Here is a 56,961-nt window from a genome sequence, read left to right as displayed (position 1 = left end):
CCCGCCCAGGCGTCCGGGTCGGCCGTGCCCGCGTCCGGGCCCTCCCCGGCTCCGCCTTCCGTAGCTTTCGCTCCATCGTCCGCCCTTCAGTGCTCCTCGCGTGTGACGCACGCCCACACGAGGAGCTGTGAGAGCGGGTCAGACCGTGGAGGTCGCTCGGCAGCTCCCCTCAGCGCGGCGGCGGACCGGGCGAGCCCGCCGGGTAGGCTTCCAGCGGCACCCGGTTCTCCGCCCACGCCCGCAAGACGGGCGTCAACACCCGCCAGGACTCCTCGGCCTCGTCGCCCCGGATGGAGAGGGTGCCGTCGCCGGTCAGCACGTCCAGCAGCACCCGGCTGTAGGCGGGCAGCTCGGGCGCGGGGAGTTGGGCGTCCAGGGTCAGCGGCGCGAGGTGGGAGGGCGGCCCGGCGGCGCGTCCGGTCAGCCGCAGGGCGAGGTCATAGGGGCCGTCCAGGCCGATCCGCAGCTCGTTGCCGGGGGGCATGGCCTCGTCGAAGGGCAGGTGGGGGACGGGCCGGAAGCGCACCACCGCCTCCTTGCGGCGCCCAGCCAGGGCCTTGCCCGCGCACAACACGAAGCGGGTCCCGGCCCAGCGCCAGTTGTCGATCTCCAGCACGATCTGCGCGTAGGTCTCCGTCCCGCGCGCGGGGTCCACCCCCGCCTCGTCGGCGTAGGCGGGGACCTCGCTCCCGTCCGCCCCACCCGTGTCGGCGAGCCGTCCGGCGGTGTAGCGGGCGCGGCGGGTGCGCGTCAGCACGTCTTCCCCGGTCAGCGGGCGCACCGAGCGCAGCACGTCCATCTTGCGGTCGCGCAGGTCGCGTTCCCCCAGGCTGATGGGGGGCTCCATCGCCAGCAGGCACAGGACCTGAAAGAGGTGGTTCTGAATCACGTCCTTGAGGGCCCCCGCCCGGTCGTAGTAGGACGCGCGGCCTTCCAGGGCCAGGGTTTCTTCCCAGAGGAGGTCCACCTGCTCGATATGCGCAGCGTTCCACAGGGGCTCCAGCACCCGGTTGGCGAGCCGCACCGCCAGGAGGTTCTGCACCGTCGCCATCCCCAGCGCGTGATCGACCCGGAAGATCGCCTCCTCCCCCGCGACGCCGGTGACCCGCCGCAGCAGGTCATTGAGGGCCTGCGCGCTCTCCAGGTCCTCCCCGAACGGCTTTTCCAGCACGATCCGGCTGCCCTCGGGAAGACCGACCCGGCCCAGGGCGCGCACCGCCGGGGCGAACACGGCGGCGGGCAGCGCCAGGTAGGCCGCGACGGGCTGGGGCTCGGCGCCGTCCGCCCCGCCGCTGGCCTCCTCAACGATTCCGGCGACCTGTTCCGTATTGTTGAATTCCACCCGCCGGTAGCGCAGCGAGCGTACCACCGCCTCCCGCGAGGCCGCCGACACGTCCCGGGCCGCGTGCTCCTCAAGCTGCTCGGCGGCGCGTTGCCGGAACGTCTCGTCGTTCCAGTCGTTCGTTGCGGAGCCGAACACCTGAATGTTGGCCGGGAGCTTGCCCGCGCCGTGCAGCTCGGCCAGGGCGGGCAGCAGGAAGCGGCCCGCGAGGTCGCCGGTCGCGCCGAACAGCAGCAGTCTCCCGATCATGCAATGGTCCCTTCCGCTATCCGGGCACTTATCCGTCGAACTCACGCGCGGGCTGGCCCTTCACGCCGACCTCGGCCCGGAAGAGGGACCCGGCCAGCGGGTCTTCCCCCGGCTCCAGGTTCTCGCGCGACGTGGTGATGAACAGCGTCTCCAGCTCCGGGCCGCCGAAGGTGCAGGCCGTGACCTTCCTGGCGGGCAGCTCGATCACGCCCGCCAACGCGCCGTCCGGCGTGTAGTGCCGCACCGCGCCGCCGCCTGCGAGGGCCACCCACACGCCCCCCCGCGAGTCTACCGTCAGGCCGTCGGGCCGCAGCTCCTCACCCGTGAGGTCCACGAAGGTCCGCCGACCGGTCAGGCCCTTTTCCCGGTCGTAGTCGAAGACGCTGACCCGGAAGGTCGCCGTGTCGTTGTAGTAGGCCAGCGTGCCGTCCGGGCTCCACTCCAGGCCGTTGGAGACGGTGACGCCCTCCAGCACCACCTCGACCGTGCCGTCCGGGTTCAGGCGGTAGAGCCTCGCCGCCCCGGGCGTCTGGTCGTAGGCCATCGAGCCGCAGTAGAACCGCCCGTCAGGGTCGCAGCCGCCCTCGTTCATGCGGAGGCCGGGGTCGGTCCAGACCTCCGGGAGCGGGGTGACCGTGCCGCCCTCGTCCTCCAGCGCGAAGCCCCGCTCCACGCCGATCACGGCCCCACCCCCACGGCGGGGGCGCAGGGCGGCCGCCACCTTGCCGACGTGCTTGCGGCCCACCGTCCCGTCCGCCCCCAGCGACAGCACGTCCCCGGCGAGCATGTCCACCCAGCGCAGGCCCCCCCAGCGGTCCGACCAGACCGGACCCTCCGCGTGGTAGGCCACCGGGTCCGTCACCTGTTCTGCTCGCATCCCACACCTCCAGAAGTTCAGGTGCCGCCCAGCGTAAGCCCTGGGTCACGGCGGGGGGGGAGGGCGTTCCCTTCATGAAGGGGCGCGGGGCCGGGGGCGAAACGTTCGCGCCCTCCCCCCGACTCCGCTGGCTCGCTTCCCTTCTGCCCACGGCGGGCAACTGGGTGGCGAACTGGGAGGTCGTCCGCACCTTCCCCCCGCCCGCCGACCTCGGGCCGGGTCTCGCCTGCGGGGTCTCCACGGTCCTCGCCGTGCTGGTCCCGCTGTTTGTGGGGTGGGTGTGGCCGGAGAGCGGGAACCGCGAGCTGTCGTGAGGATCGGAGGAGAGACCCGCAAGAGGTCAGATGCCGACTGGCAGGGCTGTCACGCAGAGCGCCGGCGAAGCGTCCCCAGGTTGCGGGACCTTTGGCTGGGGCTCAGGGTGACGGCCTCGTGTACCCCGCTCTACAGCACCCCACCGCCCAGGAACAGCCGCAGCGCCGCGAGGGCGATCAGCACGAGGTTGAGAATCTGGCCCTGCCGACTCCGGCCCACCGCGCCGAAGATCAGGCCCAGGATCGCGAGCGGCAGGGTCAGAAACCAGTTCGTCCAGCCCAGCAGGGGGATGAACCCCAGCAGCAGCGCGAGGGCGGCGAGGACACCGGCGACGATAGACAGCGTGTTCCACATAGCGATTCCTCCGGGCGACGCCCCCGCGTCTCTGGACTCGGCCCGCCCTGCCCCGTCGGATATACCACAGCCCGGCCCACGCCTCCGCCCGAATCCGTGTCTGTCCGACCTGACTGGACCATAAGCTACAGATTTGCATGTCCTCTCTCGGTTCTCACTTTTCAGACAGCTTCGTCCCCCACCCTGAACGGACCCCGCGCCCCTCTGCCCGCCTGCCCGCCTCCTCTCCGCCTGCTCAGGAAGGGGCAAGAACGATGGCCGACGCCCGTCCGTTTCGTTATCTGGCGACTTTTCAAGACCCCAGGCGGGCGAAGGAGGATTTCGCCGCCGTCTCGGCGCTGCACCGGGCCGGGCTGCTCGGCCCGTCTGGCGCCGCCCTGATCACCCGGGAGCTGCCCGCCGAACGTGCCGCGCCGCCGGAGGAGATGAGCGGCATGGTGCTCTTCCTCTGCTCGCCGCCGGCCTCCTTCGCCACCGAGCAGGGCTTCGTCGTGGACGGTGGGCAGACCGCGCACGGAATCCCCTTCGGGAGGCAACGGACATGACCCAGAACAGCGACCTCGGCCCCGTCCCCCGCTCCTCCTCGCTGCGTGCCGCCGCCCGGTCCTCGTGGGGCTGGACGGTGGCACGCGGCGTGCTGACCCTGATCTTCGGCATCCTCGCGCTGATCTGGCCGGGGGCGGCCTTCCTGTCGCTCGCCATCGTGTTCGGCGCCTACGCCTTCGTGGACGGCATCGCCACCCTGATCGGCGGCTTTTCCTCGCGCTCGGGCGGGGTGCGCTGGCCCCTGATCCTCAGCGGCGTGCTGGGGATCGTCGCGGGGGTCATCACCTTCGTCAACCCCGGCGCGACCGTGCTGGCGCTGCTGTGGCTGGTCGCCGGGTGGGCGCTGGTGCGCGGGGTGCTGGAGATCGTCGCGGCGATCCGCTGGCGGGCTGACCTGCCGGGCGCGGGCGAGTGGCTCGTCGGGCTCAGCGGCCTGCTGCTGGTGATCCTGGGCCTGCTGCTGCTGCGCAATCCGCTCGCCGGGATCGTCACGACCGCGTACCTCGTCGGCTTCTACGCCATGCTCGCGGGGACCGTGCTGATCGTGCTGGGCCTGCGGCTGCGCAACCTGTAGCGCCGTCCCTGCCGCAAAGGAACACCGATGACCTTCCCGAGTGACCATCCCCAAGCTCCGCCTCCCTCCCCCCACATGGTCTGGATTCCCGGCGGCACCTTCCGGATGGGCTCGGACCGCCATTACCCCGAGGAGCGCCCCGCCCACCGCGTCCACGTGGACGGCTTCTGGATGGACGAGCACCCGGTCACGAACGCCGAGTTCGCCCGTTTCGTCCGGGCCACCGGGTACGTCACCGTGGCCGAGCGCGTGCCCGACCCCGAGGACTATCCCGGCATCGACCCGGCCCTGCTGGTCCCCGGGTCGCTGGTGTTCCGCCGCCCGGCGGGGCCCGTCAACCGGCGCGACCCCGGGAGCTGGTGGGCCTACGTGCCCGGCGCGAGCTGGAAGCAGCCGGAGGGCCCCGGCAGCGGCCTCAACGGCCGCTACCGCCACCCCGCCGTCCACCTCGCCCACGAGGACGCGCAGGCGTATGCGGCCTGGATGGGAAAGACGCTCCCCACCGAGGCCGAGTGGGAGTTCGCCGCGCGGGGCGGGCTGGACGGCGCCACCTACGTCTGGGGCGAAGAATTCGCGCCGGGCGGGCAACCGATGGCGAACACCTGGCAGGGCGAGTTTCCGTGGCTGAACCTCGGCACGGATGGATTTGAAGGGACTTCCCCCGTGTGCAGCTTCCCGCCCAACGGTTACGGCCTCTCCGACATGGCGGGCAACGTCTGGGAATGGACCTGCGACTTCTGGACGCCCCGGCACCCGGACGAGGCGGGGGGGGCGTGCTGCATTCCGCGCAATCCCCGGGTGGACTCGGCGGGGGGAAGCCACGCCGTCGGAGAACCGGGCGCGCACATCCCGCGCCGGGTCCTCAAGGGCGGCTCGCACCTGTGCGCCCCGAGCTACTGCCTGCGCTACCGCCCGGCGGCCCGGCAGGGCGAGGCGGTGGACACGTCCACGGGTCATATCGGTTTCCGCTGCGTCGTGCGGGCGACGTGAGGCCCGGCAGGGGAGGAACGGATGGGTTGTCTGTTCGGCATCTTTGGAGGTCTATTCCCCCGTCTGGCCGTGCTGCTGATCTGGCTGGCCCGGCCCGTCCTGTTCACCGCCGCGTTCGGCGGGGCGTGGTTGCTCCCCATCCTCGGCATCATCTTCCTGCCCTTCACCACCTTGATCTATGTCTTGCTGTGGACGCCGCTGGGGTTGCCGCCGCTCGGCTGGCTGTGGCTGATCCTGGCGGTGCTGCTGGATCTCGGCGGCTGGGGCAGCACGGGCTACGCCAACCGCGACCGTTACGTCAGGCGGCGGGCGTGAGACCCCGGCCAGCCGCCGAGGGAGTGTGCTGAATGTTCGAGTTTCTGCAAGGTCTCGCCGGGTTCGCCGTGCCAATCTTCGTGATCTCCACCATGCTCAACGTCGGCCTGACCCAGAAGCCGTCCGACATCGTGCGGTACTGGAAGGAGTGGCCCTTCGTCCTCAAGATGCTGCTGGCGAACTTCGTCCTGGCCCCGCTGGTGATGGTCCTGGCGGTGAACTTCTTCGCCTTCCCCCCGGCGCTCGAAGCGGGCCTGCTGATCTTCGCCCTGTGCGCCGGGGCGCCCTTCCTGATCAAGCTCACCCAGGCGTCCGAGCACGACATCGCCCTGGGCGCGGCGACCATGCTGCTCCTGATGGTGGGCACGGTGATCTACGCGCCGCTGGTGCTCCCCCTCGTGCTGGAGGGCGTGTCCGTGGACGCCTGGGCGGTCGCCCGTGCGCTTTTCCTCCAACTGCTGCTGCCCATCGCCGTCGGGATGCTGCTGGTGCAGTTTCTGGAGGGGTTCGCCAAGGTGATTCAGCCGTGGGCCGCCAAGATCGGGAACTACGCCCTGTACGTGGTGCTCGGCGCGACCCTGATCGGCTACCTGCCCAACATGCTGAACATCGTGGGCACGGGGGCCATTCTGCTCGGCATCGTCTTCGTGCTGGTCGCGTTCGCCATCGGCTACCTGCTGGGCAAGGGCAAGGACCACACCGAGGACGTGGGCGGCCTGGGCACCGCGCAGCGCAACACCGCCGCCGGGCTGATCATCGCCACCCAGAACTTCAGCGATCCCAACGTGCTGGTCATCCTGACCCTCGCCAACGCGTTGGGCATCGTCATGCTGCTCTTTCTCGCCCGCAGGCTCAGCCGCGACAACGAGGCCCAGACCGAGCAAGCCTGAGCAACAGGTCGGTTTAACCATCACCCATCTCGTGAGGCGGCTCACGGCGAGAAATCAGGGGAGGGAACGGATGACGAACGATAACGGCGGGAACGGACAGAAGGCACAACCCCAGAACGGACAGGGCGGCGGGCAGCAGCGGCCCAACATCCTCGTCCTGTGCATCGACCAGTGGGACGTGCATATGAAGTTGCCCGAAGGCGTGGAACTGCCCGCGCTTGAACGGCTCCAGAATCAGGGCGTCACCTTCGACCGCCATTACTGCACCGTGCCCATCTGCACGCCGTCCCGCGCGACGATGTGGACCGGGCAGCACGCCAAGAAGGTCGGGCTGTGGGACAACACCAACTTCGCCTGGATTCCGACGGGCCTCTCGCCGGAGGTGCCGACCCTGGGTTCCATGCTGCGCGAGCAGGGGTACTACACGGCCTTCAAGGGCAAGTGGCACCTCAGCGAGTCCAAGCCGGGGCCGGGGATGCTGGAGCCCTACGGCTTTGCCGACTATCAGGAGTGGGGCGACATGTTCGGCTCGCCGCTGCAAGGCGAGATGCTGGACGGCACGGTCGCCTTCGAGACGGTGGACTGGCTGGAGAACATCTCGCCGGGGATAGACCGGCCGTGGCTGCTGGTCGTCAGCATGGTCAACCCGCACGACATCATGTTCTACTCCTCGGACGCGGAGGCCGAGTTCTCGGAGGACGGGCCGAGCATGCGTCAGTTGCTGCACCCGGCGCAGAAACTCGGTTTCTTCAAGGACTGGGACCCCGAGTTGCCCGCCAACCTGCACGACGACCTGGCGCAGCAGCCGATGGGCGTGCGTTCGTACCGGGAGAACATCCGCGTGACCTACGGGATGCCGCCCGAAGGCCGCGACGACCTCTGGAAGGCCCGGCGCAACTACCTCATCAACTGTATGCGGCGGGTGGACCTCGAATTCCAGAAGATTCTCGACGTGCTCGACCGCCGGAACCTCTGGGAGAACACCATCGTCATCTACACCAGCGACCACGGCGAGATGAACGGCGCCCACGGGATGCACCAGAAGGGCTCCATTCACTACGATGAGGCCGCCATCGTCAACATGACGGCGGTGGTGCCGGGCGGGCCGCAGGGCCAGCGCACGGGCTCGGTCGGCTCGCATGTGGACCTCGTGCCCACGCTGCTCGACTTCGCCGGGCTGGGCGAGGATGAGCGGCACTCGCGGTATCCGCAGCTCCGGGGCCGCTCGCTGCGCGGGGCGATTCTGCACCCCGATCAGCCGGGGCCGCGCGGCAGCACCGAGCAGCCCGGCGACGGGGCGCTGCTGACCTGGGACGGCCTGAACATGCTCGACCCCGAGTGGAATAGCAGCGGGGCGACGGGCCTGGTGACGGACCTAGGGGGCGCGGGCTTCGAGGGGGGACCGGACGCGGCCCTCAAACGGGCGGGTGAGGAGTACGGTGCCCCCGACTTCGGCCGCCGGACCTTTTACCGCGCGGTCGTGGACGGGCGCTACAAGCTGGTGCGCTGGTTCAGCCCGCAGGAGTACGCCCAACCGGGCAACCTCAACGAGCTGTACGGTCGCAGCGACGTGACCCTGCACGACCTGCGCGACGACCCCGGCGAGATGGAAAACCTCGGCAGCCTGGACCACCCGAAGTACGACCCGGCGCTTCTCAAGGAGATGCTCGGCAAGCTGCGTGCCCTGATCGACCACGAGCTTGAGGAGGACAACTGCCCCTTCGACCTGAATATGTTCGGCACGCGGGAAATCAAGTACAAGCAGGCGGCGAGCGGGGATGACTGAGCCGGGCACACCCACAAGAGGAGCCGTCCCGCCCCCATGAGCATCAATTTCCGCACCCTCCCCAACGATCTCGTCGCCGGGCTGGTCAACGGCGTGGCGAGCGTTCCGTCCAGCATGGCGACGGCGGCGCTCGCGGGCGTCAACCCGGTCTTCGGCCTGTACGCCATCACCGTCGCCCCGGCCGTCGGGAGCCTCCTCGCCAGCTCGCAGATGATGCAGGTGGCGACGACGGGCGCGTCCGCCCTGACCGCGAGCCAGGCGGTCGCGGGCTACTCGGGGGGCCAGCGGGCGGGGGCGCTCTTCCTCGTCGTCGCGCTCGCGGGCGCTTTCCTGGCCCTCTTCGGGCTCCTCAAGGCCGGACGCCTGGTGCGCTACGTCTCCTACCCGGTGATGACCGCGTTCCTCTCGGGCGTGGCGCTCGTCCTCGTCTTCGACCAGTCTGCCCAACTCGTCGGCTACAGCCCGGAAGGCCAGACCAGCATCGGGGAATTCTTCGATCTGCTGCGGAATCTCGGCCAGATCAGCCTCCAGTCCACCCTCGTCGGGCTCCTCGCGCTCGCCATCATCGTGGTGCTGTCCCGGACGCGGCTGAGCAACGTCTCCTCGCTCATCGGACTGGCGATTCCGACCGTGGTCGTCGCGTTGTGGCGGCCTTCCGATGTTCAGATCGTGTCCGACGTGAGCACGATTCCGAGGGGCCTGCCGCCATTCGGGCTGCCGGACCTCGGCCTGCTCTCGGCGAACCTGATCTTCTCGGCGTTCGCCCTCGCGGTCGTCGTCGCCATTCAGGGCGCAGGGATCAGCCAGAGCTACCGGAACCCGGACGGCAGCCGGGTCGACGCCTCCCGCGACATGTTCGCGCAGGGGGCGGCCAACATCGCCGGGAGCCTGGTCTCCGGGATGCCCACCGGCGGCTCGGTCGGTCAGACCGCACTCAACGTCAGCGCCGGGGCGAAAAGCCGACTGGCGGGCGTCTTCCACAGCCTGTCCATGCTGGCGATCATCCTGCTGGTGCCCGGCCTCGTGAGCCTCGTCCCCATGCCCGTGCTCGCCGCCGTGATGATCGTGGCCGGGGTCGGCGCGATCCGCTTCGCGGACATCGGCTTCATCTGGCGCACCGCCGGTTCCGGCCGCTGGGTGCTGGTCGTGACCTTCCTAGCGACGCTGGTCGTCTCGGTGGCGGCGGCGGTCGCGGTCGGGGTGGTGGCGGCGATCGTGTTCAATTTCTATTCCGCGACCCGGACGGTGAGGGTGCGGGCGCTCGTGCAGCAGGAGGACGGCGAGATTCACATCGTGGACCCGCCGAAGGGACTGCCGGGCCGCAGCATCACCGTGCTCGAGGTCTACGGCAGCCTCTTTTTCGCGGCGGCCCGCACCCTCGGCGACCTGTTGCCGGACCCCGCCGGGGCCGAGCGCCCGGTGGTGGTGGTGCGCTTGCGCGGGAATTACCAGATCGGGTCCACGCTGATCGAGGTCCTGAACGACTACGCGCACAACCTGGCCCAGGCGGGCGGTCGCCTCTACCTGGTCGGCATGGACGAGCCCATGAGTGCCCGCCTCCAACGTGCCCGCCGGTTCGATCTCGACGAGGAGGTCGTCATCATCCCGGCGAGCAACATTCTGGGGCGTGCGACGCGGGAGGCGGTGTCGGCGGCGGCCGAGTGGCTTCGCCAGTCCGGAGAAGACGTGGAGACGCGTGACGAAGTGGCGACATGGAAGGACTAAGGCGTCCGGAGGAGCCGGGTGGGCGGCTGGACCTCAGCGGTCCGGTGCGCCGGGAAGGTCGGCTGGTGGAGGGTTACAGCGGTTTGTCGGTCTATTTCCCGAGGATGCCCGGCCCGTTCACCCCCTCTCCCGCGGAGCTGTACGAGTCCCGGCCTCCCCCTGGGGACGCCTGATGTGCAGCAGGAAGTACGGAGTTCCAGACCTGATCTTTTCGCTCCTCCCCCCTTGCGGCGGAGGCTGGGAGGGGGGTGGCGGGCGAAGCTCGCCCCCGTGTCAGACGAGGAGAACGGCTGTACGCACCTCGACCGCCCAACCTGCAATGCGCGTCAGGCGTTCAAGAGGGAGCAAAAGAAATAGACCCTCGTGTTCCTGTCGTCGTTCACTAAGGGCGATCCGTGAGGGAGACCCGTGAGTGACCAGATGCCCGCCACCGCCAGGGCCGCCCCCGGCGAGTCGCGCTGGAGCAAACTGCGGCAGGACACCATCGCCGGATTGATCAACGCTGTCGTGAGCGTCCCCGACGGGCTGGCCTCGGCGGCGCTGGCGGGGGTGAATCCGGTCTATGGCCTGTACACCAGCATCGCCGCGCCGGTGGCCGGGAGTGCCCTGGTCAGCGCCCAACTGATGCAGATTTCCACCACCACCGCCTCGGCCCTGGCGGCGGGGCAGGCCATCGCGGGCTATCCGGCGGCGCAGCGGGACGGCGCCCTGTTCCTGCTCGTCCTGCTCGTCGGCATCTTCCTGGCGATCTTCGGCATTCTGCGGCTGGGGCGGCTGGTGCGTTTCGTCTCGCACGCGGTGATGACGGGTTTCCTGACTGGGGTGGCGGCGGTGCTCGTCCTCGATCAGCTCGCACCGCTGGTGGGGTACAGCCCCCGGGGCGCGAACGAGATCGTGCAGTTCGTGGACCTGCTGCGGAATCCCTCGCAGTTCAACGTGCCTACCATCGTGACCGGCGTGGTGGCCCTCGCCCTCGTCTTCGGGCTGGCGCGGACCCGGCTCGCCACGCTGGCCTCCCTGGTCGCGCTGGTGGTGCCGACGCTGCTGGTCGCCTTGCTGGGCTGGGGGGCGGTGGAGCAGGTGGCGGACGTGAGCCCCATCCCGCGCGGCCTGCCCACGCTGACGCTGCCCGACCTCAGCCTGCTCTCGCCCGCGCTGCTGCTCGCGGCCTTCTCGCTCGCGGTGGTGATCGCCGTGCAGGGCGCGGGAGTCAGTCAGAGCGTGGAGAACCCCGACGGGCGCCCGGTCAACCCCTCGCGGGACATGATCGCGCAGGGCGTGGCGAACGCGGCGAGCGGGCTCCTGTCGGGCATCCCGGCGGGCGGCTCGGTCGGCCAGACGGCGCTGAACGTGAGCGTGGGGGCACGCACCCGCTGGGCGGGCATCTTCGGCGGCGTCTGGATGCTCGCCATCGTGCTGCTTTTCCCGAGTCTCGTCGGCCGGGTGCCGATGGCGGTCCTCGCGGCGCTGATGATCCAGGCAGGAGCCAGCGCGATCAACACGCGCGAGGTGCGCTCCATCTGGAAGACGGGCGGCGCGGCCCGCTGGTCGATCCTGGCAACCTTCGCGGCGACGCTGGTGCTGTCGGTGCCCGTCGCGGTCGCGGTGGGCGTGGGGCTGACGGTGATCCTGTTCCTGTCCTCCTCGGCGAGCGACGTGATCGTGCGCGAGCGTGTCACCCTTCCCGACGGGCGCGTGGCCGAGGTTGTCCCGCCGAAGACCTTGCCCAGCGAACAGGTGACGGTGCTCGACGTGTACGGCAGCCTCTTCTTCGCGGGGGCGCGGACGCTGCGGGAAGCCCTGCCCAGCCCCCAGGGGTCCACCCGCCCGGCCGTGGTGCTGCGGCTGCGGGGACGGACCCGGGTCGGCGCAACGCTGATCGAGGTGCTGGACGACTACGCCGACGACCTCGCGGAGGTGGGCGGGCGGCTGTACCTCAGCGGCGTGGACGGGGACGTGGGCGAGCAACTGCGGGAGGCGGGCAAGCTCGACCTCGACCGTTCCGTTCACGTGGTGCCCGCCGGGGACGTGATCGGCGCCTCGACGGACCAGGCCGTGACCTCCGCGAGGGGCTGGCTGGGCAGCACGCGGGCCGACACGCCGCGCATGAAACGGGCCTAGGGGACGAGGAGACCGCATGTTTCAAGAGCTTCAGCAATGGGCCGTGCAGATCGAGAGGTTTCTCGAATACAACCGCGACGTGGGAGACGTGGGGGGCTTCGCGATGGCCCTGCGGACGCTCCTGATCTACGCCTTCTCGCTGTTTCTGGTGCGCATCGGCAACAAACGCTTTCTGGCCCAGGCGTCGGCCTTCGACGTGATCATCGGCATCATGCTCGGCTCGGTGATGAGCCGCGCGATCAATTCCTCGGCGCCGCTCTTTCCCACCCTGGGGGCCGGGCTGGTGTTGGTCGGGCTCCACTGGTCGCTGAACAGGCTGTCCTACCACCTTGACTGGCTGGGTCCCCTTCTGAAGGGCAACCCGGTGTTGCTGATCCGGAACGGGGAACTTCATCAGGATGGGTTGCGGAAAAGCGGCATCTCCGAAGGTGACCTCGAACAGGCGCTGCGGCTGCAAGCCCAGGAGACGGACCCTTCCGGGATCAAGCTCGCCTACCTGGAGCGCAATGGGAGCGTCAGCGCGATTCCCAAAGAGAGTGAGCCGCGCGTGCTGGAGGTCAAGGTGGAGGACGGGGTGCAGACGGTGCGGATCAGGCTGGAGTAGGGGAGAGAAGTTCTCCCTGCCTCTCCCCGTCCTCCCCATCCCACCCTTGCCCCGAAAGGCCCTGACCCATGCAAAGACCGCCTCCCGTCCGAATCGTCAACCTGCTGCCCACCGCCCTGGTCATCATCGGCGTGCTGCTGCTGCTGAACTTCTCCTCGCGGGTCAGTTCGTCGCTGCTGGCGGTGACGCTGGCCGTGCTGCTGGCTACGGCCCTGAACCCGTTGGTGGTCTTTTTCGAGCGGTGGGTGCCGCGCGGGGTGGCCGCCGTGCTCACCGTGCTGCTGGTGCTGGGGGCGGTGGTGGGGCTGGTGTGGCTGGCGGTGCCGCCCATCGTCGCGCAGTTCGCCAACCTGCTCCAGGGCCTGCCCAGCGACGCCGCACAACTGGAGGCTTACCTGCAAGAGTGGCTGGACCGCACGCCCCAGCTTGCCGCCCTGGTGCAGCAGATCGACCTGGCCTCTCTGGCCCGGCGGGCGGCGGGGTGGCTGTCCAACCTGTTTCCCCTGCTGCTCTCGGTCACGGGATCCCTGGCGTCGTTCCTGTTCCTGGCGGTGGTCACCTTTATCACGCTGCTGTTCGCGCTGAGCAGCCCGGTGCCGCTGATCAACGGCGTGCTGGGCGCCCTCCCGCAGCGGTACCGCCCCCAGGCCCGGGAGGCGCTGGCGACCGTGCTGAGTCAGATGGGAGCCTGGGGCCGGGCCCAGGTGCTCGTCATGCTGATCATCGGCGTGGGCATGGCCGCCGGCCTGTATCTGCTGGGCGTCGAGAACTGGCTGGTCTTCGGGGTCATCAGCGCGCTCGGGGAACTCATTCCCAATATCGGCCCGGTCCTCGCCGCCATTCCGCCCATCCTCTTTACCCTGCTGGGCGATCCGCAACTGGCCTTCTACGTGGCGATCTACGCCGTCGTGCTGCAACAGGTCGAGGGGAACCTGATCGTGCCCTTCCTGATGGGCAGCGCCGCCAACATGCATCCCTTCTCCATCACCGTGGGGGTGCTGCTCTTCGGCAGCGTCTTCGGGCTGGTGGGCGCCTTTCTGACCGTGCCCTTCCTGATCATCATCAAGGCGGTCTACGAGACCTTCTACCTCGACCGCCAACCCGACGTGTCGGAACAGAAGACCGAGGACCTGATCCACGGCGAGCTGGCGGACCCGACCCCCGGGGGACAGGGGGAGAGAAGAGGGCCGGAGGGAAGAGAGAAACAGGAGAAATGAGGTCGGCGCGGCGGGGGGCACGCGCGCACCCACGGCGCCGAAAGTCCCCCACCCACAGCGGGGAAGTGGGGACAGCCCGACGGGCCGCGCCCCCCAGGTCGGCCACCCTGACCCGGCCGGAGTCGTCCGGGTCCTGCCGGGGTTGCGTCTTCGGTTCCTCCTCCCCCGGGCGTCTGGGTGAGAGGCCGACCGGCCCCCGGGCCCACCGCCGGGAGGCTCCGGCAGGAGAAGGCTGTGGCATGATCGGCCCCATATGGGACGCCCCCACCGGCGGCTGTGGCTGGCGACGCTCGCGGCGCTGGGGGGAACGGCCTTTACGGCGCTGCTCGTGTGGCTGGCGGCCAGGGACCGGGCGAGGCTCCCGCGCCGGACGCTGCTGCTCGCCTCGCTCGCGGCGCTGGCCGGGGTGGTGCTGACCGTCCGGCTGGTGTGGCGGGCCGCCGGGCCGGGGGGGCGGGTCCGTCACCCCCGCCGGGTGCTGCTCTTCGCCGCGCTCGTCGGGGTGACGTTCACGGCCCTGGTCGCCCGGCTCCTGATCGGGCCGGTGATGGAGGCGTTGCCGCAGGCCCAGGTCTTCTTGCGCGCCTACGTGGGGACATTGGCGGCGAGCGTGAGCGTCACGGCGGGCTTCGCGCTGATCGGGGCGCTGAGTGCCCCCGCGCTGCCGCTCGCGGCCGTCGGCGTGCCGCCCCGCGCCGGGCCGTACCGGGTGGGCGTCACGCTGGGGGTCTCGGGCGGCCTGCTCCTGATCCCGGCGCTGCTGCTCCTGGTGGGGACGGCGGTGTACCGCGAGGGGGCGTTCGGCCCGGAGCTCCACCTCGGCGTGCTGCTCGCGGCGGTCTCGGGGCTGTACGGGCTGCTCTCGGGCGGCCTGCTGGGCCTGCTCACCGTGCGCGCCGGGCAGGTCTGGCGGCCCGCCGTGGCGGGGCTGCTCGGCGCGGGGCTGGGCGGGGCGATCTGCGGGCTGGTCTTCTCCCGCCTGGGCCTGAGCGACGTGAGCCGGGGTGGCTGGGGCTTTCTGCTGACGGTGGCGCTCCTCGTGGCGACCGTGCACCTGAGCTGGGGGATGGGCGTGCGCGCGGCGCTGGGCGGGCTGGTGGCCCGGAATCGGCGTCCCGGGGGGCGGGCGGTGCCCGTGCAGGCCGCCAGCCGGGTGCAGGTGAACGTGGTGGCGACCCTGGCCCTGCTCCTCCTCGGCGCGGGGGCGGGATTGACCCGAACCCTGGGCGACTTCGTGACGACCCGCCCGGTGGACCCCGGCCCGCCGCGCGCCGCCCGCCCTCTGGACCCGCCCGCCTGCCCCGAGCCCCGCGACCCGCTGGAACGGGCCGTCTGGCGCGTCACGACGCGGGAGGGGGAACCGGACCTCTCGTGCCGCCACACGGTCTTCCCCCTGCTGCGGATGCCCGGTCCCGGCCTGCCCGGGGAAGTCGGGGAGACGTCCCCCCGCGCCAGCGGCTTCGACGACGTGGCCTCGCTGGTCCTGACCGCCCGCCGCGAGGTCCTCTTCACCACGATGGAGTGGGACGAGGGCCCGCAGGACCCGGGCGAGACCCTGGCCCACGCGCTGGCCCGCCTGTACGCGCGGGTGAAGGCCGAGCCCGGGCGCTACCCGGACGGCCTGAGCGTGAGGTTGAGCCTCGGGAACTACCCGGTCGTCTCCACCTTCGAGTGGGGAGCGGAGGTCTGGGGCGCCCTGCGTGACCTGCTCGCGGCGGGCGTGCCGCTCTCGGACCCCCGCTCGGGTTGGCGGGTGCAGCTCGGCAACTACGCCGGGACCTTTCCCCACAGCCACGTCAAGCTGCTCGTGATCGACGGCGAGACGCTCATGGCGGCGGGCTTCAACTACGGCTACGGGCACTATCCCGTGGATCACCCGTCGGGGAAGGGGGTGGGTCTCTTCGACCTCGCGCTCGTGGTGCGCGGCCCGGTGGCGCAATCGGGCGTGAACGTCTTCGAAGACCTCTGGACGCGCAGCAAGCGGGTGGAGTGTCCCGGGGCGCCGGACCCCGACTCGCCGCGCGCCGGGTGCCGGTTGGGTGCTCCCGGCCAGCGCGAGGGGCGCCCCGCCGTGCGCCGGGCCGTGCCGGACGGGGGGGCGCGGGTCTTCAGCCTCTACCGCCGCGAGGGCTTCCCGGAGGCCGATGAGGCGGTCGCCGCCCTGCTGGACGCCGCGCGGGAACACGTGGACCTGCTGCATGTCAACTTCAGCATGAACGTGGGGTGCATCGTCGCCCTGCTCAACCCCACCCTCTGCACCGAGCGCGACCGCCTGCCCTGGATGACGGCCCTGCTGGAAGCGCTGGAGCGCGGCGTGACCGTCCGCCTGATGACCTCGCCCGAGGAGCTGAGCGGCATCGAGAACCGCATCGCGCTGGCCTACCTGCGGCGTGAGATGGGGCGGCGCGGCATCCCCGCCTCCCGCTTCCAGGCCCGCTGGTTCCCCACCCGGCTGCACGCCAAGGCCACGCTGATCGACGGCCGGATGCTCGTCGTCGGCTCCATGAACCTGCACTACTCCTCGTGGACCCAGGGCCCGCTGGGGCTCGCCGAGTACAGCCTCGCCACGGGTGACCCCGCCGTGACCCGCGAGTTCCGCCGGATGTACGGCGGCTTCTGGGCGCGGGCGGAAGGCGTGACCCTGCCGCCCTTCCTGGTGGAGGCGAGCGCGGGAAAGAGGTGAGGGGGCCGCAGCCTACGCGGGCCGCAGGTCGAAGACGACCACCTCCGCCGGGCAGTTCAGCCGCAGCGGCACGGCGGTCATGCCCAGCCCGCGCGACACGAAGCCGCGCGCCGGTCCCTCCACCCACCCCTGCGCGAACCGCTGGCCGTAGCGCGAGGCGGTCGTGACGGCACCGATCAGCGGCAAGCGCACCTGCCCGCCGTGGGTGTGGCCGCACAGGGTCAGGCCCACCGACCGGGGCACCTCGGGCAGCAGGTCGGGGTTGTGGCTCAGCAGCAGCGTGGCGCCCGTCCCGGCCCCGGCGAGCGCCGCGCCCAGGTCCGGCTCGCCCTGCATGAGGTCGTCCACGCCCGCCAGGTAGAGGTCGCCCCGCACCTGCACGCCCTCGTTGTTCAGCACCCGCAGGCCGCCGTCGGCCAGGGCGCCCGCGAAGCCCTCGCGGCGCTCGCGCCAGTTCTCGCGCCGCGGGCTGTGGCCCAGCCGGGCGTACCGGCCGAAAGAGCCGTAGTCGTGGTTGCCCCACACGCCCCAGACGCCCAGCGGCGCGCGCAGTCGGCTCAACTCCGCGAGGAGCGGCCCGGCGTCTTTCGCCACGTCCGCGTCGAGGAGGTCGCCCGTCACCACGATCAGGTCCGGGCGGGCCTGCAAGGTCAGGTCCACCCACGCCCGCACCGAGGCCGCCGTGATGTAGAGGCCGTAGTGCAAGTCGGTGAGCTGGGCCACCCGCAGCGGGCGGGTGAGGCCGGGCAGCGCCGCCGACTGGTGCCGGAGCCGCGCCCGGTCGGCGCCCTGGGCCCCCGCCGTCCCCACCGCCGCGAGACCGAGCGTCCCGGTCAGAAAGGCCCTGCGGGTCAGCTTCATCCCCCCAGGCTAGCGTTCCCGCCGGGGGGAATTGTTCGGCGCTCCCGAAGATCGGCCCCGGCATGGGTGTGAACTTCTCCCCAAGCCGCTTTCGCGCCCCACATGTCCTTCCGGCAACTTCCTCGCTTAGGCTGGGCCATGACCTCACACCAGACGGAGCGCGGACGCGCCGCGGCCCTGGGCCGGACCCTCGGGCTGGCCGCCCTGCCCCTGGTCGCGTGGCTGGGCTGGACCCTCTACAGCCGCCTGCGCATTCCCCACGACCTGACGCCGCCGCCCGCCCTGGACGCCGAGCGGCGCACCCTCGACGGCCGCGCGGGACCCGTCAACGTGTACGTGGCCGGGTCCGGTGCCCCCCTACTGCTCGTCCACAGCGTGAACGCCGCCGCGAGCGCCTACGAGGTCCGGCCCCTGTTCGAGCACTACCGCGCCTCCCGCCGGGTGTACGCCCTCGACCTCCCCGGCTTCGGCTTCTCCCGGCGCAGCGACCGCGACTATACCCCCCGTTTGATGACCGACGCCCTCCACGACGTGCTCGACGAGATCGCCCTGGAGAGCGGGGAGGAGCGTGTGGACGCCCTGGCCCTCTCGCTGGGCGGCGAGTTCCTGGCCCGCGCCGCGACCGAGCGCCGGGAGCGCTTCCGCTCGGTCACGCTGGTGACGCCCACCGGCTTCGGCAAGAACGAGCAGTTCTACGGCGGGTTCGGCAGCACCCGGGGGCGCCCCGGCGTCAAGCGCGCCTTCGAGAATCCCCTCTGGGCGCAGCCCTTCTACGACGCCCTGGCGAGCGCGCCCAGCCTGCGCTACTTCCTGCGGTTGACCTTCGGCTCGTCCGCGGCGGTCGACGAGGGGCTGCTGCGCTACGACTACCCCACCTCCCACGTGCCCGGCGCCCGCCACGCGCCCTTCTCCTTTATCGGCGGCCTTCTCTTCAGCGCGGACATCGACCGGGTGTACGAGGCGCTCACGGTGCCGGTGTGGCTGGCCTACGGGACGCGCGACCGCTTCACCGACTTCGGCGACCTGAGCAACGTGGAGAGGCGGCCCAACTGGACGTTCGACCGCTTCGAGACGGGCGCCCTCGCGTACTTCGAGCAGCCCGGCCCCTTCATCTCCGCCTACGACGCTTTCCTCAGGCGGGCCGGAGCGAACTGACCCCCGGGAGCCTTGCCCCATGACCGCGCCCCCTCCACCCTTCAGCGGCCTTCACCACGTCAGCGCTCTCACGGCGCGGGCCGAGCGGGGCCACGCCTTCTACACCCGCGTGCTGGGCCTGCGCCTGGTCAAGAGGACCGTCAACCAGGACGACCCGCGCATGTACCACCTCTTCTACGCGGACGGGGCGGGCAGCCCGGGTACGGAGGTGACCTTCTTCGACTTCCCCCGCGCGGCGCGTGAACACCGCGGCGTGAACAGCGTCACCCGCACCACCCTGCGCGTGACGGGCCCGGAGGCCCTGACCTTCTGGGCGGATCGCCTGACCCGCGGGGGCGTCCCGCACGGCGGCCCCGTACCCCGCGACGGGCGCCTGCACCTCGACTTCGAGGACCCCGACGGCACCCTGCTCTCCCTGATCGACGACGGGGGCGAGGGCCCGCGCGGCGTGGTCAACCCGCTCACGGACGTGCCCGCCGCCTTCCAGCCCCAGGGCCTGGGCTACAGCGGCTTCACGGTGGCGGACCTCGCGCCCACCCGCGCCTTGTTCGAGCGCGGCCTGAATCTGCGGGAGGTGCGGACGTACCCCACGGGAGAGTTCACCACCCACGTCTTCCGGATGGGGGAGGGCGGGCCGCACGCCGACTTGCACGTCACCGGGCGGGACGACCTGCCCCGGCACCGCCCCGGCGCGGGGGGCGTCCACCACGTCGCCCTGCGGGTGCGGGACGAGGCGGAGTTGCGCGGCTGGCTCGCCCACCTGGAGGAGGCGGGGTATCCGAACAGCGGGCCGGTGGACCGCCACTACTTCCAGTCGGTCTACGTCCGCGATCCGAATGGTCTGGTGATTGAACTCGCCACCGACGGCCCCGGCTTCACCACCGACGAACATCTGGAAACGCTGGGGGAGCGCCTCGCCCTGCCGCCCCTCCTCGAACCGCGCCGCGCGGAGATCGAGGCCCGGCTCCGCCCCCTCGTCCTGGAAAGGGCCTGACCCTGGCGGGGGAAGGTCCTGCCCCCGTCAGGCGGCCCGTCCCCAGTGGCCGGACGCGCCCCGGGGCTCAGTCCACCCGGCAGCGGTACTCGGCGCCGCCCAGGCGAAAGCGCATCCCCAGCGTCCGCCACAGGCCCAGCAGGGCGTTCTGCCCCACTCGTTGAAGGCCTCCCCGCCCAGCACGTACCGCTCGTAGGCGCGGCGGGTGACGGGGAAGGCCTGGCCGTGGTCGAGGACCGCCCTGGCGCCGTCGTTGTATGCCACGCGCCCGATCCGGTAGAGCCCCCCCTGCCGCACCCGCGAGACGTCCGCCCACGTCTGCGGCTGGCCGTCCGCCTGACACCGCACCTGCTTGACCGTGACGCTCAGGCCTGTCATGTCGTGGACCTCGCGCACGTACGGGCGCTGGGCGTCAGCCGTCCCCGGCAGCAGGGCCAGCGCCAGCGGCACGCCCACCCTCCTCCACGTCGCCGTCCACCGTGAGCCGTCTGCGGACCAGTTTTCCCAGGGCATTCCTGGGCAATTCTTCCACGAAGGTGACCCTCGCGGGCCGCAACATCCGGGGCAGGCGGGACCGGAGGTCGAGTTCGACCCGTTCCCGCGTCACGCCGCCCTGCCCGCCGTGCAAGACGATCAGGACGGCGAGGGCCTGCCCGTACTCCTCGCTCGGGACGCCGACCACGGCGCACTCCCGCACATAGCCCAGCTCCGCGATGCGGGCCTCGACCGCCTCCGGCGAGACGTTCTCGCCCCCGATGATCAGCAGGTCGTCGAGCCGCCCGGCGAGCGTCAGCCGCCCCGAGGGGGTCAGGCGGCCCAGGTCGCCCGTTCCCTGTCCGGAGCCCGGCCTGCCCGTCGCCATGCTGCCCCGCACGACCACCTCGCCGAACGGGGCGGGCGTGCCGTCCGCGCGGCGGACCGAGACCCGCACGCCGGGCAGGACGCTCCCCACGCTGTCCGGCGCGGCGAGGAGGTGCCCGGGCGTCGCCAGGGACACCAGCCCGAACTCGCTCCCGCCGTAGAGATTGGAGAGCAACGGCCCGAAGCGCGAGAGGGCCCGCGTGGCGAGGCCGGCACCCAGCGGGGCCGACCCGCACACGATGGTCCGCAGCCGCCCCGCCCGGCCCGGGGAAGGGGTCTCCAGCAGGCGGTAGAGCACGGTGGGCACGAGGACGAGCACCTCGATGTCCCTCTCCGTCAGGGCTTGCCAGTACAGCTCCGGGGTGCCCCGCGCGAAGAGGTGCAGCGGCGCCCCCATCGCCAGGCAAAGCCCCAGCGTCATCAGCCCGTGGCCGTGGAAGAGCGGGATCGTCAGCAGGGTCGGGGCGCGGGCGCGCAACTCCGGTCCGTTCAGCAGGGCGGTGAGGGTGGGCAACAGCGGAGCGGGGCTCACCTCGCGCCGCACGGCCTTGGGGGGTCCGGTGCTGCCCGAACTCAGGAGCACGAGGCTGCCCCCACCGCCTGCCGCAACCCCGCGCCGAGGGAGAGGAAGACCGTCAGGCCCGCCGTGGCGACCCCCACACTCAGCGCCGTGAGCAGCGAGCGCGTGCGCCGGACGAGCAGCCCCCGCAGGGACAGCCTCAGGAGCGGGCCGAGCTGCCTCACGCCGGGCAGGATAGACGGTAAGGGGCTCTCGGCCCGCCGCATGACCCGGCCGCACCCCTTGGGGCATCACCTGTCCTCTGGTCCCTGCCCCGAAAGCCGTCCTCGCCCCAGCGCTCACTCTGCCGCGCGGTCCCGGGCGCCGAGCCGGTCCAGGCCCGCTCGCATCGTCGCGCGGTGGTGGCGGGTCTGCGCGGCGGCCATCCGCAGCCAGTCGAGCGCGTCCAGCATCCCCAGGAAGGGATGGGGAAACGTCCGCTCTGGGTCCGGCGCGGCGCGCACCCCGGCGAGCAGGGGCCGGGTGGCCTCGTTGCGGGCGAGCAGGGGGGCGAGGTCTTCTCCCGGTCCGGGCTCGGTTCCCTGGGGAGCGAGGCGGCGCCCGTTCTCCGTGCGGCCCTCCTGCCGGGGCGTCTCGCGCAGGGGCCGGTCCGACCCGAGCAGCCGCACCACGCGGGCGGTGCCCTCGTTGACGAGGACGGTGTGCTCGGCCTCCTGGGCGGGCGTCCAGGTGCGCCCGGGCATGGGGGTGTGCCAGCGGGGCTCGGCGGCGCGCATCATGTCCGCAAAGGCCGTCAGTTCGCGGTCCAGCTCGGCGGCCACCGCCCCGGGCGTGGGAAGGGCGGCGCGCAGGGCGACGAGTTCATCCTGAAGGCTGGATTGGGTCATGCGCGCAGTCTAGGGCGGGGAGCCACGGGCTGGGTCCCCGCACCGCCCCGAAGGTGCGTTCCGGCTGCACGCGGACCCTGGCAGCATCAGCGCCTGCGCCGGGCCGTCCTCCCGTCCCTGCACGCGCCCATCGTCCGGGTGACGGGGTGGAACGCGCCCTCCCCGCCCTTCACGTCGATGGAGTCGCACGACCGCCCCGCCGCCCGCCGCGTGGCGCTCGGCCTCCGCCGTGTGATGGAGTATGGAGGATGCTTCCTATCCCGGACGGACACAGCGCCGAACTGACCATCACCGTCACCGACGAGATGACGGTTCACTTTCAGGAACTCGGGCATGGCCCCGGTCATCCCGTGTACGCGACCTACTGGATCGCCCGGCACTTCGAGGAGGCGGGCCGCAACCTCCTGCTGCCCTTTCGCGAGGAGGGGGAGGAGGGCGTCGGGACCTTCGTGAGCGTCGAGCACCGCGCCTCCGCCCTCCCGGGGATGCGGGTGCGGATCGTCGCCACCGTGGAGAAGGTGGAGGGCCGCCGCCTCGACTGCACCCTGACGGCGACGAGCGAGCTGGGTGACTCCATCGCCACCGGGCGCACCGGGCAGTACGTGACCCGCGCGCAGAGGCTGGAGCAGAACTTCGAGACGCTGCGCGAACGCTGGGCCGCGCACCGGCAGGGCGGGGAGAACAGGTGAGCCTGCCAGGAGGAGGACGAGCTGACCCCACCCTCATCCCAGCGGCGTCGGGTTGTAGCCGATGCGGATGGAGATGCGTTCGGTGACGCGGATCACCGCCGTCCGGTAGATCGCCTTGCGCCCGTAGAAGCGGCCGACAGAGGCCCCCAGGCTCAGGGAGGCCACCACCTCGCCCAGATGGTTGCGGATGGGCGCGCCGACCGAGCAGACGCCCTCCCGGAACTCGCCGACATCGTAGGCAAAGCCCTGCGACCGCACACGCTCCAGTTCGGACGCCAGTTCGTCGGGCGTCACGATGGTGTTCTCGGTGAAGCGGGTCAGCTCCTGATCCTGAAGGACCCGTTGTGCACGTTCGCCCGAGCTGAAGGCCATCAGCACCTTGCCGTTCGACGTGCAGTGGGGCTGGACGACGGCGCCGCCGACCTCCGAGTCCGAGAGGCGGAGACTGTCCGGCAGGGTGCCCGCCAGCCGCGCCACACAGACCAGCCGCGGGCCGTCCAGGGCGGCCAGGGTCACCGTCTCGCCGAATTCCGCGACGAGCGCGGGCATCTCCCGCTCGGCCGCCTCCCGCCAGGGCGTGGTCCGCAGCAGCAGCCGGGCGAGGGCGAGGGCCTTGAAGCCCAGCCGGTAGCGTCCGCCCCGCATCCGGCGCAGCAGACCGATCCCGGCGAGCGAGACGAGCAGGTGGTGCGCGCTGGGCTTGGGAATTCCCAGCGCGGCGGCCACCTGCGTGACGCCCCACTCCGGCCGCTCGTCCGAGTACAGGTCGAGAACCTGACCCGCCTTCTCCAGCGTTCCCAGCATGTGGACCCCCGTGCCCTGACCGCCGTTTCAGTATATGAAACAAAGGGATTGATCGCTCCTCGGGGGTGGCGCACAGTGGAGACACAGAACACGTCAACCCACAGCACCTGCGCCGGAGAAGCCGCCGTTTCTCTGCGGCGCCCCCGTGCCAGGAGGACCCATGAAGCGTCTCGTGCCCTGCCTTACCCTGACCGCCCTGCTCGCCGGACCCGCCGCCGCCCAGGGCACGCCCCGCACCGACCCCGCGAAGGGCAACCCGGCGGTCTCCGGCACCCTCACGTGGCTGACGAACGCGCCCGACCTCGCCAGGCCGCTCGTGCCCTCTTTCCAGAAGGTGTACCCTAACGTCAAGCTCACGGTGCTCGCCGTGCCGCTGGGCGACCTGCGCACCAAGATCACCACCCTCGCCTCGGCCAACCAGACCCCGGCGGACGTGATGAACGTGGACGCGCGGGACCTGGAATTCCTGGCGCGGCGCTTCCCGAACTACCTGACCGACCTCACCCCCTGGGCGAAGAAGTACCAGGGCGGCTTTCCCGCCGCGTACGTGCGGGAGGGCACCGTCAACGGGAAGGTCTACGGCCTGCCGGTCGTCAACGGCGCCAACGCGCTGTGGTACCGCACCGACATGTTCAAGAAAGCGGGCGTCAACGTCTCGTCCATCCGGACCTGGGACGACTTCATCGCCGCCGGGGCGAAGGTGCAGGCCGCCAACCCCGGCGTGAAGCTGATCCACTGGAACGCCTTCGGGGACGACGAGCTGTCCAACGTGCTGTTCCAGCAGGCGACCGGGGGCTACTACTTCGACGCGAACGGCGACATCGCCATCAACACGCCCGGGGCGCAAAAGGCCTTCACCACCCTCAAGCGGATGTGGGACGGCGGCCTCATCCTCAACGCGACGAGCGTGGACACGATGATCGGCGCGTTGAACGCCAACCGGCTGGCGACCTTCGCCCTCCCGGATTTCTGGGCCGACGTGCTGCCCCTGATCGCGCCCGGGCAAAAGGGCCTGTGGGCCACCGCGCCCCTGCCCGGCTTCGGGAAGCCCCAGAGCGTGGACCGGGGCACGACCTACATCGTCGTCACGAAGGGGAGCAAGAACCAGGCCGCCGCCCAGGCCTTCGCCGAGTGGTACGCGACGAGCGGCGCCCAACTGCGCGGCGAGAAGGTCGGCAAGATCAATGCCTACCTGCCCGGCAGCGACAAGGTTAACCTCCGCAACCCGTACTTCGCCTCCCCCAACTGGGCGTCGCCCTTCATCCTGGGCGTGAAGAACGTGCCCTACCAGCGCTACACCAGTGACGCCGAGGCGGCGCGCCAGGCCGTCATCGCGGCGACCGGCTCCATCCTCAACGGCACGGCCATCCCCGCCGCCCTGAGCAAGGCCGAGCGCGACCTCGCCAACCAGACGGGCCGCAGCGTCGCCAGGTAGCCTCCCCGCGCTTGGGGGCGTGCCCCCGCCCCAGGAGCCCGCTATGACCCGCACCGCCACGTCCACTACCCCTCCCGTCCCCTTGCGCCGCCGGAGACGAACGAACCTCGCCCCGGTGCTCTTCTTGCTCCCGGTGGCCGTGCCGCTGCTCGTCTTCACGCTGTACCCCATCGCGGGGTCGCTGCTGCTGTCCTTCCAGCGCAACCTCGACGGGGTGGACCAGTACGCGGGCGCGGCGCAGTACCGGCGGCTCCTCGGGGACGAGGTGTTCCGCACCGCGGCGCTGAACACCGCCATCTTCTTCGTGGTGCAGGTGCCGCTGATGCTGTTTCTCGCGCTGGGCGTCGCCTTTTTGCTCAACAGCCCGCGCTTCCCGCTGCGCGGCCTCTTCCAGAACGTGTACTTCCTGCCCACCGTGATGGGGCTGGCGACCGCGGGCATCCTCTTCCGCACGCTGCTGAACGAGGACCTGGGGGTCATCAACTACGCCTTGACGGGCATGGGGTTGAAAGGCGTGCCCTGGAGTTCCAACCCGTGGTGGGCGAAGGTCGCCATCAGCCTCCTCGTGATCTGGCGGTCGCTGGGCTTCAACGTGCTGATCTACCTCACCGCGCTCCAGAACGTGCCGAGGGAGCTGTACGAGGCGGCCGAACTCGACGGGGCGAACCCCTGGCAGACCTTTACGCGCATCACGCTGCCGTCCATCCGGCCCGTGCTGCTGTTCACGGTCATCATGTCCTCGCTCGCCACGATCAATCTCTTCGACGAGGTGTTCGTCCTGACGGGCGGCGGCCCTGCCAACGGCACGCTGACGCTGGGCGTGTACCTGTACCGGGTCGCCTTCCAGAACTTCGACTACAGCTACGGCAGCGCCGTCGCCTGGGTGATCGTGCTGCTCGCCGCGCTCATCGCCGCCGTTCAGTACCTGGCGGGCCGGAGGAACGCCTGATGCCGGACGGCTCTGATTCCAGGACACCCCTGATGGAGCGCCGGGATGTCTCTCCATCGCCGCCGTCCGGCGTTCTCTCCTTCGCAGCTCTGCGAGTCTGCTCGGGTTCGTCTTCGACCCACCGGAGGTTGTCATGACCCGCCGCTTCGGCCCTGGACAGTGGATTTTGTTCATCCTGGTCCTGCTGGGGGCGCTGGCCGCCTTCTTCCCCTTCTACTGGATGTTCGCGGGGGCGACCCGCGGCGCGAGCGAGGTGCTGTCCATCCCGCCCCGCTTCGACCTGGGGCCGAGGCTGGGGGCCAACTTCCGCACCCTGGTCGAGAACGGCTTCCTGCGCGCGGCCCTCAATTCCGTCGTGCTGTCGGTCGTGACGACCCTCCTGACATTGCTGCTCAGCGCGCTGGGTGGATATGCGATGGCCGCGTACAGGTCCCGCTTCGGCAACCTGATGTTCGTGCTGATCCTGCTGACGCTGTTCGTGCCCGCGCAGGCGACGATCATCCCGGTGTACAAGGTGCTCGTCGGGCTGAACCTGCTGGGAACGTACTGGGCGGTCATTCTCCCGGCGGTCGCCTCGCCGTTCGCGCTCTTCTACATGCGGCAGGGCTTCCTGAGCTTCCCGCAGGAACTCGCCGAGGCGGGGCGGATCGACGGCGCGAACGAGTGGGAGGTGTTCTGGCACATCGCGCTGCCCGCCGTGCGGCCCACGCTGGCGTCGCTGGCGGTGTTCGTGTTCCTCTTCCAGTGGAACTCGTACTTCTGGCCCCTGATCGTGCTGAACACCCCGGAGAGCTACACGCTGCCCCTGTTCATGAACACCTTTTCGGCGGCGGCCTCCATCGACTACGGGGCGCTGATGCTGGGCCTGGCCCTCACGACGCTGCCGGTGCTGCTGCTCTTCGTGTTCGCCCGCCGCCTGTTCACCTCCGCCGTGCTGGGCGGGGCGGTCAAGGGATGAGCGTGACCCCCGCGGGGCTGCGCTGCGAGTCCCTGGCCGGGCCCCTGGGGTTGGGGGAACGTCGGCCGCGCCTGAGCTGGGTGCTCCGGGCCGACCGGCGGGGCGTGACGCAGACCGCGTACGAGGTGTTCGTCGCGGAGGACGAGGCGGACCTGACACCAGAAAAAGCTCTCTGGAACACGGGCCGCGTCGCCTCGGCGCAGTCGGCGCACGTCCGGTATGACGGCCCGCCGCTGGAATCCCGGCAGCGGTACGTCTGGAAGGTCCGGGTCTGGGATGAGAACGGAGACACGAGCGACTGGAGCGAACCCGGTTTCTGGGAAATGGGCCTCCTGAACGCGGAGGACTGGCAGGCCCGGTGGGTCGAACCCCGGCAGGAACCCGTCACGCCGGAACCGCCCGTGGGCTTCTTCGCGGCGATGGGGATGAAGCCGCGCACGCTGGAGGAGATGCGGGCACTCCCCGAGACGCTGCATCCCTGCCCACGGCTGCGCAAGACCTTCGAGGTCCCCGGTCCGGTCGGGAGGGCCAGGCTGTACGCCACCGCCCACGGCCTCTACACCCTGCACCTCAACGGGGAGCGGGTCGGCGACCGCGAGCTGACCCCGGAGAACACGTCGTACCCGCAATACCTGATGGTCCAGCCCTACGACGTGACGGGGCAGGTGCGGGTCGGCGAGAACGCCCTCGGGATCACCCTGGCCGACGGCTGGTATGCGGGGCGAACGAGCGCGACGGGGGACAGCCTCAACTTCGGCGACCGCCTCGCCGTGCTGTTCCAACTGGAATTGGAGCTGGAGGACGGCACGCGGCTGACCGTCACCTCGGACGGGGACATGCGGTCCTCGCTGGAAGGCCCCTTCGTCTACAGCGACCTGTTCATCGGGGAACGCTACGACGCGCGCCGGGAGCAGCCGGGGTGGAGCGCGCCGGGGTTCGACGACTCCGCCTGGTCCCCCGTCACGCTCGCGGACCACGGGTACGGCAACCTCGTTCCGCAATATGGGGAGCCGGTGCGCGCGGTGATGACGCTCCCCGCCGTGCAAGTCCTGACCACTCCGGCAGGGGAGACCGTGGTGGACTTCGGGCAGGTGATCGCGGGCCGGGTGCGGATGACGGCTCGCGGACCCGCCGGAACGGAAGTGTTCCTGCAACACGGCGAGGTTCTGGACGAGCACGGCAATTTCTTCCAGAACATCACCTGGCGCAACAAGGACCAGACGGACGTGTACGTGCTGCGGGGGGCGGAGGAGGAGACCTACGAGCCGACCTTCACCTTCCACGGCTTCCGGTACGTGAAGGTCATGGGGTCTCCGGGCGAGGTGTGTCCAGAAGACTTCACCGCCGTCGTCCTCGCGTCCGACCTCCCGCCCGCCGGAACGTTCGAGACGAGCGACCCGCGCCTCAACCAGCTCCAGTCGAACATCGTGTGGAGCCAGCGGGGGAACTTCCTGAGCATCCCCACCGACTGCCCGCAGCGCGAGCGGACGGGCTGGACGGGCGACATTCAGGCCTTCGCCCCCACCGCCGTGTTCAACATGGGGGCCCAGGCGTTCCTGACCCGCTGGCTCCGCAACGTGCAACGTGAGCAGTTGCCCGACGGCCAGATTCCGCACTTCGTCCCGACCACGCCCCGGATGCAGGACCCCTTCGGTGGGCGCTCCTCGGCGGGCTGGGGCGACGCCTGCATCATCGTGCCTTGGGTGCTGTACCAGGATTACGCGGACGAGGGCGTGCTGGCCGAGAACTACCCCACCATGCAGCGGTGGCTGGCGTACATCGAGCGGGAGGCGGCGAACGGGCTGCCGGAGGGCGTCACCGCCGAAGGACTCAGCCCCGCCGAGCGGGAACGGCAGCGGTACCTGTGGAACACCGGCTTTCACTTCGGGGACTGGCTCATTCCCAGCATCCCGAATCCGGGAGAGGGCGCCTTCGCCACCAAGGAACTCGTCGCCACCTGTTTCTACGCCTATTCGGCTGGGCTCCTGGCCCAGGTCGCGGGGGTCCTCGGGAAGGAAGAGGACGCCGAGCGGTACGCCGAACTCAACTGCCGGGTTCGCCGGGCCTTTGCAGAAGAGTACCTGTCGGAGGACGGGCGGCTGAGGGCGCACTTCCAGGGCGTCTACGTGCTGGCACTGCACCTGAATATGGTTCCCGAGGAGCGCTGCCCGCAGGTGCTCGGCCAGCTCGTCGGGCTCATCGAGGCGAACGGCGACCGGCTCGACACCGGCTTCGCGTCCGTGCCCTTCCTCCTCGACGTTCTGTCCAACCACGGTCGCGCGGATGTGGCGTACCGGCTGCTGTTCCAGACCGGATGCCCGTCCTGGCTCTACGAGGTGGAGCGCGGCGCGACGACGATCTGGGAGTCGTGGCGGGCGATCACGCCGGACGGGGGGGTGAACGCCGGGTCGTACAACCATTACGCCTTCGGCTGCGTGGGCGACTGGATGTACCGCACGCTGGGCGGCCTTCAGCGGCTGGAGCCGGGCTACCGGCACTTCGCGGTGCGGCCCGACTTCGGCTGCGGGCTGACCTCCGCGCGGACGGCCCACGACACCGTGTACGGCCCGGCGGCGGTCCAGTGGTCCCGGGACGGCGACCGGGTGACGCTATGCGTGACCGTCCCCGCGGGCACCCGCGCCACCGTCCACCTGCCCGGCCCCGCCGAGCGGGTGAGGCTGGACGGCGGCGAGCTGACCGACGGTGAGGGCGTCCTCGCGGTCGAGACGCAGGAGGGCGAGGTTCGGGTGACCGTCGGCAGCGGCACCTCTACCTTCACCGCCGTACTCCCCGACAGGCGCCAGGTGGTGGCGTCCCGGACGGCGGACCCGATGTCGTAGCCCGGGCGGACGACGCTGCTGATGCCCCCTCTCCGTGTTCCACTTCTCCGAGGTCATCCCATGACGCTTCCCGATCTGAACGCATCCCCCTTCTTCCTCGACGACGAGGCGCAGGCCTGGGTGGCGCGTACCCGCGACTCGCTGAGCCTCGACGAGAAGCTCGCGCAACTGCTCGTCCCCATCAGCCTGAGGCTGGACCGCGCCCAACTCGACCGCTTCCTGGCCCTGGGCGTGGGCGGGGTGTCGCGGTTCGCCACCCTCGACCCGGGGGCCCTGCGCGACTCGGCGGAGTACCTGCAAGGGCGCAGCCGCGTGCCGTTGCTGCTCTGCACGGACCTCGAAGGTGGGGAACTCGCCTCGGTCGGCGGGGCGGCGGGCACCCCCTACCCCAACCAGATGGCGGTGGCGGCGACGGACACCCCGGTGTTCGCGCGGCGGTTCGGGCAGGTGATGGGCCGCGAGGGGCGCGCCGTCGGCTTCAACTGCACGTTCTCGCCGGTCGCCGACCTCGACCTCAACCCGCGCAATCCCATCGTGAACACCCGCTCGTTCGGCAGCGACCGGGAGCGGGTGACGGCGTTCTGCGAGGCGGCGATCCAGGCCTTCCAGGCCGAGGGGGTGGCCGCCTGCGCCAAGCACTGGCCGGGCGACGGGGTGGACGACCGCAACCAGCACCTCGTCACGACCGAGAACACGCTCGACCTGCCGGGTTGGGAGGCGAGCTACGGGGCGATCTACCGCCGCCTGATCGCGGCGGGCGTGAAGACGGTCATGCCCGGCCACATCACCCTGCCCGCCTACGCCCACGCGCGGGGAAGGCCCGACGAGGCCGACCTGCCCGCCACCCTCTCCCCGCTGCTGACAATCACGCTGCTGCGGGACGAACTGGGCTTCAACGGCGTGGTGATCTCGGACGCGACCGAGATGGGCGGCTTCACCTCGCAGGGACCGCGGAGGGACCTCGTGCCCCGGGTCATCGCGGCGGGCTGCGACATCCTGCTCTTTCCCACCGACGTGGAGCGCGACCTGGAGGCCCTGCGCCGGGGCGTGCGGGACGGGCGGCTGGGCGAGGCGCGGGTGGAGGAGGCGGTCACGCGCGTACTGGCCCTCAAGGCGTCGCTGGGGTTACACCAGAGCACCGCCCTGCCGGGTGCCGACACCCTCCGTGCCCCGGAGCATCTCGCCTGGGCGGAGGAGTGCGCCCGGCAGGCCGTGACGCTGGTCCGCGATACTCAACAGCTCCTGCCGCTCGACCCCTCAAGGCACCGCCGCCTGCTCGTCATCCGCCAGCCCCAGCGCAGGAACGGCCTGGGGTTCCCCCTCGCCGACCTGCGCATCCCCGACCTGTTGGAACAGGCGGGCTTCGAGGTCATGCTCTACACGCCGCAGGCGCAGGTCAGCTCCGACCTCTACGACGCCCTGCTGTACGTGGTGGCCGAGGAGGCGCTGATGGTCACCCCGGACCTTCGGCTGGACTGGGTGGAGCTGCACGGCAATCCCTTCCGGGCGATGGAACGGTTCTGGGACGTGCTGCCGACGGCGATCATCTCGCTTGGCACGCCGTACTACGCGCACGAGGCGCCGCGCTGCCCGACGCTCGTCAACGCCTACTCGCCGGTGCTGCCGGTGCAGGAGGCGGTGGTGCGCGCCCTGACGGGGCAGCAGCCGTTCCTGGGGGTGAGTCCGGTGGACGCCTCGTCGGCGCTGCGACCGGTGCAGAGGCTTCGGGACCTCGCGGGGAGAGAGGAAGTCCGCAGATGACCCGGGCCGCCTCATCCGCCGAACAGACCGGCCCCGGCACCGCCGCCATCACCCACCTGCGGGCGGGACGGCGTGACGATGCCCTGGGTGTGGCCTCGCCCACCCCCCTTCTCTCCTGGCGGGTCGCGTCCGCCTCTGCGGGCTGGATGCAGTCCGGGTACGAGATCGAGTGCCGGGATGCCTCGGGCACCCGCACCACCGGGCGCATCTCGTCGTCCGACTTCGTGCTCGTCCCCTGGCCCTTCGCCCCCCTGGCCTCCCGCGAGCGGGTGGAGGTGCGGGTGCGGGCCTGGAATGCAGAGGATGCGCCGACGGGCTGGAGTGCGACGCTGGACGTGGAGGCCGGACTGTTGCAGCCGGAGGACTGGACGGCCCGTTTCGTGGCTCCCGAGTTCTCCGAGGGGCCCGCCCCCCTCCTGCGCCGGGAATTCGACGTGCGTTCCGGGCTCACCTCCGCCCGCCTGTACGTCACCGCGCTCGGCGTGTACGAGGCGCAACTCAACGGCGAGCGGGTCGGCGATCACGTGCTCGCGCCCGGCTGGACGAGTTACGACCACCGCCTCCGCTACCAGACCTTCGACCTGACGGGGCGGCTGCGAGAGGGCCGCAACGCCCTCGGCGTGATGCTGGGGAACGGCTGGTATCGCGGGCGGCTCGGCTTCTCGGGGGGGCGACGCAACGTCTACGGCGAGCACCTCGCCCTGCTCGCGCAACTGGAACTCCGGTACGTCGACGGCACGGTCGAGCGCGTGGTCACGGACGGGGATTGGCGGGCGTCCCCCGGGCCGATCCTGGCGTCGGAGCTGTACGACGGCGAGTCCTACGACGCGCGGCTCGAACAACCGGGATGGGCGGAAGCCGGGTTCGACGACGCGGGGTGGCGGGCGGTCCGAATCGTCGAGCGTGACCTGACCACGCTCGTCGCGCCCGAAGGTCCGCCCGTGCGGCGCATGGAGACGGTCCGGCCCGTGTCCATCTTCCAGTCCCCTTCCGGCAAGACCCTGGTGGACTTCGGGCAGAACCTCGTCGGCTGGGTCCGCCTCACCGTGCGGGGCGAGGCGGGCCGGACCGTCACCCTCCGTCACGCCGAGGTTCTGGAGCACGGCGAACTCGGCACCCGTCCCCTCCGGACCGCGCAGGCCACCGACCGCTACACCCTGAAAGGCGGAGCGCCGGAGACCTGGGAGCCGAGATTCACCTTCCACGGCTTCCGCTACGCCGAGGTCGGGGGCTGGCCGGGTGAACCCGGCCTGGATGATCTGGAGGCGGTCGTCGTCCATTCCGACCTGGAGCGCACCGGCTGGTTCGAGTGCTCCGATCCCCTCGTCAACAAGCTGCATCAGAACGTGGTGTGGGGAATGCGGGGGAACTTCCTCGACATCCCGAGCGACTGCCCGCAGCGCGACGAGCGGCTGGGGTGGACGGGGGATATTCAGGTGTTCGCGCCCACCGCCTCCTTCCTCTACGACGTCAACGGCTTCCTCTCCTCCTGGCTGGGGGATGTGGCCGCCGAGCAGAACGAGGAGGGCGTCCCCCCCTTCATCGTGCCGAACGTTCAGGGCGAGCGGTCGATGGCTCCTGCCGCCGCGTGGACGGACGCCGCCGTGATCGTACCCTGGGTGCTGTACGAGCGGTACGGCGACAAGGACGTGCTGACGCGGCAGTTCGGCAGCATGTGCGCCTGGGTGGACTTTCTCGACCGTCATTGCGGCCCCGCCCGGGTGTGGGACCAGGGCTTCCAGTTCGGCGACTGGCTGGACCCCACCGCGCCGCCCGACCAGCCCGGCGCGGCCAAGACGGATGCCGAGATCGTCGCCACGGCGTACTTTGCGCGGTCAGCCCAGTTCGTGGCGCAGGCGGCGGCGGTGCTCGGATACGAGGACCGAGCGAAGCACTACGCCTCCCTCGCCGCCGAGGTGCGCGCGGCCTTCGCGCGGCGGTACGTCACGCCCGACGGGCGGATGATGAGCGACGCGGTGACGGCCTATACCCTGGCCCTCTCCTTTGACCTGCTGTCGGGCGAGGCGCAGCGTGTTCAGGCCGGGGAACGCCTCGCCAAACTCGTCCGGGACGGCGGGTACCGCATCCTCACGGGCTTCGTCGGCACGCCCCTGATCTGCGACGCGCTGACGGGGGCGGGCCGGGCGGACGCGGCCTACCGCCTGCTGATACAGCGCGAGTGTCCTTCCTGGCTCTACCCCGTCACGATGGGCGCGACGACGGTCTGGGAACGCTGGGATTCCATGCTGCCCGACGGCTCGATCAACCCCGGCGAGATGACGTCGTTCAACCACTACGCCCTCGGGGCGGTGGCGGACTGGCTGCACCGCACCGTCGCGGGCCTCGCTCCTGCTGAACCGGGTTACCGCCGCCTGAAGATTCAGCCCATTCCAGGAGGGGGCCTCACCTTCGCCTCGGCGCGGCACGTCACCCCCTACGGGGAGGCGAGCGCGGCGTGGGTCATCCGGGACGGGCAGATCGAGGTGCAGGTCGTGGTCCCGCCCAATACGTCGGCCACCGTGATCCTGCCGGGCGAGGAGGACACGCCGCTGGAAATCCTGTCCGGCGAGCACCGCTGGGAGCGCCCGTACCGCCCGGTCCAGCGGACCCTTCCCACCCTCACGCTCGGCCTGCCGCTCGTCGATCTGTGGGACGACGAGGAGGCCCTGAACGCCGTTCTGGCGCTGGCCCGGGAGAAGCACCCGCCGCTGGCCGGGGCCCTGAAACCGGGGAGCGGGCTGCGCAAGCTCCCGCTGGCCGTCATCCTGGGCTTTTCGGTCGAGAACAAGGCCCTCGTCCCGGACGTGCTGGCGCTCTTCGAGCGGCTGAACGGGGCGCGGGGCCGGGTTCCGGCCTGAGCCCACAACGGCGACGTCATCCCACCCCTCGTCTGCCCCCCAAGGAGCCTCCCATGACCTCCACCTCTCCCGAGTCCGCCGCCCTGCCCACCACGACCACGCCCTACGTTCTGGAAGCCGGGGGCGGCACGTCCGGCGTGCTGCTGGGCCAGACCACCCGCATCCTCGTGGGCGGGGCGCAGTCGGGCGGGGCCCTCGCCGTCGTCGCGGTCCTGGGCCCGAAGGACAGGCCCATCCCCTTCCACAGCCACCGGGGGGCGCGCGACACCTTCTTCGTCACCCGGGGGCAGATGCAGCTCTGGTCGGGTCAGGAAAGCCGCGTCCTCAATCCCGGAGATTTCGCCTACGTCGCGCCCGGCACCGCGCACGCCTACCAGTTCCTCGGGAACTATACCGAGACGGTGGGCGTGATCACCCCCGGCGGCTGGGAGGAGTTCTTCGTCTTCACCTCCAATCCGTACCACGGCCCGGCCTTTCCCCCGGTGGACACCTCCCCGCCCCCCTTCGAGCGCCTGGGACGCGCGCAGGAGCTGCACGACGTGGCCTTCCGCCGCGACCTGTCGCCGTTTCCCGCCACGGGCGGCGAGCTGGGCGAAACGCTTCCCGGGGGGGAGGAGTCGTACTTCCTGAGGGCGGACTGCGGCACGCGGCACGTGATGTTCGGGCAGGTCTGCACCGTGCTCGCGGGTGGCGCCCAGACGGGTGGCGCGCTCGGGATGGCCGTGATCGAGGGACCCCGGGGAGCCCGGATGCCCGCCCACGTCCACCGGGCGACGCACGAGGTGCTGTACGTCCTCAACGGGCGGCTGCGGGTGACGCTGGACGGGGCCGGGACGGTGGCTTACCCGGGAGACTGCGTGAACATCCCCGCCGGATGTGTGCACGCTTACGCGCTGGAGGGCGGCAGCACCCGCTTCCTCACCATGAACGCGGGAGCGGGGATAGAGGGGCTGTTCGCCGTGGCCGGTGAGGCGTGGGCGTATCCCGTCTTCCCCGACCAGACCCCCGCCCCGGGCGACCAGCCCGACCTCGCCCGCGCCGAGGGGACGCTCGACATCGCGTTCGTGTCGTAGGCAGGATGGGGGGGCAGGGCGTCCACAGCCCCGTGCGCGGCTCCTCCCCCTCCCTGACCCTCCGCCCCTGCCCGCCTCCCGCCGGGGCCGTCCCGGCGTCTGCCCCGGCCCCTCTGCCCCAAGGATGTCCCCATGCCCCAACCCCTGAACACCGGCCCCGCCCGGGACCTGGCCGCCCGCTTCGGAAGCACCTGGAACAAAGGGGTCGCCGACGAGACCCTGGCCGCCTATGTGCCCCACCACCGGGACACGCCCAAGGCGGGAGTCCACGTCACCCACGACCTCCCGTACGGCCCGGACGGGCGCCACCGCCTGGACGTGTACCGGCCCCAGACCCCCGGCCCCCACCCCGTCGTGCTGTTCTTCCACGGCGGCGGGCTGTGGACCGGGGACAAGACGCTTCCGGACTCGGAGGGCCTGATGTACGCCAACGTCGGCACCTTCCTCGCCCGGCACGGCTTCGTCGCGGTTCTGGCGAACTACCGCCTCGTCCCGCACGTGCGCTTTCCGGGAGGCGGGGAGGACGTGGCCCGGGTGGTCGGCTGGGCCCACGGGCACGCGGCGGAGTACGGGGGCGATCCCGGGGCCCTGACGCTCTTCGGCAACTCGGCGGGCGGCGTGCACGTCGCCACCTACCTGTTCGGCGGGGGGCGGCAACCCCGGGGCGTTCCCGAGGTCGCCGCCGCGGTGCTGCTGTCGGTGCCCTGCGCCCTGCCCCACGACGGTCCAAGGGAGCAGGTCACCAAGGCGTATTTCGGGGCCGAGCCGCAGCAGATCGACGCGAACGGGCCGCTGGGTCTGCTGCGGACCTATGGGGGGAGCGCGGTGCCCCTGCTGTTCATGACGGCGGAGTACGACCCCGACGAGATCGAGCGGCCCAGCGTGCGGTTTCTCTCGGCCTACGGGGAGAAGTTCGGCGGGCTGCCCCGCTTTTTCCAGGTGCCGGGGCACAACCACCTCTCCACGGTCCTGAGCCTGAACACGGGGGACGCCTCGCTCGCGGACCCGCTGCTGGGCTTTTTGCGCGGCGTCACGCCGACCTCCCCCGCCTTCGAACGTCCGGCGGCGCAGGCGGCTCCCGCCCCCCTGGTGGAGCGCGGCCGCTGAGATGAGCCCCCGGGTCTGCCCACGACGGCAGCCCCCCGCCTCACGGGACCCGGCACGGCCCCACCGAAAGGAACCACCATGACGGCGATCTGGCAAGGCGGGTTTGTCGAAGTGAACGGTCACCGGCTTCATGTGCAGCGCACGGGTGGGCCCAGACCGCCCCTGGTCCTGCTGCACGGGCTGACCTCCAACGCGGCGAGCTGGACCCGCGCGGCCCGGGTGCTGGGCGAACGCTACGACGTGGTGGCCTACGACGCCCGCGGGCACGGCCAGTCACAGCGGGCGGAGGGGCCCTTCGAGCTGGATGACCGCGTGGCCGACCTGGGAGCGCTTCTGGGGGCCCTGGGGCTCGACACGCCCGCCCTCATCGGGCACTCGATGGGGGCCGAGACCGCTGCCGTATTTACCGCCCGCCACCCGGGGCAGGTCCGCGCCCTCATTCTGGAGGACCCTCCCTTCGTGGAGCCCAGACCGGAGCCCACGCCCCAGGAACGGGCCAGGCGTGAGGCGCGCCTGGCCTCCTTTCGGGAGCGTGTGTCCGCCCTGCGCACGGCCCCGCCGGAAGACGCCCTGCGCCTGGCCCGCGAGGTCAACCCGGGGTGGCGGGGCGAGGACCTGCGCGCCTGGGCGGCCAGCCTGCGGGATGTGGAGGAGGGCATGTTCGCGCTCTTCTCCCGGCCGCCTCATCTGGAGTGGCGCGAAGAGATGAGGGCCGTCCGCTGCCCCTTCCTGCTGCTGACCGGGGACGCGGAGCGGGGCGGCATCGTGACCGGGGAGCAGGCGCGGACCATTCTTGGGGACAACCCGGCGGGAAGGACGGTGCATCTGCCGGGGACGGGGCACAATCTCCGGTTCGACGACTTCGGGGCGTTCATAGGCGCGGTGGAGAACTTCCTGCGGCGGCATGACCCGGCCTGGGCAGCGACCAGGCCGTGAGCCGGGACGCTCGGGGTCGAGGACACCGCCGGGCGAACCCACCGAACACGTCGCGTAGGATCACGCCGTCGAGCAACGACCCGGACGCTGTGAGGAAGGGCGGGCACGGCTCGTCCATCCCCAGCCCGCACAAACCCTTGTCCTTGACAAGCGGCCTTTCGGTGGGATTGAAGTCCGAGTCTCCCCGCGTGTGGGGCCAGGCTGGACGAGAGCTGGCAGCCTGGCCCGGATCAGCTTGTCCTTCGCTTCGTGGGCGTGCCTTCCTGCTGGGCCAGGACCCGGGAGACGTGCCCAACGGCGGCGAGCCGGGTCCCGCAGGGGGCCTTGCGGAGTCGCGCTCCCGAACAACCGAGAGGTTTGGGTCAGAACTTCAGAGTTTTGGGCAACCGGCCTTCGGCGCGGGTTCGTAGACTTCCTCACGTGCCCGGGGCAGGAGCACCGGAGCGCAGAACGTTCCGCAGGCCGCGCCGAGGAGGACGGCCGAGCGTGTCCCTCCCGCCGGGGGCGGCGCCCTGCAAGCAGCGTCCGCTCGCCGTGAGGTGGAAAGGAGCATCTGGAGGCCGGACAGGGAGTTCGGCTCCGGCACCGTGAACCCCCGGCGAGCGGACAAGTGCGGAAGGGAGGGGCGAACCCCTCGCCTTCACGGCCCGCCGCCTCACTCCAGACCGTCAAAACCACGCGCCTGACCCGACGACAGGCTCTCTCAACAAGGAGAACACCCATGAAAGGAACGATGCTGTACGGCCCCCGCGACGTGCGCTTCGAGGAGCGTCCCGACCCGCACCTCCTCGAACCCACCGACGCCATCCTCCGCCTCTCGGCCACCTGCGTCTGCGGTTCCGACCTGTGGCCCTACCGGGGCGACGATCTCAGCGACGAACCGATGCCGATGGGCCACGAATACTGCGGCATCGTCGAGGAAGTCGGGCGGGACGTGCGGGGCGTCAAGCCCGGTCAGTTCGTCGTCGGCTCGTTCTTCGCCTCCGACAACACCTGCCCGATCTGCAACGACGGGTACCAGAGCCGCTGCGTGGATGCCCGGCCGATGGGAGCGGAGGGCGCCCAGGCCCCTTACCTGCGTGTTCCCCTCGCTGACGGAACGCTGGTCGCCACACCGGAAGTCCCATCGGATGCCTTGCTGCCCAGCCTCCTCGCTACGTCCGACGTGCTGGGCACCGGCTGGTTCGCCGCCGACGCCGCCAACGTGAAGCCCGGCAAGACCGTGGCGGTGGTCGGGGACGGCGCGGTGGGGCTGCTGGGTGTCCTGTCGGCCAAGCAGATGGGGGCCGAGCGCATCATCATGATGAGTCGGCACGAGGACCGGCAGAGGCTGGCCCGGACGTTCGGCGCGACCGACATCGTGACCGAGCGTGGGGACGAGGGTGTGGCCCGCATCAAAGACATGACGGCTGGACTTGGGGCGCATTCGGTCATTGAGGCGGTCGGCACCCAGGAGTCGATGATGCAGGCGGTCCGCTCCACCCGGCCCGGCGGGCACGTCGGCTACGTCGGGGTGTCGCACGGGGTGACGCTGCCCGGCCTGGAGCTGTTCTTCTCCGGGGTGCACCTGCACGGCGGCCCCGCGCCGGTGCGCCGCTACCTGCCGCACCTGATCGAGCTGGTGCTGAGTGAGAAGATCAACCCTGGCTTGGTCTTCGACCAGACCCTGCCGCTGGACCAGGTGGCGGAGGGCTACCGCGCGATGGACGAGCGCCGCGCCATCAAGACCCTGCTGCGTCCCTGAGACGCCGCCCGCTCCTCGTCGTGAGGGAAGAACAGGGCCGTGAACCACACGACTCCCTTCCTGTCGCCGGTCATGCCGGTCTCGACCGGAGCACCCTCGCGGTCCAGGCTGCCCCGCCCACCGGTGGACGGCGACGTGCGCTTCCGCTGGGTCACCGACCACGCGGCGCTGCCGAAGGGCGAATAATCCATTCAGCCCGAGGTCGGCGCGCGGCCCCGGGTTCAGGACCAACCTCTTGCACCACAGGAGCGCCACCATGAAGATCCAGCGAAGCGGCTCACAACCCTCGGGCACAGGTCCGGCGGAGTGGTTCACCGGCACCGTGCGAATTGATCCGCTGTTCCCGGCACAGGCCCCGGCCCGCGCCGCGGGCAATGCCGTGACCTTCGGGCCCGGCGCCCGCACGGCCTGGCACACCCACCCGCTCGGCCAGGTCCTCATCGTGACGGCGGGTGCCGGTCTCGTGCAGCGGGAGGGCGGCCCCGTCGAGGAGATTCATCCCGGGGACGTGGTGTGGTTCGAGCCCGGCGAGAAACACTGGCACGGCGCCTCGCCCACCACGGCCATGACCCACCTCGCCGTTCAGGAGGCACTGAACGGCAAAGCGGTGGACTGGCTAGAACACGTCACCGACGAGCAGTACCGGGCCCGTTAGCAACCTGCCGGTTCAGGGGAGGACGCGACATGGACTACACGAAGCTGGGCCGCACCGGACTGGACGTGTCCCGCCTCTGCCTCGGGTGCATGGGCTTCGGGGACGCCGGGCGCTGGATTCACCAGTGGGTGCTCGACGAGGAGAACAGCCGACCCGTTATCCGGAAGGCCCTCGAACTGGGCATCAACTTCTTCGATACCGCCAACGTCTATTCCCTGGGGGTGAGCGAGGAGATCCTCGGACGCGCCCTGCGGGACTTCGCCCGCCGCGATGAGGTCGTCATCGCCACCAAGGTCCACGGCCGGATGCGTGAGGGCCCGAACGGCGGGGGGCTGTCGCGCAAGGCGATCCTGAGCGAGATCGACCAGAGTCTGAAGCGGCTGGGCACCGACTACGTGGACCTCTACCAGATTCACCGCTGGGATGACGACACGCCCATCGAGGAGACGATGCAGGCGCTCCACGACGTGGTGAGGGCGGGCAAGGCGAGGTACATCGGGGCGTCGGCGATGTGGGCGTGGCAGTTCCAGCGGGCGCTGCACGTGGCCGAGCGGCACGGGTGGACGCGCTTCGTGTCGATGCAGGACCACCTCAACCTGATCTACCGCGAGGAGGAGCGGGAGATGCTGCCGCTGTGCCGCGCGGAGGGCATCGGCGTGATCCCGTACAGCCCCCTGGCCGCCGGGCGACTCACCCGGGACTGGACGGCGAACACCCTCCGGGCCGAGACCGATCAGATTGCCAGGAGCAAGTACGACGCGACCGCAGACCGGGACCGGATCATCGTGGAGCGGGTGGCGGAACTCGCCCGGAAGCACGGGGTGCCGCGCGTTCAAATTGCGCTCGCGTGGCTGCTCCAGAAGGAGCCGGTGGCGGCGCCGATCATCGGGGCGACGAAGCTCAGCCATCTGGAGGATGCCGCCCGGGCGCTGTCCGTGAGGCTCTCGCCCGGGGAAGTCACCTTTCTGGAGGAGCCGTACGTGCCGCGTCCCGTCGTCGGTCACCGCTAAGGCGGGAAGGGGCCCGCCCCGGACCTCCGTGTGACGCCGGGGCGGGCCAGGCATCCTGGCAGGGAACGAGAGGTTGTCCGGGAGGTTTCGGAACCATGACGCCGACGAACACCACGCTGCCGCTCCCTCAGCTCGATCCCTTGCCGGGGCCGGGTGCAGGCGACCTGTCCCGGCTGGCCGGGCTGATTCGGGCCTTCACGCCGTACGACGGCGAGTTTCCCCTGCGCCTGCCGGGCGTGGCGGTCGCCCGCTCGACCCGGGTGCACGGGCACCTTCAGCACAGCGTGCAGCCATCGGCCCTCTGCCTGGTCGCGCAGGGCAACAAGAGCGTGCAGATCGGCCCGGACACCTACGAGTACGACCCCCACCGCTTGATGGTGTATTCCGTCCACCTGCCGGTCGCCTTCCGGGTGACGCGGGCCAGCGCGCGGGAGCCGTTCCTGACCTTCAAGCTCGACCTCGACCCGGGGCGCATCGCCGCCCTGAGCCTGCGGCTCTTCCCGCACGGGTTGACCCGCGTGCAAGACCGGCGTGGGGTTCACGTCACGCCCTCGAATGCCGCCATCGTGAACGCCGCGACCCGGCTGCTGGAGGCGATGGGCGACGAGCGGGAGGCGGCGTTCATCGGCCCCTTGATCGTGGACGAACTCCTGACCCGGTTGCTGCTGAGTCCCGTCGGCGCGCAGGTCGCCCAGCTCGGGCAGGCGGAGTCCAGGGTGGGGCGGGTCGCCCGCGCCATCGAGTGGATCTACGCGCACTACGACGAGCCGCTGGAGGTCGAGGCCCTCGCCGCGTTCGTCCACCTGGGGGTCTCGACCTTCCACGCGCACTTCAAGGCGGTGACGTCCATGAGTCCCCTGCAATTCCAGAAGACGGTCCGGCTTCAGGAGGCGAGGCGGCTGATGATGGCGGCGCCGGTCGACGCGGCCACGGCGGGTCGGCAGGTGGGCTACCAGAGCGCGTCGCAGTTCTCCAGGGAGTACAGCCGCCTGTTCGGCAACACGCCCGCCAGAGACAGCGCCCGCCTGCGCGGGCCGGGCGGCGGGCGAGTCGCCCCCCTCTGAAGAAGGGCGACCGACGAGCCGGGGGCCCGTCTTCCCGGGAGGCCCGGCTCCTTTCCGCAGACCGAGCGTGGTGACGCGAGAGGTCGCCGCTTCCCGTGTGAAAGCCCCTGGGCTGACTGGAAGCTCATGCCGTGTCCCCCGGTTCCCGAGACCGGGCGTGACGGTGGGAGACCCCCACCTCAAGCCCGCCCCGCTGCGCCGTGGGTGGAGAGACGCCCAGGCCCCACAATGGGGTCATGCTGGACCTGACAGGCAAAGTGATTCTGGTGACGGGCGGCTCACGCGGCATCGGGGCGGCGACCGTCCGCACGCTGGCGGGGGCCGGGGCGCGGGTCGTCGTGCATTACGGCCAGAGTGGGGAAGAGGCCCGGGCCATCGCGCGGGACCTCGGGGAGGAGCGGGCGCTCGCCCTGCGGGCCGACCTCACCCGGCCGGGCGTGGCGGCGGAGCTGTTCCGGGAGGCCGCCCTGTGGCGGGGCCGTATCGACGTGCTCGTGAACAACGCCGGGATCGCCCCGAGCGTGACCGTGGACGAGCCCTCCGGTGAGTGGGCCGAGACCTGGGCGCGCACCTTGCAGGTCAATCTGGTCGCCGTCGCCGACCTGTGCCGCGAGGCGATCTTGCACTTCCGGGAGCGCGGGGGCGGGATCATCGTCAACGTGGCGAGCCGGGCCGCCTTTCGGGGGGACAACCCCGACGCGATGCACTACGCGGCCTCGAAGGGAGGCGTGATCGCGCTGACCCGCTCCATCGCGCGGGGGTACGCCCGCGAGAAGATCCTCGCCTACGCGGTGGCCCCCGGCTGGGTGCGGACCGACATGGCCGAGGGCTATTTGCGCGAGCACGCGGCGGACATTGCCAGAGACATCCCGCTGGGGGACGTGGTGCCGCCCGAGGAGGTGGCGAACACGGTGGCCTTTCTCGCCTCGGGGCTGGCGCGGCACATGACGGGGGCGACGCTGGACCTCAACGGCGCCTCCTACGTCCGGTAGCAAAGGCGCCGGAGAGGCCGACGGTGGGCCTCTCCGGGTGCCTTCCGGGCCGGGGAAGGCGGGTCAGGTGTAGGCGACGGCGGGCCGTGCGGTGGGGACGGGACCGGGCCGGACGGGGGGGCGGAAGCCGCGCAGCCGCAGGGCGTTGCTCAGGACGAAGACGCTGGAAAAGCCCATCGCCGCCGCCGCCAGGACCGGGCTGAGCAGCACCCCGAAGGCCGGGTACAGCACGCCCGCCGCGACCGGGATCAGCAGGGCGTTGTACGCGAAGGCCCAGAAGAGGCCCAGCCGGATGTTGCGCAGGGTGGCGCGGCTGAGCGAGAGGGCGTTCGGCACCCCGCGCAGGTCCCCCGACATCAGGATCACGTCGGCGGTCTCGACGGCCACGTCGGTCCCGGTGCCGATGGCGAGCCCCACGTCGGCCTGGGCGAGGGCGGGCGCGTCGTTGATCCCGTCGCCCACGAAGGCCACCGCCTGTCCCCGCGCCTGGAGCGCCCTCACCGCGTCGCTCTTGCCGCCCGGCAGCACCTCGGCGAGCACCTCGTCGATGCCGAGCTGGCGAGCGATGGCGTGCGCGGTCCGGGCGTTGTCCCCGGTGATCATGGCGACCCTCAGCCCCTGGCGGCGCAGCGCCGTCACCGCCTCCAGGCTGCCCTCCTTGAGGGGATCGGCGACCGCGATCACCGCCGCGAGCTGCCCGTCGACGGCGGCGTACAGCGGGCTCTTGCCCTCGTCCCCCAGCCGCGCGGCCTCGGCGGCGAACCCGCCCACGTCCAGGCCGAGGCGCTGCATGAGGCGGTCCGCGCCGACCTGCACGAGGCGCCCCTCCACCCGCGCCTCCAGCCCGTACCCGGGCACCGCGCCGAACGTCTCCGGCCGCGTGAGGACCAGCCCCTCGCGCCGCGCGGCGGCCACGATGGCGCGGGCGATGGGGTGCTCGCTCTGGTCCTCGGCCGCCGCGACGAGCCGCAGAACCGTGGGGCGGTCGAAGCCGGGGGCCGGGATCAGGTCGGTGAGTTCGGGACGGCCCCGCGTGAGCGTGCCGGTCTTGTCGAGGGCGACCACCCGCACCCCCTGAAGGCCCTCCAGGGCCGCTCCCCCCTTGAACAGCACGCCGAGTTCGGCCGCCTTGCCGGTGCCCACCATGACGCTGGTCGGCGTGGCGAGGCCCATCGCGCAGGGGCAGGCGATGATCAATACGGCGACCGTCGTGACCAGGGCGAAGCTCAGCGCCGACCCGCCGCCCAGGATCAGCCACAGCCCGAAGGTCAGCGCCGCGAGGCCCAGCACCACGGGCACGAACACCGCGACCACCCGGTCGGCGAGCCCCTGGATCGGCGGCTTGCTGCCCTGCGCGGTCTCGACGAGCCGGATGATCTGCGCGAGGGCGGTGTCGGCGCCGATGCGGGTGGCCCGGAACTCGAAGGCGCCGTGCTGGTTGATCGTGCCGCCCACGACCGACGCGCCCGCCTGCTTGACGACGGGCACCGGCTCGCCGGTGATCATGCTCTCGTCCACGAAGGAGTGGCCGCTCACCACCTCGCCGTCCACCGGCACCTTCTCGCCGGGGCGGACCGAGACGAGATCGCCCACGAGCACCTCGTCGGCGGGCAACTCGAGGTCCTGCCCGCCGCGCACCACCCGCGCGGTCTTCGCCTGGAGGCCGAGCAGCTTCCTCATCGCCTCGCTGCTCCTCCCCTTGGCGAGGGCCTCGAAATACTTGCCGAGCAGGATCAGCGTGATCACGACGCCCGAGGCCTCGTAGTACACGTGGGCCGTCCCCGCCGGGAAGAGGCCGGGCGCCACGGTGGCGACGAGCGAGTACGCGAACGCCGCCGACGTGCCGATCATCACCAGGGCGTTCATGTCGGGCGACCCGCCCCGCAGGCTCTTCCACCCCAGGCGGTAGAAGCGCCGCCCCGGCCCGAACTGGATCGGCGCGGCGAGGGCGAGCATCACCCAGTTCAGGGTGCCCATCACCCCGTGCCCGAAGGTGGACATCAGCCACGCCCCCGCGCCGGGCACCAGCATCGGGAGCATGGCGATCAGGAGCAGCGGCACGGCGAAGACCGCGCTCAGCAGCACCTGACCCCGCAGGTGGCTCACCTCGCGGGCGCGGGCCTCGCGCTCCTGATCCTCCCGGCGCAGGCCCGCCTGTTCCTCCAGCACCTCGTAGCCCGCCGCGCGGACCGCCTGCCGGAGCTGCCCGGCGCTGACGCCCGGCAGGAAGCGCACCGTCGCTCGTTCGGTCGCCAGATTGACGCTGGCGTCCAGCACCCCGTCCACCTTCCCCAGCGCCCGCTCCACCCGGCCCACGCACGCGGCGCAGGTCATCCCCTGCACGCCGAGTTCGACCTGGCCCACGACGGGCTCGTAACCCACGTCCCTCACCTTGTCCAGCAGCGCCCGCGGGGTGGTCACCTCCGGGTCGTAGGTGACGGTGGCCCGCTCGGTCGCCAGATTCACGCTGGCGTCCAGCACCCCGTCCACCTTCCCCAGGCCGCGCTCGACCCGCCCCACGCAACTCGCACAGGTCATCCCCTGCACCCCGAGTTCGACGGTCTTCGTCATCCCTTCGCTCCTTCCACCCCCCCGAGGGGGAGCCCGATGCCCCCAGCATAGACCCCGGGGAGGGGGATAGGCAAGAGCCAGTGGTCATTGGGTCGTTATCGAGATGGATAAGAAGCTGATATCCCAAGTATCCCTGGGGGGAGGATAGGTCCAAACCCGTGGGGAGGCGTCCTGGCCCGCCGCCCCCGGCGGGGGGAGGGGTGAACCCCGAGACCGGCGGAGTCAGGGTCGGTCCGGCTGACTGTGGTGGAAGAGAGGAGGATCGGCCGGCCGGAGTTGATGGGCGGGCGTGAACTTGGGAGTCCACTCCCGGCGAGGAGGAAAGCTGCCGTGGGACGCTCTGAAGAGGAGGGTCGCAGCCTGCGCCCCGTCAGGATTGCGTTCCTGGGCCCTGCTGCGCGATGAGCCGTTCCAGACTGCCCCGCCAGTTCCGGCGCAGCCAGGCGCAGGCCTGGTCCCACTGCCGGGCACGCAGGGCCGCGACGATGGCCGTGTGCTCGCCGAGAGAGTGCTCGCCACGCGCCTCGTGTCCGAAGTACGCGAGTTCGGCCCGCCGCAGCTTGAGCTTGAGCCCCCCCAGGACCCCGGCGAGGGCCCGGTTGGCCGCCGCCTCGACCCACACGGCGTGGAACGCGTCGTCGGCCGAGAGGGCGCGGGCGGCGTCGTGCTGCGCGAGCGAGTGCGCGAGGTCGGCGTTGGCCCGCTCCAGCCGCCGCAGGTGCTCCTCCGTCAGCCCCGGTCCGCCCTGTTCGAGCGCCAGCACGTCGAGGGCCTCGATCACCGGGTACAGTTCGGCGGCCTGCGTCAGGTCGAGCGGCGCCACGCGCGTCCAGCGGTTGAGGGCCGTCTCGACGAACCCCTCGTCCTCCAGTCGGCGCAGGGCCTCGCGCACCGGCGTGCGGCTGACGCCCAGCCGGGCGGCGATGTCGTGGTCGCGCAGCACCTCGCCGGGGGGCAGCGTGCCCCCGACGATCCAGTCCCGCAACCGGGCATAGACCTCCTCGCGGGCGAGGACGCGCGGCAGTCGCGGGGTGTCGGGCAGCGGCATGGTTCTCCAGTGTAGGGCCAGTTTCCGGTGTGTGATATATCAAACTCCTGCGGGACGTGAAGCTGGCAGACAAATTCCCGTCAGCCTCCTCCGCTACCTTGGCCTATGCCCGTGTATTTGCACGCCATTGAAAGGGCCGTCCCGGAGACGGCCTACCCGCAGGCGGTCATCCGCGACATCCTGCGCGCCCAGCCCGAACTCGACCGCCTGGGCCAGCGCCTCACCACCTCCATCTTCAACGCCTCGGCCATCGACCGGCGGCACAGCGTGGTCCGCGACTTTCTGGGCGGCCCGCAGGACGGGCCCGCCCTCTTCTACGACCCCGCCACGGGCCGGATGCTCAAACCCGGCACCGGGGCGCGCAACGATTTTTACACCGTCCACGCGACCGAACTCTTCGTGCGGGCGGCGCGGCGGGCGCTGGAGGCGAGCCCGGGCCTGACGGCTGCCGACATCAGCCATGTCGTCACCGTGTCCTGCACGGGCTTCTTCGCCCCGGGGCCGGACTATGCGGTCGTGCGCGCGCTGGGCCTCGCGCCGGGGGTCGCCCGCTTTCACGTGGGCTTCATGGGCTGCTACGCCGCCTTTCCGGCGCTGAAGATGGCCAAGGCCTTCTGCGAGGCTGACCCGGCCGCCGTAGTCCTCGTGGTCTGCGCGGAGCTGTGCACCATCCACATGCACTCGGCGAACGATCCCGACACCCTGATCGCCAACTCGGTCTTCGCGGATGGGGCGGCGGCGGCCCTGGTGAGCGCGCGCTCCCCCGCAGACGGCACCCCCGCCCTGCGGATGGATCACTTCGAGACCACCCTGACCCCGCCCGGCGTCGGCGAGGCGGACATGGCCTGGACGGTCGGCGACCAGGGCTACGACATGGTGCTGAGCACCTACGTGCCCGACATCATCGAGTCGCACATCGGGGAAGCCCTCGCCCCGCTGTTCGCCCGCGACCCCGCGCTGCTCGGGGCGGCCCGGGGCGGCGTCGAACGCTGGGCCATCCACCCCGGCGGGCGAAGCATCCTCGACAAGGTGCAGGGAAGCCTGGGCCTCACGGACGAGCAACTGCGCCCCTCGCGCGAGGTGCTGCGGCAGTACGGCAACATGAGCAGCGCGACGGTGCTCTTCATCCTGGGAGAGCTCCTGAAGGAGGCGGGCGGCGGCGAGCGCGTCTGCGCGATGGCCTTCGGCCCCGGCCTGACGGTCGAGTCGGGCCTCCTGACGAAGTTCCCGGGCCTGGACTGATGGCCCCCGACCTCGCCCGGCGCGCGGCGGAGGTGCGCGAGCGGATGGACGACCCGGCGTGCGACCCCGGCACCCTGCGGCGCACCTACGCCCGCTTCGGGACGGTGAACGCCCTCGTCTCGGGCTGGCGGCGGGTGTACCGGCAGGAGATTCATCCCCGGCTGTCCCGGGAGCGCCCGAGCACCCTCCTCGACATCGGCTGCGGCGGCGGGGACGTGCCGCGCCAGCTCGCCCGCTGGGCCCGCCGGGACGGGCTGCGGCTGAGGGTCACGGCCATCGACGCCGACGAGCGCGCCATCGGCTACGCCGCCGGGCTTCCCGCCGACCCCGACGTGACGTTCCGGCGGGCCCTGAGCGGCGACCTCGTGCGGGAGGGCCAGTCTTTCGACTTCGTGACCTCCAACCACCTGCTGCACCACCTGACGGACGCGGAGCTGGGCGCCCTGCTCCGCGACTGCGAGCGACTGGCCCGGGTGCGGGCCCTGCACAGCGACCTCACCCGGCACGCGCTGGCCTACGACCTCTTCAGCGTGGGGGCGCGCGTCTTTCCCGGCACCCTCATCCGGGAAGACGGGCTCACGTCCATCCGGCGCAGCCACACGCGGGCGGAACTCGCGGCCCTGGCGCCCGCGGGCTGGGGGGTCCGGCCCCTCTTCCCCTTCCGCCTGCTGCTGACCTGGGCGGGGCCCGATGCTTGACGTGCTGATCGTGGGGGGCGGCCCGGTCGGGCTTTTCCTGGGGTGCCTGCTCGCCCGAAGAGGGCTGGACGTTCGGGTGCTGGAACGCCGCAGGGCAAGAAGCGGGCACTCGCGCGCCGTCGGCATCCACCCGCCCGCCCTGCACGCCTTCGAGGAGCTGGGGCTGGTCCAGCCCTTTTTAGAAGCGGGCGTGCCCATCCCGGGCGGGGTCGTGCTCGGGCCGGGCGGGGTGATCGGCGAGCTGAGTTTCCACGCCGCCTCGCCCCGCTACCCCTTCATCCTCTCGCTGCCCCAGCGCGAGACCGAGGAGGTGCTGGAGCGGAGGTTGGCCGACCTCGCCCCGGGCACCCTGCGGCGCGGGGTGGAGGTCCGGGCCCTGCGCGACGAGGGCCCGCACGTGAGCGTCACCGGCCGGGAGGGTGGGCGAGAGCAAACCCTGCACGCCCGCCTCGTGGTGGGGGCGGACGGCACCCGCAGCACGGTCCGGGACCTCGCCGGGATCGCCTTTCCGGGCGGCACCTACGCCGACAAATACCTGATGGGCGACTTCCCGGACACCACCGCCTTCGGGCCCCTGGCCGCGATCTGCCTGACGGGTGAGGGGGTGGTGGAGTCCTTCCCCCTGCCCGGCCACCGTCGGCGCTGGGTCGTCCGCACGGAAGCCTTGCTGGACGGCGCCGGGGCGGTTGATCTCGCCGCCCTCGTCCGGGAGCGCACGGGCCTGCACCTCCCGGCGGGGGACTGCTCCATGCTCAGCGCCTTCGAGGTGAGACACCACCTCGCGCGGCGGATGGTGGCGGGCCGCGTGCTGCTCGTCGGGGACGCCGCGCACGAGGTCAGCCCCATCGGCGGGCAGGGGATGAACCTGGGCTGGCTGGACGCCGCCGCGCTCGCGCCCCGGCTGGAGGAGGTCCTGAGCGGCGCCCCCGGGGCGCGGGCGGCCCTCCTGCGCTACGAGCGCCGCCGGCGACGGCTGGCCCGGCTCGCCACCCGGCAGGCCGAGTTCAACATGGCCTTCGGGCGTCCGGCGGGGGGGGCGGCGCGGCGCGTGCGCGAGGGGGTGCTGCGGGGCCTGCTCGCTCCTCCCGTTCAGCCCCTGCTCGCCCGCGCCTTCACGATGCGGTGGGGGGCGGCGGGGGGAGGAGAGACCCGGTGTCCAGAATCCTGATCGCCTCGCAACCCATCCACGGGCACGTGCTGCCGCTGCTCCCCATCGCCCGGGAACTCCTCGCGCGCGGGCACGAGGTCCGCTGGTACACCGGGCGCAAGTACGCGGACCGGGTGCGGGCGCTCGGCGCGGAGGTCGAGCCCTTCGTCCACGCCCGCGACTACGACGACGCGGCCTTCGGCGCGACCTTTCCGGGCCGGGACGACCGCGCCGGGCTGCGGCAGATTCAGTTCGACCTCGAGCACGTCTTTCTCGGGCAGGTCGAGGGGCAACTGCACGACCTGCGCGCCGTCGCCCGGCGCTGGCCCCCCGACGCCGTGCTCGCCGAGCAGACGATGAGCGCCGCGCTGCTGCTGGAAGAACTCGGCGGGCCGCCCGTCGCCCTGCTGGGCATCCTGCCGCTGGGGATTCCCAGCCGCGACACGGCGCCCTTCGGGCTGGGGTTGCGCCCGGACGCCTCCCCGCCGGGCCGCTGGCGCAACCGGGCGCTGCGCCTCCTCGCCGATCGGGTCGTCTTCGGCCGGGCCACCCGTCAGCTCGGGGCGGTGTGCCGCCGCCTCGGCCTGCCGCCCCGCCCCTTCGCCCCCCCGGTGGCGCCCCGGCTGATGCTGCAACCCAGCGTGCCGGGCTTCGAGTACCCCCGCAGCGACCTGCCCCGCCACCTCCACTTCGTCGGGCCGCTCTTCCCGCCCGCGCCCCCGGACGTGCCGCCGCCCGCGTGGTGGCCCGAGGTGGTGGTGGGAGGGCGCCCGGTGGTCCTCGTCACCCAGGGGACCCTCGCCACCCGGGCGGGGGAATTGATCGTGCCGACGCTGCGGGGGCTGGCGGGCGAGGACCTGCTCGTCGTCGCGGCGGGGGTCCGGGACCCGGCGGAACTGGGCGAGTTGCCCGGCAACGCCCGCGTGGCCCCGTTCCTCCCCTTCGCGGCGCTGCTCCCACACGTCGCGGTCTACGTGACGAACGGGGGCTACGGCGGCGTGCAGCAGGCCCTCGCGCACGGGGTCCCGGTGGTCGCGGCGGGCACGACGGAGGACAAGGCCGAGGTCGCGGGCCGGGTCGAGTACGCGGGCGTGGGGCTCAACCTGCGGACGAACGCACCCCCCCCGGGGCAGGTGCGCGGGGCCGTGCGCTCGCTGCTCGGGGAAAGCCCCTTCCGGCGACGGGCCCGCGAGCTGGGCGCCGAGCTGCGCCGCCACGACGCCCCCCGCGAGGCGGCCACCCTCGTCGAGACGCTGGCGCGGACGGGGCGGCGGGTGGAGGTGGGCCCGGGCCTCCCGCACGGGGCCGACGACCGCACGGCCTTCACTCCCGCGCCGTGACCGGGGACTCCCGCCTCCCGAGCAGCCGCCCGACCCGCGCCCGCATCGTCCGCTGGAGCAGCACCGGGTACACCTGGAAGAAGAGGTTGGCCCCCAGCAGCCAGCCCGCCGCGCCCCAGGCCCGCCCCAGGGCGGCGCCCAGCACCAGCCCCGTCCCGATGCCCCCCAGCAGGAGGTGGCTGGCCTCCGCCTCCCGGGTCGCCCGCTCGTAGGCGGCGAGGGACCCCCGGCGCCCGTCGAAGCCCACGGCCTCCCGCCGGAACCGCTCCCAGCCCGCGAGGCGCAGCAGCCGCCGGTACCCGAACACCCCCAGGCGGCGGTACAGCGGAGGCTCCCAGGGCCGCACCCGGAACCAGCCCGGCGGTGGCCGCCCCGGCACGACCCGCAGGACGTACAGCGCCCAGCGCATCAGCAGCACGTGGGTCACCACCGCGAAGGGCAGCCCCCGGAAGCCGAGGACCCGCCCCGCGAGCCAAGCCCCGCCCGCCACCCCGCCCAGGCCCACCAGCACCCCGGGCCAGGGCCGCTTCCTCTCCGGGCGCCGCACCGCCGCCCCCTCAGGCCCGCCCGAGGGCGGCGGTGACGGTCAGGCGGTGGGCCGCGCGGGCGGGGAGCCACCCGGCGAGCAGGCCCAGCCCCCCCGAGACGGCGAGCGTCAGCGCCACGAGGCGCGGGGTGAGGGCCGCCGCGTCGATCCCGGCGAGGTCCCGGGTGTAGAGGTTGACGCCCCAGATGCCGAGCCGCCCCAGCCCCAGCCCGAGGGCGCCGCCGAGCAGGGCCAGCAGCAGGCTCTCGGTGAGGACCAGCGCCCGCACGAGGGCGGGCCGCGCCCCGATGGCCCGCAGGGTGCCGAACTCGCGCGTCCGCTCGTACACGCCCATCAGCACGGTGTTGACGACCGCCAGCCCCCCGACGACGAGCGAGACGACCGAGAGGCCCAGGCTCACCGCGTCGCTGCTGCGCAACAGCCTCCCGACGAAGCTCAGGAAATCCGAGCGGGTCGTCGCCGTGAGCCCCAGGCGCCGCGAGAGAACCTCGGCGACCCGCCGGGCGTCCCCGGGCCGCTCCAGCCGCACGGCGACGAGCGACAGCCGCTCCCCCGTCCCGAAGGCCCGCCCCACCGCGCCCAGCGGCAGGAAGGTGAAGGTGTCGGTCAGGCTGTTCTGGGGGGCCAGGACGCCCACGACCCGCGCGCTGGCCCGGCGGTTGAGCGCCAGCGTGTCCCCCACCCCCAGCCCCAGGTTGCGCGCCGCCCGCGCCCCCAGCACCGCGACCGCCCGGCCCTCGTCGGCGGGGAGGAGCAGGCGCCCCCGCCCCGCGCGGACCCCCGGAAAGAGGGCCTGAACCCCCTGACGCGCGGGCAGGCCGTAGAAGACGGCACTCTGGGCCGGGTCGAGCGACTGCCGCAGGGAGACGACCACCGGCGTGACCCGCGTGATCCCCAGCTCAGGGGCCAGCCGGGCGACGTCGGCCGCGGTACCGGGGGGCAGGGTGGGCGCGGGAAAGAGGCCCTGGGCGAGGTTGCCCCGCGCCACCTGCACGTCCGGCCCGACGCTGCCCAGCTCGTCCCGGAAGACCCCGCGCAGCCCCTCGCCCAGCGACAGGAAGACCACCATGCTGGCGACCGCGACCGTGATCCCCAGCGCGGTGAGCCCCGTCCGCACCGGACGGCGGGACAGGCCCCGCCAGGCCAGCCGGACCACCTCTCGGCGCTTCACGCCCCCACCCTACCGCAGGTCCCGGGTGCGTCAGGCCTCCGTGGATGAGCAGGGGGCGACCGTGCTGGGCAACGACCCCACACGGCCCCCGCGCCGCGGGACATCTCCCCGGTTGTGCCAAATCCCGCAGGATGAGTGGGACAACCATTCAGGACAGCCCGCCGGACGAGGGGGACAATGAACGGCAATCCAACGCCCGAGGAGAACCCATGACGAACAACCTTTCCAGAAGATTCGAAGGCCGCGTGGTGCTGGTCACTGGGGCCGGGGGCGGGATCGGCCGCGCCGTCGCCGAGCGCTTCGCCCGTGAGGGCGCCCGGGTGGCCGTGAACGACGTGAAAGAAGCAGCGGTGCGGGCGGTCGTGGAGGGCATCGCGGCAGCGGGCGGCGTGGCCCTGGCGGTGCCCGCCGACGTCTCGGACGCCGCGCAGGTGGACGCCATGTTCGGCCGCGTCGAGGCGGCCTTCGGGTACGTGGACGTGCTGTACAACAACGCCGGGCTGATCGACACCGCCCGCCATTTTCTGGACGGCGACGAGGCCTGGTGGGACCGGATCATCGGGGTGAACCTGAAAAGCGTCTTCCTGTGCTCACACCGGGCCGCCCGGATCATGGCCCGGCGCCGCAGGGGGGTGATCATCAGCACGTCCTCGGGCGGCGCCACACGCGCTCACCGCGGCAACGTCGCCTACGACGCGACCAAGGGCGGCATCGAGGCGATGACCCGCGCGATGGCGCTCGACCTCGCCCCGTACGGCGTGCGGGTGAACGGGGTGGTGCCGGGCTTCATCAACACCTACGGCCTCACCGAGGAGCAGCTCCGGGTGCGCGAGAAAACGGTGCCGCTGGGCCGCTACGGGGTGGCCGAGGACATGACCGGGGCGGCGCTCTTTCTGGCCTCGGACGACGCGGCGTACGTCACCGGGCAGTTCATCGCGGTGGACGGCGGGGTGCTCGTTCAGCAGCGCTCGGCCAACGTCGATACCTTCCCGGTCGCGGGCTTTCCCGTGGTCGAGGCGGACCTCCCGTGAGCGCCTCCACCCTGACCGCCGACCTCGTGGTGATCGGCGCGGGGATCATCGGCGCGGCGAGCGCCTGGCGGCTGGCGCAGCGCGGGTTGAAGGTGCTGGTGCTCGAACAGGGCAGCCCGGCGGGCGGCTCGACCGGGCGGAGCGCGGCGGGCGTGCGGGCGCAGTTCACGACCGAGACGAACATCCTGCTCTCGAAGCACAGCATCGGGGAGTATGCCGCCCTGCCCGAATCGGGCTACCACCCGGCGGGCTACCTGATGCTGGTGCCCGAGGCCCAGTGGGACGCGCACCGGGCCGGGGTGAGCCTGCAACGCCGGCTGGGCGTGCCGACCGAACTCCTCACGCCCGAAGGGGCGCAGCGCTGCGCCGCGTTCGAGCCCGGCGGGCTGGGCGGGTGCAGCTTTTGTGCCACGGACGGGTTCGTCGACCCGCACGGCCTGACCCTGGAGTACGTCCGGCGCGCACGGGGGGCCGGGGCACGCTTCCTGCTGGACACGGCGGTGACGGCCATCGAGCGTTCCGGCGGGGTCTGGCGGCTCAGGGCGTCCGGGGGAAGCGTCGAGGCCCCGCTCCTGCTCAACGCGGCGGGCGCGTGGGCGGGAGAGTTGGGTGCGCTGGCCGGGTTGAGCATTCCCGTCCGGCCCGCGCGGCGCATGGTCTTCACGACCGGGCCACTCAACCCGCCGCGCCGTGTGCCGATGGTCTTCGACCTGGGCAGCGGGGTGTGGCTGCGCTCCGAAGGCGAGCGGCTGATCCTGGGCCGCGCCGACCCGGCGGACGTGGGCTGGCGGGAGGGGATGGACTGGGCCTGGCTGCAACCCACCCTGGAGGCGGCCATGACGCGCTTTCCCTGGCTGGAGACGGCGGACCTGGACCGCCGCGCGAGTTGGTGGGGCTACTACGAGCTCACCCCGGACCACCAGCCTATCGTCGGGCGCCTGCCGGGGGTGGAGGGGTGGCTGAACGCCTGCGGCTTTTCCGGGCACGGGGTGATGCAGGCGGCGGCGGTCGCCCGCGTGATCGCGCAGGAGGCCGTGGGGGAAGTCCCGTTCATCGACATCGACCCCCTGCGGTACGAGCGGTTCGGGCGGGCCCCGAACGTCGTGACGGACATTCAGGTGTGAGGCCGGGACGCGGTGGGGCCACGCCCGGCGTGTGTGGCCGCGTCCCTCCCGGTCAACCCCCCGAGCAGGAGGCCGCAAGCACGCGTCCGGAACGGGTCCTCGACGTTGTGGTCGTGGAGTCTCGGCTCGCCCATCACCCACCAGGGAACTGGTCCTGAGAATTTCCCCCGCCTACCCCCGCCCCACGTGAGCCAGTCACCCGCCTCCCCGACCCCGACGCGCGGCGGCTTGTCCGGCACGACCTCTGGGGCGAGGACGGTTCGCGGCGGGACTTCGACCGGCCCGGGTCCCGCTGTGCAGCCCACGGTCCGGAAACACTCGGGACGGGGTTCGGGTCAGGGTGAGGCGCCCCCCGGGGACGTGCCGGCCGGCCCGGGAGAGCAACTTCGGGTGGACCCTGGAGGTGCAGCCCAGGCTTGAGCAGCGGGGCGACCGCCACCGCCGGGGGTCCGCTCGTGCCTGAAGGGAGGCTTGCGCCCTGTCTGATTTGTCACCGCTGACCGGGGTGATGCGCGGTTTTCCACACCTTCCCCATCCGGAAGCGTCTACCCTGCGCCGAGATGAGGTTTTTTTCTGTTCGTCCATTCCTGTCCACGGCGCTTGCGCTCAGTCTGCCCCTGCTGGTGGGGGCCTGTGGCAGGGGTGGGTCCACGGCCGCGCAGGCCATCGTCCCCAGCGTGACGGCCACCGGGCTGGCGGCCCAGGCCGTTTCGGGCTCTCTGACGCTGGAACCCGCCTCGGCCGCCCAGACGGTCCGTGACGCGGCGGCCTCGGGCGGGCAGGCCGCCGCCCTGCTCTCGGGCGGGCACTCGGCGCGCTACGTGCTGCCGGGCACGCTGACGGGCGGGTCCTACACCGTGACGCTCCGGGCCCGGGGGGATCAGTACCTCGGTGCCCCGGTCGTGGCGCTGCGCTCGGGCCCCACCGAACTCGGCAGCGCCCCTGTTCCGAACACCGGCTACGCCGCCGTGACGCTGGGGACGTTCTCCCTCACCCCCAGTCAGGCGCTCGACGTGGTGTTTACCAACGACGTCTATGGCGGGGGCTGGCCGCGCGACCGCAACGTCGTCGTGGACACCCTCACCCTCACGCCCGCGGGTGCTCCCGGCGCGGACGCCCCGGCGACGCCGGTCGCGGGGGGAGGCGGCCCGGGACGCCTCGCCGTGTCCGGGGACGGGCGGCGGCTGGAGTACGCGGACGGGCGGCCCTTCCTGTACTGGGCCGACACCGGCTGGGAACTCTTTCACCGCCTGAACCGCGACGAGGTGCGGACCTACCTCCGGACACGCAAGGACCAGGGCTTCACCGTGATCCAGGCGGTCGCCCTCGCCGAGAAAGACGGCCTGACCACGCCCAACGCGCACGGCGACCTGCCGCTGGCGGGCAAGGACCCCTCGCGCCCGCTGACCACCCCGGGAAACAACCCGGCGTCCCCCGGCGAATACGACTACTGGGACCATATGGACTACGTGGTGGACGAGGCCGCCTCGCTGGGGCTGACCGTCGCCCTGTTGCCGAGCTGGGGGCGCTGGGTGAACAACGAGCCGATCTTCAGCCCGGCGACGGCCCGTTCGTTCGGCACCTGGCTGGCCCAGCGCTACGGGGACAAGCCGGTCATCTGGGTGCTCGGCGGCGACCGGGTTCCCGAGACGTCCGCGCAGGCCGAGGTCTGGCGGGCGATGGCCGCCGGCATCGAGCAGGGGGCGGGGGGGCGTGACCGGGCGCTGATGACCTATCACCCCCACGGCGGCAAGACCTCGGCCGAGTACTTCCACGACGAGCCCTGGCTCGACTTCAACATGTGGCAGACCGGGCACTGCCGCAACGAGCGGGAGGCCGCGCGGGTCCTGGCGACCTACAACCGCACCCCGGTCAAGCCGGTGATCAACGCCGAGCCCGTCTACGAGGAGCACGCCATCTGCCACAACGCGGCCAACGGCTACGCCGACGCCACCGACGTGCGCAACGTGGCGTACTGGAGCGTGTTCGCGGGCGCGGACGGCCACGCCTACGGGCACCGCGAGATCTGGGGCTTTGACGCCCACAGCGGCCAGAAGCAGTGGCAGACGGCCCTGGGGGCCCCCGGGGCGGCGCACCTGCGTCACCTCCAGGGCCTGCTGGAGTCGCGCCCGGCGGCCGGACGCGCCCCCGACGAGACCCTGGTGCAGGGCGGCTTCACGGGCGCGCGCCCGGTGGTGGCGCTGCGCGGGCCCGACTACGCCTGGGTCTACAGCCCCGACGGCCAGGCCTTCACCGTCAACCTGGGCCGCGTGGCCGGGGGGTCCCTGGACGCCACCTGGT

Annotated in this window: 50 protein-coding genes (1 of these 50 cut by a window edge); 37 read left to right on the top strand and 13 right to left on the bottom strand. The window is 71.8% G+C overall.

The features are described 5' to 3' along the window. Positions 1–169 precede the first annotated feature (169 nt). Both IC605_RS16325 and IC605_RS16320 read right to left on the bottom strand, forming a co-directional pair. Positions 170–1,591: a glucose-6-phosphate dehydrogenase gene (locus IC605_RS16325; protein WP_216326560.1), complete on the bottom strand. Its 1,422-nt coding sequence runs from the start codon at positions 1,589–1,591 to the stop codon at positions 170–172. A gap of 28 nt (positions 1,592–1,619) precedes the next feature. Further along, positions 1,620–2,468, bottom strand: coding sequence for an SMP-30/gluconolactonase/LRE family protein (locus IC605_RS16320; protein ID WP_216326556.1), 849 nt, complete (start codon positions 2,466–2,468; stop codon positions 1,620–1,622). A 74-nt stretch (positions 2,469–2,542) separates the two neighbouring features. Between IC605_RS16320 and IC605_RS16315 the strand changes: the two genes are divergently transcribed. Continuing rightward, the gene (locus tag IC605_RS16315; RefSeq protein ID WP_216326554.1) at positions 2,543–2,782 is read left to right on the top strand and encodes a hypothetical protein; all 240 of its coding nucleotides are present in this window, start codon (positions 2,543–2,545) and stop codon (positions 2,780–2,782) included. Positions 2,783–2,912: 130 nt separating this feature from the next. On the opposite strand, the gene IC605_RS16310 is transcribed toward IC605_RS16315, so the two are convergent. Beyond that, complete coding sequence (locus tag IC605_RS16310; RefSeq protein WP_216326551.1) at positions 2,913–3,137, bottom strand: hypothetical protein; 225 nt, start codon at positions 3,135–3,137, stop codon at positions 2,913–2,915. A 254-nt stretch (positions 3,138–3,391) separates the two neighbouring features. Between IC605_RS16310 and IC605_RS16305 the strand changes: the two genes are divergently transcribed. From IC605_RS16305 to IC605_RS16255, 11 genes are all read left to right on the top strand, one after another. After that, positions 3,392–3,682 (top strand): SDR family oxidoreductase, encoded by a 291-nt coding sequence (locus tag IC605_RS16305; RefSeq protein ID WP_216326548.1) that lies wholly within the window; start codon positions 3,392–3,394, stop codon positions 3,680–3,682. Further along, entirely contained in the window at positions 3,679–4,257 is a 579-nt protein-coding gene (locus tag IC605_RS16300) for an HdeD family acid-resistance protein (RefSeq protein ID WP_216326545.1), read from the top strand. Before IC605_RS16305 ends, IC605_RS16300 begins: the two co-directional genes overlap by 4 nt. Before the next feature lie 75 nt (positions 4,258–4,332). Continuing rightward, positions 4,333–5,247 (top strand): formylglycine-generating enzyme family protein, encoded by a 915-nt coding sequence (locus IC605_RS16295; RefSeq protein ID WP_246580935.1) that lies wholly within the window; start codon positions 4,333–4,335, stop codon positions 5,245–5,247. A 21-nt stretch (positions 5,248–5,268) separates the two neighbouring features. Further along, complete coding sequence (locus IC605_RS16290; RefSeq protein WP_216326539.1) at positions 5,269–5,562, top strand: hypothetical protein; 294 nt, start codon at positions 5,269–5,271, stop codon at positions 5,560–5,562. A 32-nt stretch (positions 5,563–5,594) separates the two neighbouring features. After that, positions 5,595–6,452, top strand: a complete 858-nt coding sequence (locus IC605_RS16285) for a bile acid:sodium symporter family protein (protein ID WP_216326536.1) — start codon at positions 5,595–5,597, stop codon at positions 6,450–6,452. A gap of 70 nt (positions 6,453–6,522) precedes the next feature. Then, positions 6,523–8,238: a sulfatase-like hydrolase/transferase gene (locus IC605_RS16280; protein WP_216326533.1), complete on the top strand. Its 1,716-nt coding sequence runs from the start codon at positions 6,523–6,525 to the stop codon at positions 8,236–8,238. Between the two features lie 36 nt (positions 8,239–8,274). Then, the gene (locus tag IC605_RS16275) at positions 8,275–9,963 is read left to right on the top strand and encodes a SulP family inorganic anion transporter (protein ID WP_216326530.1); all 1,689 of its coding nucleotides are present in this window, start codon (positions 8,275–8,277) and stop codon (positions 9,961–9,963) included. Positions 9,964–10,371: 408 nt separating this feature from the next. After that, entirely contained in the window at positions 10,372–12,084 is a 1,713-nt protein-coding gene (locus IC605_RS16270) for a SulP family inorganic anion transporter (protein WP_216326525.1), read from the top strand. 16 nt (positions 12,085–12,100) lie between these two features. Then, entirely contained in the window at positions 12,101–12,688 is a 588-nt protein-coding gene (locus IC605_RS16265) for a DUF421 domain-containing protein (RefSeq protein ID WP_216326522.1), read from the top strand. Positions 12,689–12,756: 68 nt separating this feature from the next. Then, complete coding sequence (locus IC605_RS16260) at positions 12,757–13,905, top strand: AI-2E family transporter (RefSeq protein WP_216326519.1); 1,149 nt, start codon at positions 12,757–12,759, stop codon at positions 13,903–13,905. A gap of 253 nt (positions 13,906–14,158) precedes the next feature. Beyond that, entirely contained in the window at positions 14,159–16,588 is a 2,430-nt protein-coding gene (locus tag IC605_RS16255; RefSeq protein ID WP_216326516.1) for a phospholipase D-like domain-containing protein, read from the top strand. 12 nt (positions 16,589–16,600) lie between these two features. Here IC605_RS16255 and IC605_RS16250 read toward each other — a convergent pair whose 3' ends face one another. Then, positions 16,601–17,449, bottom strand: coding sequence for a metallophosphoesterase (locus IC605_RS16250; protein WP_216326512.1), 849 nt, complete (start codon positions 17,447–17,449; stop codon positions 16,601–16,603). A 138-nt stretch (positions 17,450–17,587) separates the two neighbouring features. Between IC605_RS16250 and IC605_RS16245 the strand changes: the two genes are divergently transcribed. After that, a complete protein-coding gene (locus IC605_RS16245; RefSeq protein ID WP_216326509.1) occupies positions 17,588–18,604 on the top strand; it encodes an alpha/beta fold hydrolase in 1,017 nt (338 codons plus the stop codon). A gap of 19 nt (positions 18,605–18,623) precedes the next feature. Further along, positions 18,624–19,598: a ring-cleaving dioxygenase gene (locus tag IC605_RS16240; RefSeq protein WP_216326506.1), complete on the top strand. Its 975-nt coding sequence runs from the start codon at positions 18,624–18,626 to the stop codon at positions 19,596–19,598. A 27-nt stretch (positions 19,599–19,625) separates the two neighbouring features. Here the strand turns inward: IC605_RS16240 and IC605_RS16235 are convergent, their stop codons facing one another. From IC605_RS16235 to IC605_RS16220, 4 genes are all read right to left on the bottom strand, one after another. Then, the gene (locus IC605_RS16235; protein WP_216326503.1) at positions 19,626–20,048 is read right to left on the bottom strand and encodes a hypothetical protein; all 423 of its coding nucleotides are present in this window, start codon (positions 20,046–20,048) and stop codon (positions 19,626–19,628) included. Next, positions 20,011–21,042: a class I adenylate-forming enzyme family protein gene (locus IC605_RS16230; protein WP_216326500.1), complete on the bottom strand. Its 1,032-nt coding sequence runs from the start codon at positions 21,040–21,042 to the stop codon at positions 20,011–20,013. The genes IC605_RS16235 and IC605_RS16230 overlap by 38 nt, the downstream gene beginning before the upstream one ends. Next, on the bottom strand, positions 21,033–21,203 hold the full coding sequence (locus tag IC605_RS16225; protein WP_216326497.1) for a hypothetical protein: 171 nt from the start codon (positions 21,201–21,203) through the stop codon (positions 21,033–21,035). The genes IC605_RS16230 and IC605_RS16225 overlap by 10 nt, the downstream gene beginning before the upstream one ends. Positions 21,204–21,317: 114 nt before the next feature. Beyond that, a complete protein-coding gene (locus tag IC605_RS16220) occupies positions 21,318–21,866 on the bottom strand; it encodes a DinB family protein (protein ID WP_216326494.1) in 549 nt (182 codons plus the stop codon). A gap of 248 nt (positions 21,867–22,114) precedes the next feature. Here IC605_RS16220 and IC605_RS16215 point away from each other — a divergent pair, with 248 nt between their 5' ends. Next, positions 22,115–22,555 carry a thioesterase family protein gene (locus IC605_RS16215; protein WP_216326492.1) on the top strand — a complete coding sequence of 147 codons (441 nt, stop codon included), beginning with the start codon at positions 22,115–22,117 and terminating at the stop codon, positions 22,553–22,555. Between the two features lie 33 nt (positions 22,556–22,588). Here the strand turns inward: IC605_RS16215 and IC605_RS16210 are convergent, their stop codons facing one another. Continuing rightward, positions 22,589–23,359, bottom strand: a complete 771-nt coding sequence (locus tag IC605_RS16210; protein ID WP_216326490.1) for an IclR family transcriptional regulator — start codon at positions 23,357–23,359, stop codon at positions 22,589–22,591. Between the two features lie 160 nt (positions 23,360–23,519). On the opposite strand from IC605_RS16210, the gene IC605_RS16205 reads away from it, so the two are divergent. From IC605_RS16205 to IC605_RS16135, 15 genes are all read left to right on the top strand, one after another. Continuing rightward, complete coding sequence (locus IC605_RS16205; protein ID WP_216326487.1) at positions 23,520–24,794, top strand: ABC transporter substrate-binding protein; 1,275 nt, start codon at positions 23,520–23,522, stop codon at positions 24,792–24,794. A gap of 43 nt (positions 24,795–24,837) precedes the next feature. Next, entirely contained in the window at positions 24,838–25,743 is a 906-nt protein-coding gene (locus IC605_RS16200) for a carbohydrate ABC transporter permease (RefSeq protein ID WP_216326485.1), read from the top strand. A 133-nt stretch (positions 25,744–25,876) separates the two neighbouring features. Next, positions 25,877–26,701 carry a carbohydrate ABC transporter permease gene (locus IC605_RS16195; RefSeq protein ID WP_216326482.1) on the top strand — a complete coding sequence of 275 codons (825 nt, stop codon included), beginning with the start codon at positions 25,877–25,879 and terminating at the stop codon, positions 26,699–26,701. Continuing rightward, positions 26,698–29,541, top strand: a complete 2,844-nt coding sequence (locus tag IC605_RS16190) for a family 78 glycoside hydrolase catalytic domain (RefSeq protein WP_216326479.1) — start codon at positions 26,698–26,700, stop codon at positions 29,539–29,541. Before IC605_RS16195 ends, IC605_RS16190 begins: the two co-directional genes overlap by 4 nt. Positions 29,542–29,601: 60 nt before the next feature. Further along, the gene (locus IC605_RS16185) at positions 29,602–31,302 is read left to right on the top strand and encodes a glycoside hydrolase family 3 protein (RefSeq protein WP_216326476.1); all 1,701 of its coding nucleotides are present in this window, start codon (positions 29,602–29,604) and stop codon (positions 31,300–31,302) included. Next, positions 31,299–34,160, top strand: a complete 2,862-nt coding sequence (locus IC605_RS16180; protein ID WP_216326472.1) for an alpha-L-rhamnosidase — start codon at positions 31,299–31,301, stop codon at positions 34,158–34,160. Before IC605_RS16185 ends, IC605_RS16180 begins: the two co-directional genes overlap by 4 nt. A gap of 53 nt (positions 34,161–34,213) precedes the next feature. Continuing rightward, on the top strand, positions 34,214–35,233 hold the full coding sequence (locus tag IC605_RS16175) for a quercetin 2,3-dioxygenase (RefSeq protein WP_216326469.1): 1,020 nt from the start codon (positions 34,214–34,216) through the stop codon (positions 35,231–35,233). 132 nt (positions 35,234–35,365) lie between these two features. Further along, positions 35,366–36,340, top strand: coding sequence for an alpha/beta hydrolase (locus tag IC605_RS16170; RefSeq protein ID WP_216326466.1), 975 nt, complete (start codon positions 35,366–35,368; stop codon positions 36,338–36,340). 78 nt (positions 36,341–36,418) lie between these two features. Next, entirely contained in the window at positions 36,419–37,276 is an 858-nt protein-coding gene (locus IC605_RS16165) for an alpha/beta fold hydrolase (RefSeq protein ID WP_216326462.1), read from the top strand. A 721-nt stretch (positions 37,277–37,997) separates the two neighbouring features. Then, on the top strand, positions 37,998–39,020 hold the full coding sequence (locus IC605_RS16160) for a zinc-dependent alcohol dehydrogenase family protein (protein WP_216326459.1): 1,023 nt from the start codon (positions 37,998–38,000) through the stop codon (positions 39,018–39,020). A 39-nt stretch (positions 39,021–39,059) separates the two neighbouring features. Then, positions 39,060–39,206 carry a hypothetical protein gene (locus IC605_RS16155; RefSeq protein WP_216326456.1) on the top strand — a complete coding sequence of 49 codons (147 nt, stop codon included), beginning with the start codon at positions 39,060–39,062 and terminating at the stop codon, positions 39,204–39,206. A 70-nt stretch (positions 39,207–39,276) separates the two neighbouring features. Next, entirely contained in the window at positions 39,277–39,675 is a 399-nt protein-coding gene (locus IC605_RS16150) for a (R)-mandelonitrile lyase (protein ID WP_216326453.1), read from the top strand. Positions 39,676–39,704: 29 nt separating this feature from the next. After that, positions 39,705–40,685, top strand: a complete 981-nt coding sequence (locus IC605_RS16145) for an aldo/keto reductase (RefSeq protein WP_216326450.1) — start codon at positions 39,705–39,707, stop codon at positions 40,683–40,685. 95 nt (positions 40,686–40,780) lie between these two features. Beyond that, entirely contained in the window at positions 40,781–41,749 is a 969-nt protein-coding gene (locus IC605_RS16140) for an AraC family transcriptional regulator (protein WP_216326448.1), read from the top strand. A 236-nt stretch (positions 41,750–41,985) separates the two neighbouring features. Further along, the gene (locus tag IC605_RS16135) at positions 41,986–42,741 is read left to right on the top strand and encodes an SDR family NAD(P)-dependent oxidoreductase (RefSeq protein ID WP_216326445.1); all 756 of its coding nucleotides are present in this window, start codon (positions 41,986–41,988) and stop codon (positions 42,739–42,741) included. Positions 42,742–42,804: 63 nt separating this feature from the next. On the opposite strand, the gene IC605_RS16130 is transcribed toward IC605_RS16135, so the two are convergent. Beyond that, positions 42,805–45,312, bottom strand: coding sequence for a heavy metal translocating P-type ATPase (locus IC605_RS16130; RefSeq protein WP_216326442.1), 2,508 nt, complete (start codon positions 45,310–45,312; stop codon positions 42,805–42,807). 370 nt (positions 45,313–45,682) lie between these two features. Further along, complete coding sequence (locus tag IC605_RS16125; RefSeq protein WP_216326440.1) at positions 45,683–46,360, bottom strand: GntR family transcriptional regulator; 678 nt, start codon at positions 46,358–46,360, stop codon at positions 45,683–45,685. A gap of 105 nt (positions 46,361–46,465) precedes the next feature. Between IC605_RS16125 and IC605_RS16120 the strand changes: the two genes are divergently transcribed. The 4 genes from IC605_RS16120 to IC605_RS16105 are packed head-to-tail and all read left to right on the top strand — an operon-like array spanning position 46,466 to position 50,787. Beyond that, the gene (locus IC605_RS16120) at positions 46,466–47,602 is read left to right on the top strand and encodes a type III polyketide synthase (protein WP_216326437.1); all 1,137 of its coding nucleotides are present in this window, start codon (positions 46,466–46,468) and stop codon (positions 47,600–47,602) included. After that, positions 47,602–48,300 (top strand): class I SAM-dependent methyltransferase, encoded by a 699-nt coding sequence (locus IC605_RS16115; protein ID WP_216326434.1) that lies wholly within the window; start codon positions 47,602–47,604, stop codon positions 48,298–48,300. Before IC605_RS16120 ends, IC605_RS16115 begins: the two co-directional genes overlap by 1 nt. Further along, positions 48,293–49,468, top strand: a complete 1,176-nt coding sequence (locus IC605_RS16110; protein WP_216326429.1) for an FAD-dependent oxidoreductase — start codon at positions 48,293–48,295, stop codon at positions 49,466–49,468. Before IC605_RS16115 ends, IC605_RS16110 begins: the two co-directional genes overlap by 8 nt. Further along, the gene (locus tag IC605_RS16105) at positions 49,453–50,787 is read left to right on the top strand and encodes a glycosyltransferase (protein ID WP_343216640.1); all 1,335 of its coding nucleotides are present in this window, start codon (positions 49,453–49,455) and stop codon (positions 50,785–50,787) included. Before IC605_RS16110 ends, IC605_RS16105 begins: the two co-directional genes overlap by 16 nt. On the opposite strand, the gene IC605_RS16100 is transcribed toward IC605_RS16105, so the two are convergent. After that, positions 50,771–51,334: a glycosyl-4,4'-diaponeurosporenoate acyltransferase CrtO family protein gene (locus IC605_RS16100; RefSeq protein WP_216326426.1), complete on the bottom strand. Its 564-nt coding sequence runs from the start codon at positions 51,332–51,334 to the stop codon at positions 50,771–50,773. The genes IC605_RS16105 and IC605_RS16100 overlap by 17 nt on opposite strands. Before the next feature lie 10 nt (positions 51,335–51,344). After that, positions 51,345–52,505 (bottom strand): ABC transporter permease, encoded by a 1,161-nt coding sequence (locus tag IC605_RS16095; protein ID WP_216326424.1) that lies wholly within the window; start codon positions 52,503–52,505, stop codon positions 51,345–51,347. A gap of 209 nt (positions 52,506–52,714) precedes the next feature. Here IC605_RS16095 and IC605_RS16090 point away from each other — a divergent pair, with 209 nt between their 5' ends. The 3 genes from IC605_RS16090 to IC605_RS16080 form a co-directional block, all read left to right on the top strand. Further along, positions 52,715–53,536, top strand: coding sequence for an SDR family NAD(P)-dependent oxidoreductase (locus tag IC605_RS16090; protein ID WP_216326422.1), 822 nt, complete (start codon positions 52,715–52,717; stop codon positions 53,534–53,536). After that, positions 53,533–54,660: an NAD(P)/FAD-dependent oxidoreductase gene (locus tag IC605_RS16085; RefSeq protein WP_343216639.1), complete on the top strand. Its 1,128-nt coding sequence runs from the start codon at positions 53,533–53,535 to the stop codon at positions 54,658–54,660. Before IC605_RS16090 ends, IC605_RS16085 begins: the two co-directional genes overlap by 4 nt. 560 nt (positions 54,661–55,220) lie before the next feature. After that, a protein-coding gene (locus tag IC605_RS16080; protein ID WP_216326420.1) for an apiosidase-like domain-containing protein crosses the window boundary here: on the top strand, positions 55,221–56,961 show its 5' portion. 116 nt of this gene lie beyond the right edge of the window; the window shows 1,741 of its 1,857 coding nt (coding positions 1–1,741); the start codon lies at positions 55,221–55,223; its stop codon lies off the right edge, out of view.

This window comes from Deinococcus aestuarii (genome assembly GCF_018863415.1).
Lineage (GTDB): Bacteria > Deinococcota > Deinococci > Deinococcales > Deinococcaceae > Deinococcus > Deinococcus aestuarii.
This window is presented reverse-complemented; position numbering and strand designations above follow the sequence as displayed.

Excerpts from the sequence above, each read along its gene's own strand:
- IC605_RS16325 (WP_216326560.1), bottom strand. The coding sequence starts at position 1,591 with ATGATCGGGAGACTGCTGCTGTTCGGCGCGACCGGCGACCTCGCGGGC.
- IC605_RS16320 (WP_216326556.1), bottom strand. The coding sequence starts at position 2,468 with ATGCGAGCAGAACAGGTGACGGACCCGGTGGCCTACCACGCGGAGGGT.
- IC605_RS16315 (WP_216326554.1), top strand. The coding sequence starts at position 2,543 with ATGAAGGGGCGCGGGGCCGGGGGCGAAACGTTCGCGCCCTCCCCCCGA.
- IC605_RS16310 (WP_216326551.1), bottom strand. The coding sequence starts at position 3,137 with ATGTGGAACACGCTGTCTATCGTCGCCGGTGTCCTCGCCGCCCTCGCG.
- IC605_RS16305 (WP_216326548.1), top strand. The coding sequence starts at position 3,392 with ATGGCCGACGCCCGTCCGTTTCGTTATCTGGCGACTTTTCAAGACCCC.
- IC605_RS16300 (WP_216326545.1), top strand. The coding sequence starts at position 3,679 with ATGACCCAGAACAGCGACCTCGGCCCCGTCCCCCGCTCCTCCTCGCTG.
- IC605_RS16295 (WP_246580935.1), top strand. The coding sequence starts at position 4,333 with ATGGTCTGGATTCCCGGCGGCACCTTCCGGATGGGCTCGGACCGCCAT.
- IC605_RS16290 (WP_216326539.1), top strand. The coding sequence starts at position 5,269 with ATGGGTTGTCTGTTCGGCATCTTTGGAGGTCTATTCCCCCGTCTGGCC.
- IC605_RS16285 (WP_216326536.1), top strand. The coding sequence starts at position 5,595 with ATGTTCGAGTTTCTGCAAGGTCTCGCCGGGTTCGCCGTGCCAATCTTC.
- IC605_RS16280 (WP_216326533.1), top strand. The coding sequence starts at position 6,523 with ATGACGAACGATAACGGCGGGAACGGACAGAAGGCACAACCCCAGAAC.
- IC605_RS16275 (WP_216326530.1), top strand. The coding sequence starts at position 8,275 with ATGAGCATCAATTTCCGCACCCTCCCCAACGATCTCGTCGCCGGGCTG.
- IC605_RS16265 (WP_216326522.1), top strand. The coding sequence starts at position 12,101 with ATGTTTCAAGAGCTTCAGCAATGGGCCGTGCAGATCGAGAGGTTTCTC.
- IC605_RS16260 (WP_216326519.1), top strand. The coding sequence starts at position 12,757 with ATGCAAAGACCGCCTCCCGTCCGAATCGTCAACCTGCTGCCCACCGCC.
- IC605_RS16255 (WP_216326516.1), top strand. The coding sequence starts at position 14,159 with ATGGGACGCCCCCACCGGCGGCTGTGGCTGGCGACGCTCGCGGCGCTG.
- IC605_RS16250 (WP_216326512.1), bottom strand. The coding sequence starts at position 17,449 with ATGAAGCTGACCCGCAGGGCCTTTCTGACCGGGACGCTCGGTCTCGCG.
- IC605_RS16245 (WP_216326509.1), top strand. The coding sequence starts at position 17,588 with ATGACCTCACACCAGACGGAGCGCGGACGCGCCGCGGCCCTGGGCCGG.
- IC605_RS16240 (WP_216326506.1), top strand. The coding sequence starts at position 18,624 with ATGACCGCGCCCCCTCCACCCTTCAGCGGCCTTCACCACGTCAGCGCT.
- IC605_RS16220 (WP_216326494.1), bottom strand. The coding sequence starts at position 21,866 with ATGACCCAATCCAGCCTTCAGGATGAACTCGTCGCCCTGCGCGCCGCC.
- IC605_RS16215 (WP_216326492.1), top strand. The coding sequence starts at position 22,115 with ATGCTTCCTATCCCGGACGGACACAGCGCCGAACTGACCATCACCGTC.
- IC605_RS16210 (WP_216326490.1), bottom strand. The coding sequence starts at position 23,359 with ATGCTGGGAACGCTGGAGAAGGCGGGTCAGGTTCTCGACCTGTACTCG.
- IC605_RS16205 (WP_216326487.1), top strand. The coding sequence starts at position 23,520 with ATGAAGCGTCTCGTGCCCTGCCTTACCCTGACCGCCCTGCTCGCCGGA.
- IC605_RS16200 (WP_216326485.1), top strand. The coding sequence starts at position 24,838 with ATGACCCGCACCGCCACGTCCACTACCCCTCCCGTCCCCTTGCGCCGC.
- IC605_RS16195 (WP_216326482.1), top strand. The coding sequence starts at position 25,877 with ATGACCCGCCGCTTCGGCCCTGGACAGTGGATTTTGTTCATCCTGGTC.
- IC605_RS16190 (WP_216326479.1), top strand. The coding sequence starts at position 26,698 with ATGAGCGTGACCCCCGCGGGGCTGCGCTGCGAGTCCCTGGCCGGGCCC.
- IC605_RS16185 (WP_216326476.1), top strand. The coding sequence starts at position 29,602 with ATGACGCTTCCCGATCTGAACGCATCCCCCTTCTTCCTCGACGACGAG.
- IC605_RS16180 (WP_216326472.1), top strand. The coding sequence starts at position 31,299 with ATGACCCGGGCCGCCTCATCCGCCGAACAGACCGGCCCCGGCACCGCC.
- IC605_RS16175 (WP_216326469.1), top strand. The coding sequence starts at position 34,214 with ATGACCTCCACCTCTCCCGAGTCCGCCGCCCTGCCCACCACGACCACG.
- IC605_RS16170 (WP_216326466.1), top strand. The coding sequence starts at position 35,366 with ATGCCCCAACCCCTGAACACCGGCCCCGCCCGGGACCTGGCCGCCCGC.
- IC605_RS16165 (WP_216326462.1), top strand. The coding sequence starts at position 36,419 with ATGACGGCGATCTGGCAAGGCGGGTTTGTCGAAGTGAACGGTCACCGG.
- IC605_RS16160 (WP_216326459.1), top strand. The coding sequence starts at position 37,998 with ATGAAAGGAACGATGCTGTACGGCCCCCGCGACGTGCGCTTCGAGGAG.
- IC605_RS16150 (WP_216326453.1), top strand. The coding sequence starts at position 39,277 with ATGAAGATCCAGCGAAGCGGCTCACAACCCTCGGGCACAGGTCCGGCG.
- IC605_RS16145 (WP_216326450.1), top strand. The coding sequence starts at position 39,705 with ATGGACTACACGAAGCTGGGCCGCACCGGACTGGACGTGTCCCGCCTC.
- IC605_RS16140 (WP_216326448.1), top strand. The coding sequence starts at position 40,781 with ATGACGCCGACGAACACCACGCTGCCGCTCCCTCAGCTCGATCCCTTG.
- IC605_RS16135 (WP_216326445.1), top strand. The coding sequence starts at position 41,986 with ATGCTGGACCTGACAGGCAAAGTGATTCTGGTGACGGGCGGCTCACGC.
- IC605_RS16130 (WP_216326442.1), bottom strand. The coding sequence starts at position 45,312 with ATGACGAAGACCGTCGAACTCGGGGTGCAGGGGATGACCTGTGCGAGT.
- IC605_RS16125 (WP_216326440.1), bottom strand. The coding sequence starts at position 46,360 with ATGCCGCTGCCCGACACCCCGCGACTGCCGCGCGTCCTCGCCCGCGAG.
- IC605_RS16120 (WP_216326437.1), top strand. The coding sequence starts at position 46,466 with ATGCCCGTGTATTTGCACGCCATTGAAAGGGCCGTCCCGGAGACGGCC.
- IC605_RS16115 (WP_216326434.1), top strand. The coding sequence starts at position 47,602 with ATGGCCCCCGACCTCGCCCGGCGCGCGGCGGAGGTGCGCGAGCGGATG.
- IC605_RS16110 (WP_216326429.1), top strand. The coding sequence starts at position 48,293 with ATGCTTGACGTGCTGATCGTGGGGGGCGGCCCGGTCGGGCTTTTCCTG.
- IC605_RS16090 (WP_216326422.1), top strand. The coding sequence starts at position 52,715 with ATGACGAACAACCTTTCCAGAAGATTCGAAGGCCGCGTGGTGCTGGTC.